Below are 47,524 nucleotides of genomic sequence, written 5' to 3'. Positions count from 1 at the left end.
CAGCCGAACGGGGATAAATCCCCTCACCACGGGGGTGTGATGACCCCTAATGCCTGCTGGCCCACTACGGTCATCTCCGCCTACACTGCCGATCCCCCAAAGGAGCCTGCCATGCTGATTGTTGCCGACGAAAATATCCCGCTGCTCGATGCCTTCTTCGAAGGTTTCGGTGAAATCCGCCGGGTGCCGGGACGTTCCATTGACCGCGCCACCGTCGAACAGGCCGATGTGCTGCTGGTGCGTTCGGTGACCAACGTTAACCGCGCGTTGCTCGAAGGCAGCAAGGTACGCTTTGTCGGCACCTGCACCATTGGCACGGATCATCTGGATCTGGATTACTTTCAGCAGGCCGGCATCACCTGGTCCAGCGCGCCCGGCTGCAACGCCCGGGGTGTGGTCGACTACGTGCTCGGCAGTCTGCTGACTCTGGCCGAAATCGAAGGCGCCGACCTGACTCAACGCACCTATGGCGTCGTCGGTGCCGGTGAAGTGGGCGGCCGCTTGGTCAAGGTTCTGCAAGGTCTGGGCTGGAACGTGCTGGTTTGCGATCCGCCAAGGCAAGCCGCTGAAGGTGGCGATTACGTCAGCCTTGAAAAGATCATCGAACAGTGCGATGTCATCAGCCTGCACACACCGTTGAAGAAACATGGCGCCCAGTCGACCTGGCATCTGTTCGATAAAAACCGCTTGAACCAGCTCAAGTCCGGCACCTGGCTGATCAATGCCAGTCGTGGCCCGGTGGTAGACAACGCCGCCCTGCGCCAGGTGCTGTTGCAACGCGAAGACCTGCAAGCAGTGCTGGATGTCTGGGAAGGTGAGCCTGAGGTCGATGTGGCACTGGCCGAACTCTGCGTGCTGGCGACGCCGCACATTGCCGGGTACAGCCTCGACGGCAGACAACGTGGCACCGCGCAGATTTATCAGGCGTATTGCGATTTTCTCGGGCAAGCGGCCCAGATCAGCTTGAACGATTTGCTGCCCGCACCCTGGCTGTCGCAAGTGACCTTGAACGCTAACAGCGATCCGGCCTGGTCGTTGGCCATGTTGTGCCGTGGCGTGTACGACCCGCGCCGCGACGATGCGGATTTTCGTCGCAGCCTTGTAGGCAATGTGAACGAGCAGCGTGAGGCGTTTGATTCACTGCGCAAGCATTATCCGCTGCGGCGTGAGATTGATGGGTTGTCGGTGCGGATGGATGGGGATTCGCCTGAGTTGCAGAGGATTGTGGCGGCGTTGGGCGCTTCGGCTGTCTGAGGACCGAGTTGGCTCAATCGCGAGCAAGCTCGCTCCCACAGTAGATTTTCAGTGCATACAAACTTTATGTACGACACAGATCAATTGTGGGAGCGAGCTTGCTCCGGGCGGCGTTCCGACGATTGGGGGCGCAGCACCCTCGAAAAACACCCATAAAAAACCCGGCCATCAGAGGCCGGGTCAAGAAGACGGTGGCTATATCACTTTTGTTCGGCAGGCTTGACCAATCGCTTTTCCAGTTCGCGGCAAGCGTCCTGGATCATGCCTTCAGTGATCGGTACTTCGCGCCCATCCTTATCGATAATCGAACAACCCAGAGACTGGTCTGGCTGTGTGCGGATCACTTCAATCTTGTCTTCGCTGCTGTTTTGCAAGGACATGGCCTGTCTCCTCATCAGGTTGTGTGCTTACTATAGAACCGCCAGGTGACCGGGCTGTGACAACTCCCTGCGATCTTTCCAGGGCGGCAACATCAGTCCACCAGAAATAACGCGGTGTTGCCACCCGGACTTTAGACCAATACCGTCTAGGGCCTAGGCTTTGCGGTCATATTTAACCTGACTCATTATGATTTACAGCGTTCAAGCCCATCGACCGGTGTAGGCTTGATCGCGTCAAACCCTACTGGTTGCGCCATCGAATGATCTCCATCCTCTCTTCCCGTCAACGGCGCGCCATGCGCCTGGCCCTGCGTTTCATCGCGCCTTATCGCTGGCCGGCCGTCGGTGCCTTGCTCGCATTGATCGTCACGGCGGGCATCACCTTGTCCATGGGGCAGGGGATTCGCCTGCTGGTGGATCAGGGGTTCATGACCCAGTCGCCGCATTTGCTCAACCAGTCCATCGGCCTGTTTATGTTGCTGGTGGTGGGGCTGGCGATTGGTACCTTCGCGCGTTTTTACCTGGTTTCATGGATCGGCGAACGCGTTGTCGCGGACATCCGTCGTCAGGTGTTCAACCATCTGATTTATCTGCACCCAGGATTCTATGAAGACAACCGCAGCTCCGAGATCCAGTCGCGGTTAACCGCTGACACCACGCTGCTGCAATCGGTGATCGGCTCTTCGCTGTCGCTGTTTTTGCGCAATCTGTTGATGGTGATCGGCGGGATCGTCCTGCTGTTCATCACCAACCCCAAGCTCACCAGCATCGTGGTGGTCGCGTTGCCATTGGTGATCGCGCCGATCCTGATTTTTGGCCGTCGGGTGCGTAGCCTGTCACGCCTGAGCCAGGACCGGATTGCCGATATCGGCAGCTACGTTTCCGAAACCCTGGGCCAGATCAAAACCGTGCAGGCCTACAACCATCAGGTCGAGGACGAGCAGCGCTTTGCCGCAACGGTGGAGGAGGCCTTCAACACTGCTCGCAAGCGGATCTTCCAGCGGGCCTGGCTGATTACCCTGGTGATCGTGCTGGTGCTTGGCGCGGTCGGGGTGATGCTTTGGGTCGGCGGCATGGATGTCATTGCCGGGCGGATTTCCGCGGGCGAGCTGGCGGCGTTTGTGTTTTACAGCCTGATCGTCGGCAGCGCATTCGGCACGTTGAGCGAAGTGATCGGCGAACTGCAACGTGCCGCCGGCGCCGCCGAGCGGATAGCCGAGTTGCTGCGCTCGGAAAACATTATCCAGCCACCGACCACTGGCCTGGTGACCTTGCCCGAACGGGTGAAGGGTGACCTGGTGCTGCAAGACGTGCGCTTTTCCTACCCTTCGCGTCCCGAAAGCTATGCGGTCGATGGTTTGAATCTGACGATCAATGCTGGCGAAACAGTTGCATTGGTAGGCCCCTCCGGTGCCGGCAAGTCTACGGTGTATGACTTGCTGCTGCGCTTTTACGACCCCGCCGAAGGACGCATCCTGCTCGATGGCGTGCCGCTGACTCAACTCGATCCGTTGGACCTGCGCCGCTGCTTCGCCCTGGTCTCGCAATCCCCGGCGCTGTTCTTTGGCAGCATCGAGGAGAACATCCGCTACGGCAACCCGACGGCAACCCTGGCCCAGGTTCAGGAAGCGGCGAAAATCGCTTACGCCCACGACTTCATCGAACAAATGCCCAACGGCTACCAGACCCACCTTGGCGACGGTGGCCTCGGTTTGTCTGGCGGCCAACGTCAACGCCTGGCCATCGCTCGGGCATTGCTGGTGGACGCGCCGATCCTGCTACTGGACGAAGCCACCAGCGCCCTCGACGCCCAGAGTGAACACCTGATCCAGCAAGCCCTGCCGAGCCTGATGAAAAACCGCACCACACTGGTCATCGCCCACCGACTGGCCACGGTGAAAAACGCTGACCGGATCGCGGTGATGGACCAAGGGAAACTGGTGGCGGTGGGGACGCATCAGGAGTTGATCGCGAGCAACGCGCTGTATGCGCGGTTGGCGGCGTTGCAGTTTAACGATGGACATGAGGCCGCGTGAATGAGTGCTGCTGAATGCTGCCGGGGTCGGACATTATGTCGGCCACAGTTGCGAGCCTGGAAAAGGATATGAGCCGTTATCAACCACCGTTGACCCTGACCACCAGAATGTTGGCGTTGGTCGCCGAGATCAGTGAGCAGATCGGTCAGCTTTCGGCTGTGGATGATCCTCGGCAGACGCCTCAACTCCGTCGCAGCAATCGGATTCGTACGATTCAGGCTTCTCTAGCGATTGAGAACAACACCCTGAGCATCGAACAGGTGACGGCTGTTCTATTATGCGGCATTGTCGGCGGCCAATCAGTTGGCTGAGGCGACGCCTTTTGTCGAGTTCATGCTGCAAGCATTGAGTCTCGCGCTTGAGGAAGCGGCCCTTAGTGAGTCAGTAACCGACCCAGTAACCGACCTGGTAAGCGACCCAGTAGGGAAATTGCTTTCAGCGCTCCATGTTAACGGCCCGCTTAGAATCAGCGCCTTGATGACCGAGGTCGGTCTGGCTCACAAGGCGACCTTTCGGGCTAACTACCTCAGGCCCGCATTGGCTGCCGATTTGATTGAAATGACCAATCCCGAGTCGCCAAGCAGCCCAGCTCAAAAATATCGTCTGACCCTGTATGGCAAACGGATTGCCGCACGGCTCAAGTCGGCGTAGACGTTCTGGACGCGAATAAAAAATGCCCGCATCAATTGATGCGGGCATTTTTGTCAGTGCTTCAACGCAGGCTCATTGATCGTCAAAGTAGCGCTCATGCCAATCCACCAGCGGTTGCGGTGAGTTGAGCTTCTGGCCGTAGATCACCGAGTACGACAGCACGTTTTGCACGTACTGGCGGGTTTCGTCGAACGGAATGCTTTCCACCCAGACGTCAAAGCTCAGGTGGTCCGCGCCGCGCAGCCACTGACGTACGCGACCCGGGCCGGCGTTATAGGCGGCGGAGGCGAGGACGCGGTTGCCGTTGAACTGGCTGTGGACCTGGCTCAGGTAAGCGGCGCCGAGCTGGATGTTCTTGTCCGGGTCCAGCACTTGCTGCGGCGAGGCCAGTGGAATGCTGAACTTGCGCGCGGTTTCCTTGGCGGTGCCGGGCATCAGTTGCATCAGGCCGCTGGCGCCGACGCCGGAACGGGCGTCGTCCATGAAAGCACTTTCCTGGCGGGTGATGGCGAACACCCAGCTCGAATGCAAGCCACGAACCTTGGCTTCGCGCACCAGAGTTTCGCGGTGGGCCATCGGGAAGCGGATGTCCAGGTCGTCCCAGTACTGCGCCTGACTGATGGTGCGGATCGCCGGGAAATACCATTTCAGGTCGTAGGCCAGTTTCGCTTGGGCGACCATTTCGTCGCGGCTGAAGTGGCGGCTGACGTGGTACCACTCGCGGCGACCATCGACGATCTGTCCGCGAGCGTGAAACTCAAGCGCCCGACGCACGCCCGGTGTATTGCGGACCTTGTTGATCAGCGCCTGGCTCAATACCAAGGGTTTGTTGACCAGCGAATAAGGTGATTGCGAACGATCAGCGGCGAGGAAGCCATAGAAGTCTCGCTCACGAGCCAGGTTCCTGTAGAGCGCTTGCGCTTCCGGGTTCTGCGGCTGCGCCAGTTCCAGGCTTCGGGCCTGCCAGTAGCGCCAGCGGTTGGTGGTCGCCAGGTCTTGCGGCAAGCGGCGAGTCAACTGATAGGCATCGTCCCAGCGGGCCAGGCGCAGCAGCAAACGCAGGCGCCATTCGGACACGGTGTTGTCGCGAAGCTCCGGATCGTACTTGGTCATCACGTCCAGCGCGCGAGGGTCGAAGCGGCGGGCGAGGGTCAAGCCGATTTCACGGGCGATGGCCACTTTCTCATCTCGGGAGAAGTGCATGCTGCTGGCATAACCGTCGAGCAGCTCCATGGCCTTGTCCGGGTCTTGCTTGGCCAAGCGGCGCAGGCCGAGGCTGACGATGTCAGACATCGGTTCATCGGCCGGGGTGAAGCGCGACGGCTGGTTGAGCAGTTCGGGTTTCTGCGCCACATCAATCAGCAAACGACCACGAGGGGCGAGGGTGGTCAGGCCATTGACCAGGCTGTTGGCCAGCGGATAGTTGCGCGCCTGGGCGGCAAGTTTGGTGCGCTCCCAGCGTTTTTGCTCGGTCAACTGGCCTTCGGCAGCCCATTGCCCGAACAGCGCATCGCACGCGGCGGGTTGGGATTTGCCGGTCAGCCAGAGTTTATTGGCGTTGGCGTAGCCTTCGGCTTTCTGGTTATGCCCGATCTGATACTGCGCGTTCAGGCAGTCCAGTTCGGTGAAATTGAGCTTGGGGTCGTAGTACTTGACGAAGGTCGCCCAGTCGCCGCGTTCGGCCAGCCAACGCAACCAGCGCAACTTCATCCAGTTGGCCTGGGGCAGGTCACCGTGCTCGGCGAGGAATTTCTCGATTTCGACATTGCTCGCGGTTTTAAGGCGAGCGGTCAGTTCGTCATACGCCAGGTACGGCTCCAGCGGGTAATCGCTGAGGGCTTGGCTGTAACGGAAATAAGGACCGGTATCCCCTTTGGCGAGGGCGCGCTTGGCTTCATCGTAATACTGACGCTGGGTGGACAGGTCCACCGCCTGGGCTGTTTGAACGACAGTGGCAGAAAAAAGAAAACAGGATAAAAGACTGAAAAGGCGACTGCGCATGAGACATCCGGGCAGAGAAATCATGACAAGTGCGGGCATGGCCTGCACTGAATTGTCTGTAGCTTAGCCTTTTGCCAGCAGCGGGCGAAAGCTTTGCCGGCCTGTCAGCATCAGTTCGCAACATTTGTCATGCAGAGTGTCGCGAAGGTGAAATTGCCGGCCTTCTGAAGCCTCAAGTCAGGTAGAATGCGCGCCCGGTTTTTGGAGAAGCTCATGACCCTGCTCAAATTCAGCGATGTGTCCCTTGCTTTCGGCGCTATGCCGTTGTTGGACAAGGTGTCCTGGCAGATCGCCCGTGGTGAGCGGGTGTGCATCATCGGCCGCAATGGCACTGGCAAGTCCAGCATGATGAAGCTCGTCAAGGGCGACCAGAAGCCTGATGACGGCTCCGTTTGGCGCGCACCTGGCCTCAAGATTGGCGAATTGCCGCAAGAATTGCCGGTAGCCGACGAGCGGACCGTGTTCGACGTGGTGGCCGAAGGCCTGGACGGTGTCGGCGAGCTGCTCGCGCAGTATCACCACCTCAGCCAGAACATCGTCACCGACGCCGACCTGGACAAACTGATGCACGTCCAGCACGACCTCGAAGCCCGCGATGGCTGGCGTTTGCAGCAACTGGTCGACAGCACCTTGAGCCGTCTGCAGTTGCCGGCCGACAAGACCCTCGCCGAGTTATCCGGCGGCTGGCGTCGTCGCGTCCTGCTGGCTCAGGCTCTGGTTTCCGAACCCGATCTGTTGCTGCTCGACGAACCCACCAACCACCTGGATATTGGTGCAATTGCCTGGCTCGAAGAAGCGCTGAAGGATTTCCAGGGCGCCGTGCTGTTCATCACGCACGACCGTTCATTCCTGCAGAACCTCGCGACCCGCATCCTGGAACTGGATCGCGGCGGCCTGATCGACTGGAACGGCGACTACGCCAGTTTCCTCGTGCACAAAGAAGCCTCGCTGGCCGCTGAAGAAACCGCCAACGCGCTGTTCGATAAAAAGCTGGCCCAGGAAGAAGTCTGGATCCGTCAGGGCATCAAGGCGCGCCGCACCCGTAACGAAGGTCGTGTCCGCGCACTGAAAGCCTTGCGCGTCGAGCGCAGCGAACGTCGCGAGCGCACCGGCAAGGCCAACATTCAGCTGGACACCGCTGACAAATCCGGCAAGCAGGTGATGGTCCTCGAGAACGTGAGCTTCGCTCACCCGGGTGGCCCGTTCCTGATCAAGGATTTCTCGATGGTCCTGACGCGCGGCGACCGTATTGGTCTGCTGGGCGCCAACGGTACCGGCAAAACCACACTGCTGAAGCTGATGCTAAGCGGTCTGCAGCCAACCAGCGGCACGGTGGAAGAGGGGACGCGCATCGACGTGGCCTACTTCGACCAGTTGCGCCATCAGCTGGACCTGGAAAAGACCGTAATCGACAACGTCGCAGAAGGTCGCGACTTCATCGATATCGATGGTCAGAGCCGTCACGTGCTGAGCTACCTCGGCGACTTCCTGTTCAGCCCGCAGCGTGCCCGCACGCCGGTGAAGGCGCTGTCAGGTGGTGAACGTGCGCGTCTGTTGCTGGCGAAACTGTTCAGCAAACCGGCGAACCTGCTGGTCCTCGACGAACCGACCAACGACCTCGACGTCGAAACCCTCGAGTTGCTGGAAGAGGTCTTGCTGACCTTCAACGGCACCGTGCTGATGGTCAGTCACGACCGGGCATTCCTCGACAACGTGGTCACCAGCACCCTGGTCTTCGAAGGTGAAGGCAAGGTTCGCGAATACGTCGGTGGTTATCAGGACTGGCTGCGTCAGGGCGGCTCGCCGCGCCTGCTGGGCGTGACCGAGAGCAAGTCCGGCAAAGCCGACTTGACCTCCGCTGTCGTGACGGCCGAAGCTGCGCCAGTCGCTGCTGTCGTCGAAGCGCCGGTGGCGAAGAAGAAGCTCAGCTACAAATTGCAGCGTGAGCTGGAAATGTTGCCGGGTCAGATCGAAGCCATGGAACAGCAGATCGTTACCGTTGAGGCGCAAATGGCCGATGCCGGTTTCTATCAGCGTCCTGCTGCCGAGACCGCTGCAGTGATCGCTCAGTTGGAGCAGTTGCAGGCTGAGCTCGAAGTAATGGTCGAGCGCTGGGCCGAGCTGGATGCCTGATTGATCCTGCTATAAAAAAGCCCGGCGTTCAGTGATGAGCGCCGGGCTTTTCGTATGGAATGCGATTCTTGAGGCTGGACGGGCTCAATGTGGGAGCGAGCTTGCTCCGGGCGGCGATCCGACGATGACGGACTGACAGTCGACAATGATGTTGAATGTTAGATCGCTATCGTCGGATCGCCGCCCGGAGCAAGCTCGCTCCCACAGGGTTGCGAGTATTAGCTTTTGATCAGGCGCACCGCGAGCACATCACAGGGCGCACCATGCAGCACGTCATTGGCAGTCGAGCCCAGCAGCAATGCCAGGCCGTGTCGGCCATGGCTGCCCACCACGATAAGGTCGCAGGTTTGTTCCTTGGCCAGGTGGTGGATCTCCTGGCGTGGCTGGCCGTAGGTCAGGTGGCTGTATTCCTTGGAGAGTTCCGGATACTTCACGATCAGTCGGTCCAGGCGTTCCTTGGCCTGATCGAACTGCTGTTGTTGCAGTTGTGACAGGTCCATGGGGACGTCGCCACCAAAGGCCATGGCCATTGGCTCGACAATGTGCACCAGGGACAATTTCGCCCCGTTGCTCACCGACAGCTCACGGGCGCGGTGGATTACAGGGTCGCACTCTTCGGTTAGATCTACAGCGACCAGAATGTGGTTGTAGGGCATGAGGTGCTCCTCCTGAGGGTTGCAATATTGGTAAGTATGGCTGGTTTCAAGCGCATTGTTTTCAAAGTGACCCACTGCGCTCATCAAGAATCGGGAGTACAGATATGACGGTCTGGATAGTGGTGTCAATCATGTTGGTGGTACTGAGTCCGCTGGCATGGTTGCGGCCGTCGCGCCACCAGAGCGGCCGCATGGCCCTGCGCATGGAAGCGCGACGCATCGGATTGGCGATGCAACTGGCGCCTCAGGAGTGGCCGCACTGGCTGAGTCAGGAGCCACCGAGCCCTTGCGCCCAGTACCATCGACCGCGGCGTGGCAATCGGCCGGCGTGCTGGAGTTACTGGCAAAAAGCGCCGGGTGTGTGGGTCAATCAGTGGCAGGAGGTCTGCGAGGAGCCTGCGTTGCTGATTCATTTCGAAAAGTTGCCAGACAACGTTTACAAGGTCGAAGCAGACAAGCAGATGATCACGTTGTATTGGGGCGAGAAGGGCGAAGCGACGGTTTTGCAGGATATTGATGCGGTGCTGAAAGCGCTGGCATAAATCGCGGAAATTTCGCGCCGCAATGGCGCGAAACGTCCGGCATACAGGCAATAAAAAGCCCGACATCATCATCGGGCTGGAGTTGGCCAGGCAGGCCGGAAATTCTGTGTGGCGCAGATATTACGCTGGGCATTCGCCAAAAGCGTTCATGTTTTTTCCTCACGGTCCCGCCAGCGTAGCTTGTTAAACAAAGGCTGCAGCGAATTAGGGCGACTTTTCTAACTATTGATCCTATGAATGGCCTCACATGCAGCCGCATGTTGCAGGTCTTCGTGTTACGGAAATGACCGGAAAGTCGCGTTTCAACCAGTATTTTGGGCGATTGACAATTGTCGGAAATTCCGTGAAGGTGACGTACCCAAATCAAACGGGCGTATGAATTGAGCGTTTGTATTACAAACCGCTCCTACAGAATCCCGACTATCGCGTTGGCGGGTGTGCCGGGTGGATGGGCGTAGCATTGACGTTAAACGTCCTGCCGAGCCATTCGCCTGCGTCCGACGTGTACTGTTCAGCTTCCATATCGTGGAGATCAGTTGATGATTTACGAAGGTAAAGCCATCACGGTTAAGGCTCTTGAAAGTGGCATCGTCGAATTGAAATTCGACCTCAAGGGTGAGTCCGTCAACAAGTTCAACCGTCTAACCCTGAACGAACTGCGTCAGGCCGTAGACACCATCAAGGCAGATGCTTCGATCAAGGGTGTGATCGTCAGCAGTGGCAAGGACGTGTTCATCGTCGGCGCCGACATCACCGAATTTGTCGAGAACTTCAAGCTGCCTGATGCAGAGCTTGTTGCTGGCAACCTGGAAGCCAACAAGATTTTCAGCGATTTCGAAGACCTCAACGTCCCGACTGTCGCCGCGATCAACGGTATCGCCCTGGGTGGCGGTCTGGAAATGTGCCTGGCGGCGGACTACCGCGTCATGTCCACCAAGGCCAAGATCGGTCTGCCGGAAGTGAAGCTGGGCATCTACCCGGGCTTCGGCGGTACCGTGCGCCTGCCGCGCATCATCGGTGCCGACAACGCCATCGAATGGATTGCCGCCGGCAAGGAAAACCGCGCTGAAGACGCGCTGAAAGTCGGCGCAGTCGACGCAGTGGTTGCCCCTGAGAAACTGCAGGAAGCTGCTCTGGAGCTGATCAAGCGCGCCATCTCCGGCGAGTTCGACTACAAGGCCAAGCGTCAGCCGAAGCTCGAAAAGCTCAAGCTCAACGCCATCGAACAAATGATGTCGTTCGAAACCGCCAAGGGTTTCGTGGCCGGTCAAGCGGGCCCGAACTACCCGGCACCGGTCGAAGCGATCAAAACCATCCAGAAAGCCGCGAACTTCGGTCGCGACAAGGCGCTGGAAGTCGAAGCCAACGGTTTCGTCAAACTGGCCAAGACCTCTGCCGCGCAGAGCTTGATCGGTCTGTTCCTGAACGATCAAGAGCTGAAGAAAAAGGCCAAGGCCTACGACGAAATCGCCAAGGACGTGAAGCAGGCTGCCGTATTGGGCGCTGGCATCATGGGTGGCGGTATCGCTTATCAGTCGGCCTCCAAAGGTACGCCGATCCTGATGAAAGACATCAACGAGCACGGCATCGAGCAAGGTCTGGCCGAAGCTGCCAAATTGCTGGTGGGCCGCGTTGATAAAGGTCGCATGACCCCGGCGAAAATGGCCGAAGTGCTCAATGGCATTCGTCCGACCCTGTCCTACGGTGATTTCGGTCACGTCGACCTGGTCGTCGAAGCCGTTGTCGAGAATCCGAAGGTCAAGCAAGCCGTTCTGGCCGAAGTAGAAGGCAAGGTCAAAGAGGACACCATCCTCGCGTCCAACACCTCGACCATTTCCATCACCTTGCTGGCCAAAGCCCTCAAGCGTCCGGAAAACTTCGTCGGCATGCACTTCTTCAACCCGGTGCACATGATGCCGCTGGTTGAAGTGATCCGTGGCGAGAAGTCCAGCGAAGTGGCCGTTGCCACCACCGTTGCCTACGCCAAGAAAATGGGCAAGAACCCGATCGTCGTCAACGACTGCCCGGGCTTCCTGGTCAACCGCGTGCTGTTCCCGTACTTCGGCGGTTTCGCCAAGCTGGTCAGCGCCGGCGTGGACTTCGTCCGCATCGACAAGGTCATGGAAAAATTCGGCTGGCCGATGGGCCCGGCATACCTGATGGACGTGGTCGGCATCGACACCGGTCACCATGGTCGTGACGTTATGGCTGAAGGCTTCCCGGACCGCATGAAAGACGATCGCCGTTCGGCCGTCGACGTGCTCTACGAAGCCAAGCGCCTGGGCCAGAAGAACGGCAAGGGTTTCTACGCCTACGAGACCGACAAGCGCGGCAAGCAGAAGAAAGTCGCTGATCCGTCGGTACTGGAAGTGCTCAAGCCGATCGTTTTCGAACAACGCGAAGTCACTGACGAAGACATCATCAACTGGATGATGGTCCCGCTGTGCCTGGAAACCGTGCGTTGCCTGGAAGACGGCATTGTCGAAACCGCTGCCGAAGCCGACATGGGTCTGGTCTACGGTATTGGTTTCCCTCCATTCCGTGGCGGTGCGCTGCGCTACATCGATTCGATCGGTGTTGCAGAGTTCGTTGCCCTGGCTGACCAGTACGCTGATTTGGGCGCGCTGTACCACCCGACCGCAAAACTGCGTGAAATGGCCAAAACCGGCCAGCGGTTCTTCGGTTAAGCGCCCCCAACTAGAGTGAGAGTGAATATATGAGCTTGAATCCTAGAGACGTCGTGATTGTCGACTTCGGTCGTACTCCGATGGGCCGCTCCAAGGGCGGCATGCACCGCAACACCCGCGCCGAAGACATGTCGGCGCACCTGATCAGTAAACTGCTGGAACGCAACGTCAAGGTTGATCCGAGCGAAGTCGAAGACGTGATCTGGGGTTGCGTGAACCAGACCCTGGAGCAGGGCTGGAACATCGCCCGCATGGCGTCCCTGATGACTCAGATCCCGCACACTGCGGCCGGCCAGACCGTCAGTCGTCTGTGTGGTTCGTCGATGAGCGCTTTGCACACTGCTGCGCAAGCGATCATGACCGGCAACGGTGACGTATTCGTGGTTGGCGGCGTCGAGCATATGGGTCACGTCAGCATGATGCACGGTGTCGATCCGAACCCGCACATGTCCCTGTACGCGGCGAAAGCCTCGGGCATGATGGGTTTGACCGCTGAAATGCTGGGTAAAATGCACGGCATTACTCGCGAACAACAGGACGCTTTCGGCGTGCGCTCCCACCAGCTCGCTCACAAGGCGACACTGGAAGGCAAGTTCAAAGACGAAATCATCCCGATGCAGGGCTATGACGAGAACGGTTTCCTGAAACTGTTCGACTACGACGAAACCATTCGTCCGGAAACCACCCTGGAAAGCCTGGCGGCTCTGAAGCCAGCGTTCAACCCTAAGGGCGGCACCGTGACAGCCGGTACTTCGTCGCAAATCACCGATGGTGCTTCGTGCATGATCGTGATGTCGGCGCAGCGTGCACAGGACCTGGGCATTCAGCCTATGGCGGTGATTCGTTCGATGGCGGTGGCAGGTGTAGACCCGGCAATCATGGGCTATGGTCCAGTACCGGCCACACAAAAAGCACTGAAACGCGCGGGTCTTGGCATTAACGATATCGACTTCTTCGAGCTCAACGAAGCTTTCGCCGCACAGGCCCTGCCAGTGCTGAAAGATTTGAAAGTGCTCGACAAGATGAACGAGAAGGTTAACCTGCACGGCGGCGCGATCGCCCTGGGTCACCCATTTGGTTGCTCTGGTGCGCGTATCTCCGGCACTCTGTTGAACGTGATGAAGCAAAATGGCGGCACCTTCGGGGTAGCCACCATGTGCATTGGTCTCGGCCAAGGCATCTCCACCGTCTTCGAACGCGTTTAAGCGTTTCGTTGAAGGAAGCCGGGGCCAAGTGCCCCGGTTTTTGTTTTTCTGAATTTATTTTTTGTTTTTATTTTGAAAAGATTTGAGCGAGGGCCAAACCATGCCGATACAACCTGGGCTCTACCAACATTACAAAGGTCCGCAGTACCGCGTATTCAGTATTGCGCGGCATTCTGAAACCGAAGAGGAAGTGGTCTTCTACCAAGCCCTGTATGGCGATTACGGCTTTTGGGTGCGTCCCTTGAGCATGTTCCTGGAGTCGGTCGAGGTTGACGGCGAAAAGGTGCCACGCTTTGCTTTGGTGCAAGCCGAACCAAGCCTTTTTTCCAAGCCATAAGCTGAGTGCGCGCAATACCCTGCGCTTGACCTCACCTTGTAGCCACTATATATAGCGGTGCCGCGTCAGGCGCCAACCGCCTTTCACTTCTAGAATTCAGGAATTTTCTGATCCATGGGCAAATCGCTGGTCATTGTGGAATCCCCGGCTAAGGCCAAGACCATCAACAAGTATCTGGGTAACCAATACGTGGTGAAGTCGAGTATCGGCCATATCCGAGACCTGCCCACCAGCGGTTCGGCTAGCGCCAGCAAGGAGCCAGCCGCCAAGCGCGGCAAGGCCGCCGCGGGTGAAGGTCCGGTGCTCACGCCGAAAGAAAAGGCGCGCAAGCAGCTGGTCTCTCGCATGGGGGTCGATCCCGATCATGGCTGGAAAGCCAAGTACGAGATCCTCCCAGGCAAGGAAAAGGTCATCGAAGAGCTGCGCCGGCTCGCCAAAGATGCTGACACCATCTATCTCGCAACCGACTTGGATCGCGAGGGGGAAGCCATTGCCTGGCACCTGCGCGAAGCCATCGGTGGTGATGACAGCCGCTACAAGCGCGTGGTGTTCAACGAAATCACCAAGAAAGCGATCCAGGAAGCCTTCTCCAAACCGGGCGAGCTGGACATTGATCGTGTAAACGCCCAACAAGCGCGTCGCTTCCTCGACCGCGTGGTGGGTTACATGGTTTCGCCACTGCTGTGGGCCAAAGTGGCTCGTGGTCTGTCCGCCGGTCGCGTGCAGTCTGTAGCCGTGAAGCTGGTGGTTGAGCGTGAGCGTGAAATCCGCGCGTTCAACCCGGAAGAGTACTGGGAAGTTCACGCCGACCTCGGCACCGCCAAGGGCGCAACCGTGCGCTTCGATGTGGCTCGCGAGAAAGGCGAAGCCTTCAAGCCGCTTAACGAAGCCCAGGCCATGGCCGCGCTGGAGAAACTCAAGGCTTCCAGCTACAGCATCGTCAAGCGCGAAGACAAACCGACCAGCAGCAAGCCGTCGGCACCGTTCATCACGTCCACCCTGCAACAGGCCGCCAGTAACCGCCTGGGCTTCGGCGTGAAGAAAACCATGATGATGGCCCAGCGTCTGTACGAAGCTGGCTACATCACTTACATGCGTACCGACTCCACCAACCTCTCGGCCGATGCCGTGACGATGGCGCGTACTTATATTGAAGGCGAGTTCGGCAAGAAGTACCTGCCGGAAAACCCGAACGTCTACAGCAGCAAGGAAGGCGCACAAGAGGCTCACGAAGCGATTCGTCCGTCCGACGCCAACACCGAACCAAGCAAGCTGTCGGGCATGGAGCGCGATGCTGAGCGGCTCTACGAGCTGATCTGGCGCCAATTCCTCGCTTGCCAGATGCTGCCGGCCCAATACCTGTCGACCACTGTCACCGTCGGTGCCGGTGATTTCGAGTTGCGCGCCAAGGGCCGCATCCTGAAGTTCGACGGTTACACCCGCGTCATGCCGCAAATTGCCAAGCCTGGCGATGATGACGTGCTGCCGGACATGGCTCAGGGCGACGCGATGAAGCTGATCAAGCTTGATCCGACCCAGCACTTCACCAAGCCGCCAGCGCGTTACTCGGAAGCGAGTCTGGTTAAAGAAATGGAAAAACGCGGCATCGGTCGTCCTTCGACCTACGCAGCGATCATTTCGACCATCCAGGATCGTGGCTACGTAGCGCTGCACAATCGTCGTTTCTACTCGGAAAAGATGGGCGACATCGTTACCGAGCGTCTGGCCGAGAGCTTCTCCAATCTCATGGACTACGGTTTCACCGCCGGCATGGAAGAGAACCTCGATGACGTGGCTCAGGGTGAGCGCGACTGGAAGAACGTGCTCGACGAGTTCTACGGCGATTTCAAGAAGAAACTTGAAGTAGCCGAAAGCGCCGAAGGCGGCATGCGCGCCAACCAACCGGTGATGACTGACATTCCGTGTGTGCTATGCGGTCGTCCGATGCAGATTCGTACCGCATCGACCGGCGTGTTCCTCGGCTGCTCGGGCTACAGTCTGCCGCCGAAAGAGCGCTGCAAGGCCACCGTCAACCTGGTGCCGGGCGACGAAATCGCGGCGGACGACGAGGGTGAATCGGAATCGCTGGTGCTGCGTGGCAAGCACCGCTGCCCGATTTGCAGTACGGCGATGGACGCTTACCTGCTGGATGAGAAGCGCAAGCTGCACATCTGCGGTAACAACCCGGATTGCTCTGGCTACGAAATCGAAGAGGGCACTTATCGCATCAAAGGCTACGAAGGTCCGAGCTTGGAATGCGACAAGTGCGGCAGCGAGATGCAGCTCAAGACTGGCCGTTTCGGCAAGTTCTTCGGTTGTACCAATGCGACGTGCAAGAACACCCGCAAATTGCTGAAAAGCGGTGATGCAGCACCGCCGAAGATGGATCCGGTGAAGATGCCTGAGCTGAAATGCGAAAAGGTCAACGACACCTATATCCTGCGCGACGGTGCTTCCGGCCTGTTCCTGGCGGCCAGTCAATTCCCGAAAAACCGCGAGACGCGTGCTCCGCTGGTCATGGAAATTGTGCCGCACAAGGATGAGATCGATCCGAAGTACCACTTCCTCTGCGAAGCACCGAAGAAAGATCCGGACGGCCTGCCTGCTGTGATCCGCTACAGCCGTAAAACCAAAGAGCAGTACGTACAGACTGAAGTCGACGGTAAGCCGACTGGCTGGAAGGCGTACTACGACGGCGGCAAGTGGACGGTTGAAGACAAGCGCCCGGCGAAGACCGCTAAGGCTTGACAGGTGCTGTACTGAAAAGGCCGCATGACAACCCTCGGGTTTTCATGCGGCCTTTTTGTTTTGTGCTTGCGGTGAACTCGGGTGATCCACGACACTGTCTGACCTGCGTGAAGCAATTCTTTCGTTGTGGAGGCTGCCGTCATGGCCCACGAACTCTATACCCGTACCAACCAGAAGATCTACTTCGCCGGCCTTTCGCTGGAAGCGCTCGCCAGAGCCGAAGAGGGGCGGGCGATGAACTCCCTGGCGCTGATCCAGGCCGGACGCGAGTCGGCCTTGTTTCACCTGTACGGTGCGTTGCTGGGGCTATGCCATGAAATCGCCGGTTTCTATCGCCTGCCTCAAGCCAATGCGCCTCGGGCAGAGCTGCTGCTGACGCGTGAAGTGCTTGAAACCATCGCGATTCCGGAAATGGCCGAGATGGTCGAGTTGGCCAATAATTCGGAAACCTGGCTGGCCAAACTGCTGGCAGCCCATGCGGCACTGTTTCAGCCGCCACGGGCGCCGCACAAGCCTAAGGGTGACGTGACGCAGCCGCTGATCCTGGCCGTTAACCTGGATGAAGAAGAGGCTCCACAAGAGCTGAGCCGGGAAGAGCTGGAGAGCTGGCGTCAGAATCTCAAGGGGCTGGCGATTCGGTTTCGCGAAGGTCTGAACGAGTGCTGAGCACATAATCGCATCGGACACTGCGTTACGTCGGTCTCTTCAGGGATGAAGCATGTCTTCCATTTTGCACAACAAAAAACTGCGTCAGTTATTTGAACAGTCGGACGCCCGTGTCGAAGCGGCGACCAGTACCGCCGATCTGCTCGAGGTGATAAAGCAGCTCAGGGCTTTTGGTGGACCGCTGGAGTTCGATAACGCTACACCCAGACTGTTCCGTAATATCGGTTTGGGATTGATCGCCGCCACCCTTCTTTTCGTACCTTTTATCGTGCTGGGCATCGCTTTTCTATTGGGTGGCTGGCTTGTCATGGATCACAGGTCCGGTGTGATCGACGCACTCTCCAGGAAAATCACTCATAAATCTTCATTGCTCACCCATGGGTTGAGGGAGTCGTTCAACCCGGATGTGAAAGTGCTGGAGAGTCTGGGCGGGGAGTTCAAGGACTTCCATCGAGGCTCCTACAGCCGACAGATTTTGAAATCGGTTCAAGGTACCTACTTTGGCGCGGTTCATGAGTTGCCCTTCACTTACCAGCACTTACAGTACGTTGATCGCGAAACTTACAAGACCACCGTGCCAGACGGGGCAGGCGGTACCAAGGTTGAAACCAAAACGGTTGACCGCGAGTTCGCACGGCACAGCCTGGTACTGGATTTTCCGTGGGTCGAGAATGTGGTCGTGCGCGGCGACAGGCATTGGGGGTTGGATCTTGAGGAGACTCTGGATACAGCATCCAGTGAATTCAATAGCACGTTTCACCTGACAGGCAGTACCCAGATGGCCTGTGCTGTTTTTGCCAAGCCCGCGACGGTGCTGCACCTGCTGCAGCTTCATCAGCAATTGAGCGACATCAATCTGGAGTTCTCGGAACATGGGCGGCTGTGCCTGAGTTTCAGCGATGCTGGATTGCTTGCGCCAAGCGCATCCGAGGGGCTTAAAAATCTGCAGGCCTTTGAGCAGCTCGTCGAGACGGGTATTCGTTTGCCTCGTCTGGACCTCCTGCTGTCGTGGGTCCACCGACTGGCCGAATTGCATGACGATAACTTCGCGCTTTCCCCGAAACCTTTAAAAAACATGGAGTATTAGACGATGGGGTTGTTATTGATTATCGCGGCGGTAGTCGGGATTACCTTCTGGACCTGTTACAACCGAATCATTGGGCGACATAACCGCGTTCAGCGCGCCTGGGCCGATGTCCTGGTTTATGAGCGGCAGAAAACCAGGGTGCTCGATTTGCTTGAGCAGCAGGTTGCGGGTTTCAAGGAGTACGAAAGTGCACTGCTGGAAAAGATCACGGGTCTGCGCTCGGCCATCGGCAAGCTGCCACAAGAGGCGAACGGGGACGCTCTACAGCCGGTGCAAAAGGGAACACGGGAATTGCTGGCGGGATTGACTGTGGCATTTGAAGCTTATCCAGAGCTCAAGGCCAATGAGTTGGTTAACAACTTCATGCGGGAAATCACTGAGCAGCAAGAAAACATCGGTGCGGCCATTACCATCTTCAATGGCGCGGTAGAGGTGTTCAATAACTCGATCCAAATGTTTCCTAACTCCTTTGTTAATGGCTGTCTCAACAAAAAATCGGTAATCATTCCATTTTCCGACTCCCAGGCTTCCGCAGCATTTGAGTACAAGCCGAATTTTTAAAGGGGCAGGACAATAGGCTCGGTCGGACTGGAATGCTCGCAAAAAGGTTTTTTTAACGGCCGGTTGATTACCGTTCCTCAAGATCCCGAGCGAAGCCTGGCCGATGCCTATATAATCCCCGCCTTTCGTGGAGAACAGACCTTTATGCCAACGTCCTTTCTAGAAATCGTCGAGTTACCAGACGGCCGTATTGAGCTGCGCAGGGCTGAGGACGAGGGTTCTCTGGTTACTTTGGATTTCTCCGAGGATGCCAAAGCGTTCCTGCAGGGCCAGCACGTGGAAGTCGCCAAGGCGATGTTGAGCGTCGGCGTTCAGATGGCCGGACGCTTGGTTGAAGGTGATTTCAATACGGACGAGGGGACTCGGGTTCTTCATTGATCCCTCCCGTCGGTTTTTTACTGATATCGCTACAGGTCGGCTTCTCTATCCTTGGAGAAGCCCCGCGCTGTTCAATGCGCGCTTTGTTTGTCAGTTAACCCAATCGAATATTCAGGCTTTGTGCGTCCCCGATCCGGGCGGCGCTGATCAACTGTTGCCGTGAAGTTGTGCTCAATGGGTTGAGCCAACTGACTACCGTGTGGCTGCGGCCCAGGCGCAAGGCCTCGCAGGTCAACTGCTGAGCGCTCTGAGTGCCACGCGGTTGCAGCAGCAGGATGCGTTCGCGGTTAAGGCCGGCGTCCCGCAACCAGGTCTGGGTCAGGCTGGCGGGCGGAGCTATCAGTGTCAGCCAGCGCGCGTCCTGGTCCTGACTCAGTTCCCTGAGAATCGGCGCAAGAAGGTTCAGGCAGTTCCCGGCTGCACCACGCAGCGACAGCTCACTGAAGACTTCGGGCTCGGCGCTCCAGGGTGACTCGACCACGTCTTTCAGGATCGGCGCCAATGGCTGCACCATGAAAGCCTCGAACAACGGCAGTTGGGCTTGCTGTGATGTGTGTGGGAACTGCATAAAGCCTCCTTTAGCGGCGAATGACGCCGACACTCAAGCCTTCGATCACCAGTTCCTGATCTTTCAGGTTCACTTCGATAGGGGCGAATTCAGGGTTTTCGGCAATCAACCAGACCTTGCTGCCATCGCGCTTGAAACGCTTTACGGTCACTTCATCGCCGATCCGCGCTACCACGATCTGGCCGTTGCGGGCTTCGCGGGTGGTGTGCACGGCCAGCAGGTCACCGTCGAAAATGCCCACATCCTTCATGCTCATGCCATGAACCCGAAGTAGATAGTCGGCGCGAGGATGGAAAAACGACGGGTTGATGTTGCAGGACTCTTCGATGTGCTGCTGGGCAAGGATCGGAGCACCGGCAGCCACTCGGCCAATGATCGGCAGGGTGGACTCGTCGGCCTTGGCTTCGAAGCCGGGGATGCGAATACCACGGGAAGCACCGGGCGTCATCTCGATCGCGCCCTTGCGGGCCAGCGCCTTGAGGTGTTCTTCTGCCGCATTGGGCGACTTGAAACCCAGCTCCTGAGCGATTTCCGCGCGGGTGGGCGGGTAGCCGTTGTCTTCGAGGCAGCGTTTGATGAAGGCCAGAATCTCTGCTTGGCGTGGCGTCAGCTTTAGCATATTGATCGCTCTGTCTTTTTATACAGTGACTGGGATTATATACAGTGAAACGGTCTTGGCAATGCTCCTTTTTTTGCCGACCGCCAGACGGTCGATGAGCCTGCTGATTCACGCTTGAGAGTTGTATGGTTAAATAGGTGACCGACCATTCCCAAAGCGGACCGTCAGGCTTGACAAGGCCTGGGCTGAAACGTATGTTTCAAACAAGTGTTTGTCAGGCGGAGTAGCCATGGCCCAGTCGGAAACCGTTGAACGCATTCTTGATGCTGCCGAGCAATTGTTCGCGGAAAAAGGTTTTGCTGAAACCTCATTGCGTCTGATCACCAGCAAGGCCGGTGTCAATCTGGCGGCGGTGAACTATCACTTCGGTTCGAAGAAGGCGCTGATCCAGGCAGTTTTCTCGCGCTTTCTCGGGCCGTTCTGCTTAAGCCTTGATAAAGAGCTGGAGCGGCGTCAGGCCAAGCCGGATAACAAGCCGACGCTTGAAGAGTTGCTAGAAATCCTTGTCGAGCAAGCCTTGGTGGTGCAACCACGCAGCGGCAACGATCTGTCGATTTTCATGCGCTTGCTGGGTCTGGCTTTCAGTCAGAGCCAAGGGCACTTGCGACGTTATCTGGAAGACATGTACGGCAAGGTATTCCGCCGCTACATGATGTTGGTCAATGAAGCTGCACCGCGTATTCCGCCGATTGAGCTGTTCTGGCGTGTGCACTTCATGCTCGGCGCCGCCGCGTTCAGCATGTCCGGTATCAAAGCCTTGCGCGCAATTGCCGAGACCGACTTCGGCGTCAACACCTCCATTGAGCAAGTCATGCGTCTGATGGTGCCGTTCCTGGCGGCGGGCATGCGCGCCGAAACCGGTGTGACCGACGCGGCCATGGCCACCGCGCAGTTGCGTCCGCGCAGCAAATCAACCCCGGTTGCCGCCAAGGTTTAACCGCGCACGGGTGGGCGCGGCAGCTGACATCCGCTAAGCTAGCCGCCCATGCCGACTCTCGTTCTGAACCCGCTCCCCGTTTGTATCGCCGACCTGCCGGGCATTGCCCATGGCGGCGATTGCGTGCGAGCCGGGTTTATCGTTATCAAGGAATCTCTATGACTGCTGGCCTGCAAGGCTCGTTGATGGTGGACGTCGCCGGTACCTGGCTGACGGCTGAAGATCGCCAATTGTTGCGCCAGCCCGAAGTGGGCGGCCTGATCATTTTCGCCCGCAACATCGAACACCCGCGTCAGGTGCGCGAGTTGAGCGCCGCAATCCGCGCCATTCGCCCCGATCTGCTGCTGGCAGTCGATCAGGAGGGCGGCCGGGTTCAGCGCTTGCGTCAGGGCTTCGTACGACTGCCAGCCATGCGCGCCATCGCTGACAACCCGAATGCCGAGTACCTCGCCGAGCAGTGCGGCTGGATCATGGCGACTGAAGTGCTGGCTGTCGGCCTCGATCTGAGTTTCGCTCCGGTGCTGGACCTCGACTTCCAGCGCAGCGCCGTGGTCGGCACCCGTTCATTTGAAGGTGATCCCGAGCGTGCAGCGTTGCTGGCGGGAGCCTTCATTCGCGGCATGAACAGCGCCGGCATGGCCGCCACTGGCAAGCACTTTCCCGGTCATGGCTGGGCCGAGGCCGACTCCCACGTCGCAATCCCTGTTGATGAGCGCAGTCTCGACGAAATCCGCGCCAATGACCTGGTGCCGTTCACCCGACTGAGCAAGCAATTGGCTGCGGTCATGCCGGCCCACGTTATCTATCCGCAAGTCGATTCCCAACCTGCCGGCTTCTCCCGCCGCTGGTTGCAGGACATCCTGCGTGGCGAGCTGCAATTTGACGGCGTGATCTTCAGCGATGACCTGTCCATGGCTGGCGCCCACGTGGTCGGCGATGCGGCCAGCCGTATCGAAGCAGCGCTGACGGCCGGTTGCGACATGGGCCTGGTGTGCAACGATCGCGCGGCCGCTGAATTGGCCCTGAGCGCCGCCCAGCGTCTGAAGGTCAAGCCGTCCGAGCGTATTGCGCGGATGCGCGGCCAGTCGTACGCCAGCACTGAATACCGTCAAGACCCGCGCTGGCTGGCAGCCGTCGGCGCGCTCAAAGAAGCTCAACTGATTGATTGAGGACTGTTCGTTATGACGGTTTACGCGATTATCGGTGGAACCGGCCTGACTCAACTCGAAGGCCTGAGTATTCGTCAGTCACTGGCGGTGGACACGCCGTACGGCGCGCCTTCGGCTGAAGTGCAGATTGGCGAGTACGCCGGCAAGGAAGTGCTGTTTCTTGCGCGTCACGGTCATCCTCACCGTTTTCCGCCGCATCAGGTGAACTACCGCGCCAACCTCTGGGCGCTGAAACAGGCTGGCGCCGAAGCGATTCTCGCGGTTAACGCCGTGGGTGGGATTCATTCCTCGATGGGGACTGGACATTTGTGCGTGCCGCATCAGCTGATCGACTACACCAGTGGTCGCGAACACACCTATTTCGCCGATGATCTGCAGCAGGTCACACACATCGACTTCAGCTATCCCTACAGCGAGCCACTGCGTCAGCAGTTGATCGCGGCGCTGGCGGCCGAAGGTGTCGACTACAGCAGCCAAGGCGTGTACGCCTGCACTCAAGGACCACGTCTGGAAACTGCCGCTGAAATCGCCAGACTGGAGCGCGATGGATGCGACATCGTGGGTATGACCGGGATGCCGGAAGCGGCATTGGCTCGCGAGCTGGAACTGGATTACGCCTGTCTGGCGCTGGTAGTAAACCCGGCAGCGGGCAAGTCGACGGCAGTGATTACCATGGCCGAGATCGAGCAAGCGCTGCATGACGGAATGGGTAAGGTGAAATCGACGTTGGCTCGGGTGCTTAAAGGCTGAGCAGTTATCACACCGAGTTGACCCCATCGCGAGCAAGCTCACTCCCACAGGGGTATCGCTGTACCTGTGGGGGCGAGCTTGCTCCGGGCGGCGTTCCGACGATGACGATTTGAAAAATCACCGCTATTTTTCGAACTTGTCCGGCAGCGGCGCAAACAACGCTTCAATATCATCACTCTGCAACTTCCAGTCCCCGGTCTTGCGTCCATCCAGCACGCCAGCCGCCAAGTCGGATTTTTCCTTCTGCAGATGCTGAATCTTCTCTTCCACGGTGCCCCTGGCAATCATCTTGTAGACGAACACCGGCTTTTCCTGACCGATGCGATACGCCCGGTCAGTCGCCTGATTTTCCGTCGCCGGATTCCACCACGGATCATAGTGAATCACCGTGTCGGCTTCGGTCAGGTTCAGGCCGACGCCACCCGCCTTCAGGCTGATCAGAAAGATCTGACGCTTGCCGCTCTGGAAGTCTTTGACCGGGGCACGCCGGTCGCGGGTCTGCCCGGTCAGCAACGCATAATCGACTCCGCGTTTTTTCAGCTCATCTTCAATCAGCGACAGCATTGAGGTGAACTGCGAGAACAGCAGAATCCGCCGACCTTCATCGAACAATTCCTCAAGCATTTCCATCAGGCTGTCGAGCTTGCCCGACGTGCTGCCGCGAGTGGGCAGGGTGGCATCGTTGACCAGGCGCAAATCGCAGCACACCTGACGCAGCTTCAGTAGCGCCTCAAGAATGATGATCTGGCTACGCGCCACGCCCTTGCGGGTGATCTCGTCGCGGACTTTCTTGTCCATCGCCAGGCGCATGGTTTCGTACACGTCGCGCTGGGCTTCGTTGAGCTCGACCCAATGGATGATTTCGGTTTTCGGCGGCAACTCGGTCGCCACTTGTTCCTTGGTTCGACGCAGCAGGAACGGTTTTATCCGGCCGTTGAGGTGCTGAAGTCGCACTTCGCTGGCGCGCTTTTCGATCGGCACGCGGTAATCGCGATTGAAGCTTTTCACGTCACCCAGCCAGCCGGGCAGCAGGAAATGAAACAGCGACCACAGCTCGCCCAAGTGGTTTTCCAACGGCGTGCCGCTCAGGCACAGGCGCTGGCGGGCATTCAACTCGCGGGCAGCTTGGGCGGCCTTGCTATTGGGGTTCTTGATGTATTGCGCCTCGTCCAGAACCAACACGTGCAAAGGCTGCGCGGCGAGACGTTCAACGTCCTTGGGCAGCAGCGCATAGGTGGTCAGGATCAGGTCGTAATCGGCCAGCGTGTCAAAATGCTTTTTGCGACTGGCACCGTACAGCGCCAGCACTTTGAGTTGCGGCGTGAAGTGCGCCGCTTCATCCAGCCAGTTGGGGATCAGGCTGGTGGGCATCACCACCATGCACGGCCGATCGAGGCGTCCGGCGTTCTTCTCACTGAGAATGTGCGCCAGGGTCTGTAGGGTTTTACCCAGACCCATGTCGTCCGCGAGTATCCCGCCGACTTCCAGTTGCCGCAACGACTGCATCCAGCTCAAGCCTTCCAGCTGATAGGGGCGCAAGGTCGCGTTCAAGCCTTCCGGTGCGGTCGCGGTGAAGTCCTTGATGTCCCGCAGCCGCTGGGCAAAGGTGCGAATTTGCTCGCCGCCTTCCCAGAGCAGCGGCAGGTCTTCCAGCGGATTCAGTCGCGTGGCATCGGCTTTGCTCAGGCGCAGCGTCGTTTCGCCGGGCCCTTGCAGGTAGAACTCGCCGAGGGTCGCCAACACCGGTTTCAATCGGCCGAAGGGCAGGGCGACCTGCAACGGGCCGTACTCGGAGTTCGGGCGATTGGGGATGTTCACCAGGATCAACTCGTCATCGCGACGTCGGGCCAGTCGTTCCGGGTTGAGGATCTCGGTGTGAGAACGCATCAGGTTCAACAGGATCGGCAGCAGACTCAGCCGCTCGCCGTTGACGATGATTCCCAGCTCCAGATCGAACCAGTCGCGCTCCGGGGCCTGTTCGACGGTGGCGTACCAATCGTCCACGGCAGTCAGGTCGAAACCGAAGTCTTCGTCGATCTGCAACTCCCAGCCTTGGGTGCGCAGCTTCGGCAGTTCATTGAGGGTGAAGGTCAGCCAGGCGCTGTCGTTGACCATCTCGAAAAGTTCGCCGGCACTTTCCGGCAAGGCCTTGCTTTGCCGGGTGGCAATTTTGAAGCCGAGTATTCGCAATTGCTCCCTGTAGGTCTGTTCGACTTCCGGGTGACGTTTTATCCGAAGTGTCTGGGTTTCCTGACGAATCAGAATGTCGGCGTTCTTCTGCCCGGAAACGTATTCATCCAGATAGCTGAAAGACAACGCAGCGCGATGCTGAATATAACGCTGCATCTTTCCATTGCGCGGTTCGAAGGCGCTGAACTCGATGCTCGCCAGCCACAAGCGCGGCACCGGTTGCACGTTATCCACCAGCACTTGCGGTGGCGCCTTAGGGCTTCGGTTTTCCAGTACGGCTTGAAGTTTCTCGAGTAGCTCAGCGTCTTGCGCAGCGGCGGGGTAGGCCAGGGTTTCCTGCACTTTCAGCAGTACCGCCGCGCAATGCTTGCAGTTGCTGTGGACCGGGCAGGTGCAGGTGGCATCGATCATCAACAACGTGGCTTTGGCTGACTCGCGCAGGCGAATGGTCTGACGGTAAACGTTACCGCCAGAGCCCTCGCAGGCGGCAATGATCGTGGCGTCGCCGGCCTCGACGATCCTGACGCGGTTCTCCAAAGCGTAGCGACGGCCACGCTCCAGGCTCTGTTCCTTGAATCGGCTGACCCAGGAAGGTGCCAGGGGTTTGCTCAGGGTCGCTGACATAAGGACTCAATCAGTCCGGAATTTCATCGGGGACTGGCCGAGGCGCAGGGGCAGTCAGCGAGGTGATCTTGATCAGCAGGCCGAGGTGGCCATTGTCGAGGAAGTTCAGCTGGCCGTTCTTGGTGTGGCTTTCCTGCTTCATACGTTCGCTGGCGGTGACCATGCCGTTGGCGTCGATCTGGTTGACCCAGAAGTCTGCATCCACATCGGTGAACCGTCCCAGTTTCATGCTCAGCGTGCCCTCGATCGGGAACTGGCCGAACTGTTCTTTGCCATCGCTGATCGCAACTTTGCTGGCTTCTTCGCCAAGGTTCTGTTGCCAGGCCTTGTGCAGCAACACCGTGTATTCATTGCTGGCGGTGAGTTTTTCCACTTCACCATTGAGGCTCGGTGTGCGCAGGCTGTCGGGGCTGATGGGTTGAGCACCGGCCGCCCAGTCTTCCGGCGCGGCGCGGCTGACGATGGCGGGCACGGCGTTTTGGCGGACCAGAATCATTTCAATCTGATACAAGTCATCGGCAAATGCCGTCGGGGTGACCAGTGCTGTTATTAACATTGGCAACAAGGTCAGAAAGCGAAACAGGCGCATGCGGCGTCCTTCAAGCAGTTTTCGGAATGAGGTGCTCAAACAGCGCCTCTACAGTATTAAAGCGCTCTTCCGGGCGCTCCATCGGCACCTGGAATTTAAACATCGTGGCGCCTTCAAATTTGTAGCGTTTGGGCTGGCTCTGGATCAGCTTGATCAGCGTCAGCGGGTCGACCGGGGTCTGCGTCGCGAACTCGATTCGGCCACCTTGCGGGCCGCCGTCGACTTTCTTGATGCCCAGTAGTTCGGCCTGCAATTTCAGCGCGGTAATGCGCATCAGGTTCTTGGTCGGTTCCGGCAACAGCCCGAAACGATCGATCATCTCCACCTGCAAGTCCTTGAGGCCTTCCTCGTCGGTGGCCGAGGCAATGCGTTTGTAGAGAATCAGTCGGGCATGCACGTCCGGCAGATAGTCCTCGGGAATCAACGCTGGTACTCGCAGATTGACTTCCGGACCACCGCCGAGCGGTTGATCGAGGTTCGGTTGTTCGCCCTTGCGGATCGACTTCACCGCGCGCTCGAGCATTTCCATGTACAGCGTGAAACCGACGGCCTGGATCTGTCCACTCTGCCCGTCGCCGAGCAATTCGCCGGCGCCACGGATTTCCAGGTCGTTGGTGGCAAGCACGAAGCCCGCGCCGAGGTCCTGTGTATTGGCGATCGCTTCCAGACGCTTTTCGGCGTCAGGCGTGATTTGCTGGCGCGGCGGCGTCAGCAAATAAGCGTAAGCCTGGTGGTGACTGCGTCCGACCCGGCCGCGCAACTGGTGCAGCTGCGCCAGGCCGAACTTGTCGGCACGCTCGATGATGATGGTGTTGGCGCTCGGCACGTCAATGCCGGTCTCGATGATGGTCGAGGCGATCAGCACGTTGAAGCGCTTGTGGTAGAAGTCGCTCATCACTTGTTCGAGATCGCGTTCGCGCATCTGACCGTGGCCGATGCCGATCCGTGCTTCCGGCACCAGTTCAGCGAGGTCGGCGGCGCATTTCTCGATGGTCTTCACGTCGTTGTGCAGGTAATAGACCTGACCACCACGCAACAGCTCACGGAGCAAGGCCTCTTTGACCGTGCTCTTGTTCTGCTCCATGACGAAAGTCCGTACCGACAGGCGACGCGCCGGCGGCGTGGCGATGATCGACAGGTCGCGCATGCCCGACACCGCCATGTTCAGCGTGCGCGGAATCGGCGTGGCGGTCAGGGTGAGGATGTCGACTTCACTGCGCAAGGCCTTGAGCTGTTCCTTCTGACGGACACCGAAACGGTGCTCTTCGTCGATGATCACCAGCCCCAGGTTTTTGATTTTTACATCGTCGGACAGCAACTTGTGCGTGCCGATGACGATGTCGATCTTGCCTTCGGCCAGATCCGCAACCGCGGCGTTTACTTCTTTGGTCGATTTGAAGCGGCTCATCACTTCCACGCTCACCGGCCAGTCGGCGAAGCGGTCGCGGAAGCTGTTGTAATGCTGCTGGGCGAGCAGGGTGGTCGGCACCAGAATCGCCACTTGGCGACCGCCATGCACCGCGATGAACGCTGCGCGCATCGCCACTTCGGTCTTGCCGAAACCGACGTCGCCGCAGACCAGTCGGTCCATCGGTTTCGGCGCGAGCATATCGGTGCGCACGGCATCGATGGTGGTTTGCTGGTCCGGGGTTTCTTCGAACGGGAAGCCGGCGCTGAAGGTTGCGTAATCGGCTTTCGGGTCGGCGAATGCATAACCTTCGCGAGCGGCGCGACGGGCATAGATGTCGAGCAACTCGGCGGCCACATCGCGTACTTGTTCGGCAGCTTTGCGTTTGGCTTTCTGCCAGGTCTCGGAGCCCAGGCGGTGCAGCGGGGCCAGGGCATCGTCGCTGCCGGTGTAACGGGCGATCAGATGCAAGTTGGCCACCGGCACGTAAAGCTTGGCGTTTTCGGCGTATTCGAGGGTCAGGAATTCGGCAGCCTGACTATCGATTTCCAGAATCGTCAGCCCGAGATAGCGACCGACACCGTGATCGATGTGCACCACCGGTGCGCCTTCGCGCAGCTCGGTAAGGTTTTTGATCACGGCATCGTTGTTGGCGTCGGCGCGTTTCTCGCGGCGACGGCGCTGCATCACGCGCTGACCGAACAGCGGGCTTTCGGCGACCAGTGCCAGGGCCGGGTCATCAAGCACCAGGCCTTCGTCGAGCGGCGCGATGGTGATCGCCAGGCGCTCCTTGCTCGCGACAAAGTCTGGCCAGCTGTCGACGGTTTTTGGGCGCAGCTTCAAGCGTTCCAGCAATTCCAGTAACACTTCGCGACGGCCCGCCGACTCGGCGGTAAACAGCACGCGACCGGGAAACTCGTCGAGGAAACCGGCCAGCGCCGCCAACGGTTGGGTGGCCTTGGCTTCGATGGCCAGGTTCGGCAGCTCCCGAGCGGGGAAGCGCTCGCGGCCAACGCCGGTCTCCACGTCCTGTTGACTGGCGACCACGCGCGGCCAGTTCTTCAGCCGAGCGAAGCAATCTTCCACTGGCAAGAACAGTTCAGCCGGCGGCAATAAAGGACGGGCCGGATCGACGCGACGCTCTTCGTAACGATTACGCACGTCGTTCCAGAAGTTTTCCGCCGCCTGCTCGATGCCGGGCAGGGAAAACACTTGCGTGTCCTGCGGCAGGTAATCGAACAGCGTGGAAGTTTCGTCGAAGAACAGCGGCAGGTAGTACTCGATACCGGCCGGTGTAATCCCGCTGCTCAAGTCCTGGAAGATCGGGCAGCGACGGAAGTCGACATCGAAGCGCTCACGGAAGCGCGCCTTGAAGCGGGTGACCGCATCCTTTTGCAGCGGAAACTCTCTCGCTGGCAGGAGGCGAACCGTTTCAACCTTGTCGATGGAGCGCTGGTTTTCCGGATCGAAGGTACGAAGGGTCTCGATTTCGTCGTCGAACAGGTCGATGCGAAAAGGCAGTTTGCTGCCCATCGGGAACAGGTCGATCAGGGAGCCGCGGACGGTAAATTCACCGTGCTCGTAGACGGTATCGACGTAGCGATAGCCGCTGGCCTCAAGCCGGGTGCGCATTTGCTCGACATCGAGCTTTTGGCCGATGTCCAGCACCAGGCTGCTGCCGAGCAGGAATTTGGTCGGCGCAAGGCGATGCAGGGCCGTCGTGATCGGCACGACCAGAACGCCATGACTCAGCTCCGGCAATCGATACAACGCCGAGATTCGCTGGGAAATAATGTCCTGGTGCGGCGAAAACAGATCGTAGGGCAGGGTTTCCCAGTCCGGGAAATGCAGCACCGGCAAATCCGGGGCGAAGAAACTCAGCTCCTGTTCCAGCCGTTCGGCACTTTGGCTGTCGGCGGTCAGTAGCAGGGTGAAGCGCTTGGCAGCGCTGGCGGCCTCGGCAATGGCCAGGCTCAGGGCGGCACCGGGCAGGTTGCCCCAGTGCTGTTTACCTGCCGCGGCAGGGAGAAGCGGTAGACGCAGAACGGGCACGGAAGGTTGAGCTCCAAGCGTTGCGACAAAGTCGGTAATTGTAGCGGTCCCGGGTGCCGCCTGTCAGTTGCAGACTGTGTCTATTACGCAGGTTGGGCGAAATGTAGTGGTAAAGACAAAATCGGCCTGTTTTTTAGTAAAAAAGGCTGAATATGTAGTGGCAAAACGGTCTAGTGTTACGGAGGGTTACAGACAAGACAGGGTTGTCTCCCAAAAAATGACGTCGCTGCAGGCCGCGGTTTTATTGGGCTTGAGCCGTGCGTCATTTTTTTGAAGCGGAATTTGTTACTGACTGCGCGACAGGCGCGCATTGCTACGGGAGGCACTCAGCGGCATAATGTAGCCCCTTTTTTCTGCCCCTACATGTGGAAGGTTCCCGTGACTCAGAAGCCCGACCAGTGTCTTGGTGAATGGATCGACCGTGAAGCACTCGCAGAAGCGATGATTCCGCTTATCGGTCAGCTCTACCGCAATAACAACGTGGTGAGCTCGATCTATGGCCGCAGTCTGATCAACCAGTCTGTCATCGCGATTCTCAAAGCTCACCGCTTTGCTCGCCATCGCCAGTCCGATGACAGCGAATTGTCCGTCCACGAAACATTCCCGCTGCTCAAGGCAATGAGCGAGCTCAAGCTCGGCGCTGCCTCGGTAGATCTGGGCAAGCTTGCAGTCAAGTTCAAGGCTGAAGGCAATGGCCGCACCGCCGAGCAGTTCGTCCGTGAAGAACTGGCTGACGTCGTTGGTCAGCAAAATGTTTCCGCCCGCAAAGGCACCGACGTTGTTCTGTACGGCTTCGGTCGTATCGGTCGTCTGCTGGCGCGCATCCTGATCGAGAAAACCGGTGGTGGCGACGGCCTGCGTCTGCGCGCCATCGTTGTCCGCAAGGGCGCCGAGAACGATCTGGTCAAGCGTGCCAGCCTGCTGCGTCGCGACTCGGTGCACGGTTCGTTCAATGGCACCATCACCATTGATGAAGCCAATAACACCATCACCGCCAACGGCAACCTGATCCAGGTTATCTACGCGAAAAACCCGACTGAAGTGGACTACACCCAGTACGGCATCAAAGACGCGCTGCTGGTGGACAACACCGGTGTATGGCGTGACGCCGACGGTCTGGGCCAGCACTTGGCTTGCCCGGGTATCGATCGCGTTGTTCTGACCGCGCCTGGCAAAGGCAAACTGAAGAACATCGTTCACGGCATCAACCACGGTGAAATCACCGCTGATGACAAGATCGTTTCCGCGGCTTCCTGCACCACCAACGCCATCGTGCCGGTGCTCAAAGCCGTCAACGACAAGTTCGGCATCATCAATGGTCACGTTGAAACGGTTCACTCGTACACCAACGACCAGAACCTGATCGACAACTTCCATAAAGGCGATCGCCGTGGCCGTAGCGCCGCGTTGAACATGGTAATCACCGAGACCGGTGCTGCCACCGCTGCTGCCAAGGCTTTGCCTGAGCTGGCCGGCAAGCTGACCGGTAACGCGATCCGCGTTCCGACGCCTAACGTGTCGATGGCCATTCTCAACCTGAACCTTGAGAAAGCCGCCACCCGTGAAGAGATGAACGAGTACCTGCGCTACATGGCGCTGCACTCCGATCTGCATAAGCAAATCGACTACGTCAATTCGCAGGAAGTGGTTTCCACCGACTTCGTTGGCTCGCGCCACGCAGGCGTGGTGGACGCTGAAGCAACCATCAGCCAAGACAACCGCGTTGTTCTGTACGTTTGGTACGACAACGAATTCGGTTACAGCTGCCAGGTGGTTCGCGTGATGGAAGACATGGCCGGTGTAAACCCGCCTGCATTCCCGCGCTAAGCGTTAGCTGCACATGAGAGCGCCCCGACTTTGGTCGGGGCGTTTTTGTTTGTGCGGTGATCATTTTGCGATCTTGCCGGTGCGATAAACCGGGGGAGCGGGCCCGCTCCCGTATTTCTATCGCATAATGGCGGACCTTGACGTTGTGTCGGGTGGTGGCTCAGGAGAGGCAGGATTTGTCGAGCGAGTGGAAGGTTTTGTTCCTGGTCCTGATGGGCATGTTGTCTGGCTGTGACAACGGCGATTCGATGGAAAGCTTCGGCGGCCCGACCATGGGCAGCAAGTATTCGATCAAGTACCTGCGCCATGCCGGGCTTCCCGCCCCGACCGAGGTCCGTGTCCAGGTCGAAAAGATCCTTGCTGAAGTCGATCAACAAATGTCGACTTACCGCAGCGACTCCGACATCGAACGCTTCAACGATCTACCCGCCAACCGCTGTCAGAAAATGCCTGCGCCGATCCTCAAACTGGTGCGTGTCGGTGAGCGTCTGTCTGAGCAAAGCGAAGGCTCCTACGACCTGACCGTGGAGCCGCTGCTCAATCTCTGGGGCTTCGGTCCGCAGGCTCGTAATGAGAAAGTCCCTGCCGCCCAGGCACTGGCCGAAGTCAGGCGGCGAGTCGGTTACCAGCACCTGCGTATCGATGGCGATCAGTTGTGCAAGGACGCCGCGGTCGAGGTCGACTTCAACAGCATCGCCGCCGGCTACGCAGTCGACACGATTACCGCAAAACTCGAAGCAATGGGTATCCATAACTACCTCGCCGAAGCCACCGGCGAACTCAAGGCCGCCGGCAAGAAACTCGACGGTTCACCGTGGCGCGTCGCCCTGGAAGAACCCCGCGACGACCAGCAAGTGGCCGAGCGCATCATCGCCGTCGACGGCTATGGCGTTTCCACTTCCGGCGACTACCGCAACTATTTCGAGCAGGACGGTCGGCGTTATTCCCACACCTTCGATGCCCGTACCGGGGCGCCGGTCCTACACACCCTGGCGTCAGTCACGGTGATTCATCCTTCAGCGTTGATGGCCGATGGCCTATCGACGCTGTTGCTGATTCTGGGGCCCGAAAGGGGTTGGGACTATGCCCAAACGTATGACATCGGTGCATTCTTTGTGATTCGTGCCGATACAGGTTTCATCACACGAACCACGCAGGCTTTTGAACGCCTGAGTGGCGGTAAAACCGAGTGATCACGGCGATTCAAGCCGCAAAGACTGGCGTTGTAGTGCAGGCAAAACTAGCCTACGACGCGACCAAGGGTTAATGTGCGCGGCGTTGACGCTTATATAGACTGTGTCCGGGTTCTGTACTGGCCCCAAATTGTTCCTTCACGCCGCAGATCGGCGTGATTTAGCCGCAGGTGCCGAGGGCGCCGCGGCCTGTTCTGAGGAGTATGCATGGCTGTCTACAACTACGACGTGGTGGTGCTGGGTTCCGGCCCTGCGGGAGAAGGCGCGGCAATGAACGCCGCCAAAGCAGGGCGCAAGGTGGCGATGGTCGATAGCCGTCGCCAGGTCGGCGGCAACTGCACCCACCTGGGTACCATCCCGTCCAAGGCACTGCGTCACTCGGTCCGGCAGATCATGCAGTTCAACACCAACCCGATGTTCCGGGCCATTGGTGAGCCACGCTGGTTCTCGTTTCCGGACGTGTTGAAAAGCGCTGAAAAAGTTATCTCCAAACAAGTCGCTTCGCGCACCGGCTACTACGCCCGTAACCGCGTCGACGTGTTCTTCGGCACCGGCAGCTTCGCCGACGAGCAAACCATCGAAGTGGTCTGCGCCAACGGCGTGGTCGAAAAACTGGTGGCCAAGCACATCATCATCGCCACCGGCTCGCGCCCTTATCGTCCGGCGGACATCGATTTCCATCACCCGCGTATCTACGATAGCGACACCATCCTCAGCCTCGGTCACACCCCGCGCAAACTCATTGTTTACGGCGCCGGCGTGATCGGTTGTGAGTACGCGTCGATCTTCAGCGGTCTGGGTGTACTGGTTGAACTGGTGGATAACCGCGGTCAGTTGCTGAGCTTCCTCGACTCGGAAATTTCCCAGGCCCTGAGCTATCACTTCAGCAACAACAACATCACGGTTCGCCACAACGAAGACTACGACCGCGTCGAAGGCGTGGACAACGGCGTGATCCTGCACCTCAAGTCCGGCAAGAAGATCAAGGCCGACGCCTTGCTCTGGTGCAACGGCCGTACCGGCAACACCGATCAGTTGGGTCTGGAAAACGTCGGCGTGAAGGTCAACAGTCGTGGCCAGATCGAAGTGGACGAGGCCTACCGTACCTGCAAGCCGAACATCTACGGTGCCGGTGACGTGATTGGTTGGCCGAGCCTGGCCAGTGCTGCTCACGACCAGGGTCGTTCGGCCGCTGGCAGCATCGTTGATAACAATAGCTGGCGCTTCGTCAACGACGTGCCGACCGGCATCTACACCATTCCAGAGATCAGCTCGATCGGCAAGAACGAGCAGGAGCTGACTCAGGCCAAGGTGCCGTACGAAGTGGGCAAGGCGTTCTTCAAGGGCATGGCGCGTGCACAGATCGCCGGCGAGCCTCAGGGCATGCTGAAGATTCTGTTCCACCGCGAGACCCTGGAAGTGCTGGGCGTTCACTGCTTCGGTTATCAGGCGTCGGAGATCGTTCATATCGGTCAGGCGATCATGAACCAGCCGGGCGAACTGAACACGCTGAAGTACTTCGTCAACACGACGTTCAACTACCCGACCATGGCCGAAGCCTATCGGGTAGCGGCGTACGATGGCCTCAACCGGCTTTTTTGAGTGGCTCCGGCCGGTGGCCTGAGCCGGCCGGGGAGACCGATTTCAGCAATTCTCGAGCGTGGCGCTGGCCAAACCGGGAAAGTCTGTAATCAGGCTGTCAACGCCGAAGTCGGCGAGTCTGCGCATTAGCGCGGGCTCGTTGACTGTCCATACCGACACATGCAGCCCCTGACGCTGCGCCTTCTGCAGGCGTTCCGGCGTACACAGGGTCCAGTTCAGCGCCAGAATCTCACAGCCATAGCTTTGCGCGACCTTCAACGGGTCGAGCCAGGCGTACTCGGCCACCAGTCCGCGAGACACATCCGGCACGAAGTCCAGCGCGGCTTTCAATACTTCCCGCGAACTCGACGTGATCGTGACCTTGTCGAGCAGGCCGAAACGCTGAGCCATTTCTCGAATCGCCAGCACGGTAGTCGCAGCGCGGGTGCGTGAAGCGCTTTTGACTTCCAGTTGCCAGTGCTCGAAATCGCATTTCTCGAACAGTTGTTCCAGTGTTGGAATCGGGCACGGTTTGATCCAGCCTGGTCCGCCAGTGCGTGCGTCGTAGGTCACCAGCTCGGCCGCCGTGTGCTCGACGACTTTGCCGCGACGGTCAGTGGTGCGCTTGAGTGTCGGGTCGTGGATGACCATCAACTCGCCGTCCATGGACAGGTGCAAGTCCAGTTCGCAGCGGCGCACGCCGTGCTTGAGGCATTGCTGAAAGCTGGTCAGCGTGTTTTCCGGTGCTTCGCCCTTGGCGCCGCGATGGCCGTAGATGAGAGTCACGGTTCTTCCTTAATTTAAATGCCTGATTCGTTTTGTTCGCGGGCCAGACGTCGTTCCTGAGCCTGCTTCTGAAAAATGTAGCGGGCCAGCAATTGGCGCTGGGCATCGGTCGGGTATTCGAACTCGGTGCCGACGTCGTAGCCGTCGCCTTTGCGATCGCAATGGGTGACGCGAGCCCGCAACAAGAGTCCGAGGGCTTGCGGCATCAGCACCAGTTTGACCGACAGGTGCGTGCCCTCGGCAATGGGCGTCGGATGCTGAAATTCGATCCCGCCTTCGGAAATGATCACCGGCTGCGGCTCGCCGATCTGTCCGAGCACGGTGATTGCGATCACCTGGCTCAGTAAGTCGATGCGTTTATTCTGGGATTTCAGGAATGCGGCGAGATTCCGGTCGCGCTCACTGATCTGGCGCAACAGGTGTTGTGACTCGAATTCGCTCAGGTGCAGCTCGCTGAGCAAGTTGAACAGTGGGGAAGCATCCTGCAACACATCCTGGCCTGCGGCTTCGGGTGCGGACAGGGGCCGAATTTCCAGTGCGATCATGTCCTCGATACGGTAGTATTCGCGGCGATCTTCTTCATCTAATGTCGACATGGCGAACCCATGGTAGCGGCGGTGGTCTGAGTGTAAAGCTGGTTACCGACCCCCGCCACAAGGACGTTCCTTTTCCCTCCGAACAAGCCCCGACATGTTCAGACCTCTCTTCGTATTTATTGGCACGCGTTATACCCGTGCAAAGCGTCGCAATCATTTTGTGTCGTTCATTTCCCTGACTTCAATGATCGGACTCGCCCTCGGCGTGGTCGTGATGATTGTCGTGCTGTCGGTCATGAACGGCTTCGATCATGAGATGCGCACCCGTGTGCTGGGCATGGTGCCCCACGCGACCATCGAGTCCGGTGAACCGATCAGCGACTGGAAAAGCCTGGCCGCCAAGGTCAAGCAGAACCCGCAGGTGACGGCCGTGGCGCCGTTTACCCAGATGCAGGGTTTGCTGACCAACAACGGCAAGGTTTCCAAAGTCCTGCTCAATGCCATCGACCCTGCGCTGGAACGGCAGGTCTCGATCATTGATAACTTCATGCAGCAGGGCAAACTCGATGACCTGGCGCCGGGCAGTTTCGGCATCGTCATCGGTGACAAGGCTGCGGCCAAGTTGGGTGCGGCGATCGGCGACAAACTGACGTTTGTGGCGCCGGAAGTCACCGTGACCCCGGCCGGGATGTTCCCGCGCATGAAACGCTTTACCGTGGTCGGCATCTTCCATGTCGGCGCCGGTGAGCTGGACGGCTACCTGGGCATCACCAATCTGCAGGATCTGGCCAAGCTGCATCGCTGGAAACCGGATCAGGTCCAGGGCATCCGCCTGAAGTTTGACGACCTGTTCCAGGCACCGCGCGTGGCGTGGAGCATCGCCCAGCAACTCGGCGAAGACCATTTCTATGCCCGCGACTGGACGCGTACCCACGGCAATCTGTATCAGGCAATCCGCATGGAAAAAGCCATGATCGGTCTGCTGTTGCTGCTGATCGTCGCCGTCGCTGCGTTCAACATTATTTCCACGCTGGTGATGGTGGTGAACGACAAGAAGGGCGACATCGCGATTCTGCGCACCCTTGGTTCCACACCGGGGCAGATCATGGCGATCTTCATGGTCCAGGGCACGGTCATTGGAGTGATCGGTACGCTGATCGGCGCTGTGGTCGGGATCTTCGCCGCGTTGAACGTCAGCGCCGCGATCTCGGTCCTCGAAGGGCTGATCGGGCACAAATTCCTGAATGCCGACGTGTACTTCATCGATTACCTGCCGTCGCAAGTTCAGAGCCAGGATGTGTTGATGGTCTGCGCCGCCGCGTTGGTCCTGAGTTTCCTCGCCACCCTGTATCCAGCCTGGCGTGCCGCGCGCACCCAGCCTGCGGAGGCGCTACGTTATGAGTGAGTTGGGCATGAGTGATAAAGCAATCTTGAGTTGCCGCAACCTGGGCAAATCCTACGAGGAAGGTCCGGAATCGGTAGAAGTACTGGCCGGTCTGCAACTGGAGCTGCACCCGGGTGAGCGCGTGGCGATTGTCGGTACGTCGGGCTCGGGTAAAAGTACCTTGCTCAATCTGCTGGGCGGCCTCGATACACCCACCAAGGGCAGCGTCTGGCTGGCCGGTGAAGAGCTGTCGGCGCTGAACGAAAAAGCTCGCGGTTTGCTGCGCAATCGGTCGCTGGGTTTCGTTTACCAGTTCCACCACTTGCTGCCGGAATTCACCGCGCTGGAAAATGTCTGCATGCCGCTGCTGATCGGCAAGACGGCTATCCCGGAAGCGCGTCAGCGTGCGACGGCATTGTTGGAGCGGGTAGGGCTGGGCCATCGTCTGGAACACAAACCGGCCGAATTGTCCGGTGGTGAACGTCAGCGTGTGGCCATCGCCCGCGCCCTGGTGAACAAGCCAGGCCTGGTGATGCTCGACGAGCCTACTGGCAACCTCGACTCCCACACCGCCCAGGGCATTCAGGATTTGATGCTGGAACTCAGCACTTCGATGCGCACGGCGTTCCTGGTGGTGACTCACGACATGAACCTGGCCCGCCAGATGGATCGCGTCCTGCATTTGCAGGAAGGTTACCTGACGCCCATCTGATTGGCCGAAACCCGGCGTACTGAACAGTACGTCGGGTCTTTTATTTTTATACGGTGCCCAGCGAATGTTCAGACCGTTATCGATCTTTATCGGCGCGCGCTATACCCGTGCCAAGCGCCGCAATCGCTTTGTTTCCTTCATCTCGATGACCTCGATGATCGGCCTCGCCCTGGGTGTGCTGGCGATGATCGTGGTCCTGTCGGTGATGAACGGCTTCCAGCGCGAAATGAGCTCGCGCATCCTCGGCATGGTGCCTCACGCGACTATCGTCGGTGTCAATCCGATCGACGATTGGCAGCCCGTCGCCGCTGCGGCCATGAAGAATCCTGAAGTGACGGCCGCCGTGCCGTTCACCGAGATGGAAGGCATGCTGTCCTACAAGGGGACGATGCAGCCAATCCAGGTCAGCGGCGTTGATCCGGCGCTGGAAGGCAAGGTGTCGATCGTTGCCCAGCACATCGTTCAGGGGCGTCTCGATGCCTTGAAACCGGGTGAGTTCGGCGTGGTGATCGGCGAGATCACTGCACGCCGCTTCCGCTTGAACGTCGGCGACAAGATCACCCTGATCGTGCCGGAAGTCAGCACCGCACCGGGCGGCATTACCCCGCGCATGCAGCGGTTGAACGTGGTCGGCGTGTTCAAGGTCGGCGCCGAGCTGGACGGTTCCATGGCGCTGATCCACATGGCCGATGCCGCGCAGATGCAGCACTGGGCGCCGAATCAAGTGCAAAGCGTGCGTTTGGCGGTGAAGGATTTGTACGCAGCGCCGAAGGTTTCCAGCGATATCGCTGGCGGGCTGGGCACCGCTTACAAGGCTGATGACTGGACTCACACACAGGGCAGTCTGTTCAGTGCGATGAAGATGGAAAAAACCATGATCGGTTTGCTGTTGCTGATGATCGTCGCCGTGGCGGCGTTCAACATCATCGCAACCCTGATCATGGTGGTGAACGACAAGGGCGCGGACATCGCAATCCTGCGTACCATCGGCGCTACGCCGCGGCAGATCATGGCGATCTTCATGGTGCAGGGCACCGTGATCGGGGTTGTCGGTACGTTGATTGGTGGCGTGCTCGGCGTGATTGCCGCGCTGAACGTCAGTGAGCTGGTGGGCTGGATGGAGCGGGTCAGCGGGCAGCACATCTTCAGTTCCGACGTGTACTTCGTCAGTAACTTGCCGTCCGAACTGCAGGGGGCGGATGTGGTGTTGATCTGCTCCGCCGGGTTCATTCTGAGCTTCCTCGCCACCGTTTACCCGGCATTGCGTGCGGCGAAAGTCGAGCCGGCTACCGCATTGCGGTATTCGTAAGCCGTTACACCGCTATCGCGAGCAAGCTCGCTCCCACACTTGACCGAGTTGACTCAGATCTAATGTGGGAGCGAGCTTGCTCCGGGCGGCGTTCCGACGATGAGGCCAGACCTGCTGGCCTCAATCTCCCTTGGGCAATTCGATCACAAACCGCGTCCACCCGTTATCCGATTCGCAACGAATCTGCCCGCCATGGGCGCGGATGATTGACTGAGTGATCGCCAACCCCAATCCCGCATGTTCACTACTGCCTTCCTGGCGCGCCGGATCAGCCCGGTAGAATCGATCAAATAATCGCGGCAGCAACGCCCCGTCAATTCCGTCGCCGCTGTTCTCGACCGTCAGGCTCAATCCCTTGGGCTGTTCAACAATCCGCACCCGAACCTCGCCTTTGACCGGCGTAAACCGCAACGCATTGTCCAGCAAATTGGACAGCGCCCGCCGCAACATGCTGCGATCACCTTCCATGCGCGCACTGCCCTCACGACTCAACCTGACCTGAGCGTCCTCCGCCAGCGGCGCAAAAAACTCCAGCAACAGATCCGCTTCTTCCGCCAGCTCCAGCGGTTCGCGCTTGGGCATCAACAACCCGTGGTCAGCCTTGGCGAGGTACAACATATCGTTGACCAGTTGCGCCATCCATTGCAGTTCTTCGAGGTTGCTGTGCAGTGCTTCGCGGTAATCCTCAATGGGGCGTGGGCGGGTGAGGGTGACCTGGGTGTGGGTCAGCAGGTTCGACAACGGCGTGCGCAATTCATGGGCGATGTCGGCGGAGAAGGCCGAGAGCCGCTGAAAAGAGTCGTCGAGGCGTCCGAGCATGGCGTTGAAGTTGTGGGCCATTTCCGCGAGTTCTGGCGGCATGTTTTCTTCGGGCAGGCGTGCATTGAGCGATTGCGCTGAAACGCCGCTGGCAACCGCACTCATGCGCAGCAACGGGCGCAACCCGCTGCGCGCTGCCCAGGCACCGAGCAGGGCGGTGGCCAGTGCCGACAAGCCGACCGTCAACCAGATCAGGTGCTGCATGCGTTGCAGAAAGTGCTGGTGATGGGTGATGTCCAGCAGCAAGGTCAGCTGCGGCGAATCTGGTTTGTCGAGGTACAACGGCGCGTTGAGGACGCGGTAGTCGGTACCGTCGCTGCTCACCGTGGACAAACCCGGTTGGGTCGGCAACGCCTGGGGCAGGCTTGTTGAACTGTCATACCAGCGCTTGCCGTCGCTGCCGGTGATCCGCAGCGACAGATCGGCCTGTCGGCTCAATTCATCGGCCAGTTTGACTTCGCTTTCACTCGACTGAATGTCATGAAGTGCCCGACGCAAACCAATCAACTTGCCGTCCAGCAACTGCTGATCGAGTTCAACGAAATGCGCTTCACTGGCCCGGCTGAACAACACCCCGGCGAACAGCGACACCACGGCGGTGCACGCCGCAAACAGCAGCGCCAGACGGCTGCTTAACGAAAGTCGGCGCATCAGGCGGGGCGCTCTTCAAGGACGTAACCCATGCCACGCACGGTGTGAATCAGCTTGTTGGGGAATTCATCGTCGATCTTCAGGCGCAAACGACGGATTGCCACCTCGATGACATTGGTGTCACTGTCGAAATTCATGTCCCAGACCTGGGAAGCGATCAACGATTTTGGCAGGACTTCGCCTTGCCTGCGCAGGAGCATTTCCAGCAGGGCGAACTCCTTGGCCGTCAGGTCGATGCGCTGACCGCTGCGTTCGACCCGCCGGCGGATCAGGTCCAGACGCAAGTCTGCCAGTTGCAGGCTGGTTTCCTGAGGTGTGGCGTTACCACGGCGCAACAGGCTTCGGACCCGGGCCAGCAGTTCGGAGAAGGCGAAAGGCTTGACCAGGTAGTCGTCGGCGCCCAGTTCGAGGCCGTGGACCCTGTCCTCCACCGCGTCTCGCGCTGTCAGAAACAGTACCGGCGTGTCGAGGCCGGCACCGCGCACCGCTTGCAGAATCTGCCAGCCATCGCGACCGGGCAGCATCACATCGAGGATCAACAGCGCGTAATCGCCGGTCAGCGCCAGTTGCTGGCCGGTGCTGCCGTCCGCCACCAGTTCAGTATTGAAACCGGCCTCGGTCAGGCCTTGGCGCAGGTAGTGGCCGGTTTTCGGTTGGTCTTCGACGATCAGCAGTTTCATGGGCGACTCGAGGCAAATGGAACGAACGCTTTATACCGTGGGCAGCGTGAGTACAGGTCAACCTGACAAAGTTGTAATCTGGCTGTCAGGTTGTGGGCAGTCGCAGCAGTTTAGAGTTTTCCACAGGCCGAACCTTATCTTGTTGGAGTACGACTATGTTTTTGCGCAATTCACTGGTGCGCGTCGCGTGTTTGCTGGCGCTGAGCTCGCCGGCGTGGGCTGCCCCGGCGCATACCTACGACTTCGGCCAACCGGCCCCGGCGGCCAAGGCGACTCGCAGCGTTGAAGTCGTCATGGGCGACATGTCGTTCACGCCCAAGGCGATTGATATCAAGGCCGGTGAGACGGTTCGTTTTGTGTTGGTGAATAAAGGGCAGTTGTTGCACGAATTCAACCTCGGTGACGCGGCAATGCATGCCAAACATCAGCAGGAAATGATGAAGATGCAGCAGGGCGGCATGCTGATGCCTACAGGCATGAAGGAAATGGACCACGGCGCCATGGCCGGTATGGAGCATGGAATGAAACACGACGACCCCAACAGTGTTCTCGTCGAACCGGGCAAAACCGCCGAGCTGACCTGGACCTTCACCAAGGCCACCAACCTGGAATTTGCCTGCAACATCCCCGGTCATTACCAGGCCGGGATGGTCGGCAAGTTGACTGTCAGTCAGTAAGCACTCAAAGGCGGGAGCAAAGGCTGTTAGAATCCGCTGATTCTTCAGTCAGGTTTCCGCCATGCATCCCGCAGCCGAACACTCGCCGCTGGGCAAATCCAGCGAATACATCGCCACCTACACGCCGTCCTTGCTGTTCCCGATCCCGCGCACCGCGAAATGGGCCGAGCTGGGCCTGACGGCTGAAACCCTGCCGTACAAGGGCGTGGATTTCTGGAATTGCTTCGAGCTGTCGTGGCTGTTGCCGTCCGGCAAGCCAGTGGTGGCGATCGGCGAGTTCACTATCCCGGCGGATTCGCCGAATATCATCGAATCGAAGTCGTTCAAGCTGTACCTCAACTCCCTGAACCAGACACCGTTTGCCGACACCGCGAGCCTTGAAGCGACGTTGGCGAAAGACCTGTCGGCCGCTGCCGGTAAACCGGTCGGCGTGCGGATACGCAGCCTGAAGGACGTCGAGGCTGAAGGCGTCGTGGCGTTGCCGGGCGTGTGCATTGATGATCTGGACATCAGCGTCAGTAACTATGAGCGTCCGCGCCCGGAGCTGCTGCGTTGCGATGAATCGCGCATCGTGGAGGAGCGCGTGCACAGTCATTTGCTCAAATCCAACTGCCCGGTCACCAGTCAGCCGGACTGGGGCAGCGTGGCGGTGGAGTACCGTGGTGCAGCGCTGGATCACGCGAGTTTGCTGGAATACATCGTGAGCTTCCGTCAGCACTCCGACTTCCATGAGCAGTGCGTAGAGCGGATCTTTCTCGACCTGCAACGGTTGTTGAAACCGGAGAAATTGACGGTGTATGCGCGGTATGTACGGCGCGGTGGGTTGGACATCAACCCGTATCGCAGCACTGAAACCGTTCAACTGCCAAACCATCGTCTGGTTCGCCAATGAAGATCTAATGTGGGAGCGAGCTTGCTCGCGATGACTGAGTGTCAGCCAACATCAATGTTGAATGTGCCGGCCTCATCGCGAGCAAGCTCGCTCCCACTGGGGATTGCATTGCAAGTCGCAGACAATAAAAAGCCCCGCTATTGATAGCGGGGCTTTTTTGTATCTGATGGGTTCAGATCCCCATGTTGGCCAGGGCTTGCACGATGTTACGCAAGGTGCCAGCAAGGGTCGGGTGTTCGATTTCGAAGCGTTCGACGGCCAGGTTCACATTGTCAGCGAGGCTGGAGTCCTGGGTTTTTGTTTCGAGCTCCAGTTCCAGTTCGATCTGTTGCATTAGCGCGTGCAGGTCTTCGCGCTCGGCTTCGGTCAGCGGTGGATTCTGTTCCAATTGCTCGCGCAGAGTATTGAGCTGTTGTTGCAGTTCGCGGGCAGGCATGGCGTTCTTCCTTTTATCGATAGGCACTGGCATAGACCGCAGCAGCACGCCAAAGGTCTATGGCTTGACCTTTAGATTAATCCACTCGCGCGCAACCTGCATGATCTCGATCAGGGCTTTTCGCCCTTGAGCCGGCGCAGGCTGATGTCGGCCAGGCAGGTGTCGAGTTCACCGAGGTGATCGATGACCGAATGCACACCCAGACCAAACAGTTCCATTGTTGCCTTGCCGCGTTTGAATTCCCGTTCCTGCTGAGTCAGCGCCTGCCATTCGTTGGGCGCCAGGCCGCAGAGTGAGCCGCAGGACGCCAGCCCAATCGTCCACAATCCGGCATTGAGCCCCGCTTGCAGCAATCGCGGTTCGCCGCTGACCAGCACGCAACCCTCCAGTCGTTCAACATTCAACGTCATCAAGGCTTGCCAGCAGGCGTGCGGTGCCGGCCATGGGATGTTTGTTTCGGGGTGTTGCGAGGGTTTGATCCATGAAGGCAAGGCAGCGGCCAGGGAATGGCTGAGGGCAGGGGGGAGTTCATCGAGCCAGGCGCAGGGGATCTGCTGCTGCTGCAAGCTGCGCAGGCTATCCAGTGCGCCGGGCGTGGCCTCGGCGTGAATGGCAGAGGGGATGCCCTGTGCGCGGGCACCGAAATCCACCAGGCAACCACTGAGGCCGAACAGGACGGCGGTCAGGCTGGGTGCAATGTGGGGCAAGGTTTCGGCGTGCGGCATATCAACGTCCCTGAAATAGCCTCAAGGCTAGGGGGCAACGGTGACAGTTGAGTGACACTGATGTGAATCGATCACAATCATCACGAATGATCCGCAGGCTGCGTTGCAGCGGAGCTGCCTAAAGCGGCTTTTCCGTCTTATACTAGCCCGCTTAACGCTTGGGCCAAGCGCCCGCGCCAGTACAATCCAAGGAGTTTTCTATGCGCTGGAGCAATCAACTAGCTCAGTTTTGTGTGTTTACCAGCGTATTGCTGGTTCCGTTCGTTGCCCAGGCAGCCTCGGAAGATGACCCTTGGGAAAGCATCAACCGCCCGATCTACAAGTTCAACGATGTGCTCGACACCTATGCGCTGAAGCCTTTGGCCCAGGGCTATCAGTTCGTGACGCCGCAATTCCTTGAAGACGGCATCCACAACATGTTCCGCAACGTCGGTGAAGTCACCAACCTTGCCAACGATATCTTGCAGGCCAAACCGGCCGCCGCTGGCGTCGACACCGCACGCTTGATCTTCAACACCACCTTCGGCCTGCTGGGCTTCTTCGATGTGGGCACCAAGATGGGCCTGCAACGCAATGACGAAGATTTCGGCCAGACCCTCGGCTACTGGGGCGTAGGCAGCGGCCCATACGTGATGCTGCCGCTTCTGGGCCCAAGCACCCTGCGTGACGCGCCGTCCAAGTATGTCGACGGCTACACCGGCCCGTACCCGTACATTAACGACGTGCCCGTGCGTAACTCGATCTTCGGCCTGAACATCATCGACACCCGCGCCAGTCTGCTGTCGAGCGAGAAGCTGATCACCGGCGACAAGTACACCTTCATCCGCAATGCGTACTTGCAGAACCGCGAATTCAAAGTCAAAGACGGCCAGGTCGAAGATGATTTTTGATTTCGACCGGTAAAACGATGAAGGCGGCCAGTGGGCCGCCTTCTTTCGTTTGGCTTCCGGGACCGTTTTGACTCATGGGTTTGGACCTTCCATTACGTTACGGTTTTGCCTGTTCTTATAACTCCCGGTGATTTGAAATCGAAAGACGTCAAGCGACCATCGGCGTGAGCTTGAAACGCCCCGCGGATGGGAGTACCGTCTGCGCCTTAGAAGGGCACCTCTGGTGTACCTGTGTGTAGGGCAAATGCTCGAAAACAGTGCAGTAGAGAGGCTAGAAAGCGAATCCAGTAGTGTGAGCCGGGACAAAGCCCCTGCCTGCTACGCCAACCTAATTCTGGCGCCGTTTGCCCACATGCCAAAAACCAGTGCCACGCTGCTGATAATCGATGATGACGAAGTAGTGCGCGCGAGCCTCGCCGCCTATTTGGAAGACAGTGGTTTCAGCGTCTTGCAGGCCAGCAATGGCCAGCAGGGTCTTCAGGTATTCGAGCAAGACAAGCCCGACTTGGTCATCTGCGATCTGCGCATGCCACAGATGGGCGGACTCGAACTCATTCGCCAGGTCACCGAGCTGTCACCCCAAACCCCGGTGATCGTGGTTTCGGGCGCCGGCGTGATGAACGACGCGGTCGAGGCCCTGCGCCTGGGCGCGGCGGACTACCTGATCAAGCCTCTCGAAGATCTGGCTGTGCTCGAGCACTCTGTGCGCCGGGCCCTGGATCGTGCGCGCCTGCTGCTGGAAAACCAGCGCTACCGCGAGAAGCTGGAAAAGGCCAACCGCGAGCTCGCCGCCAGCCTGAACCTGCTCCAGGAAGACCAGAACGCCGGTCGCCAGGTGCAGATGAACATGCTGCCGGTCAGCCCCTGGACCATCGACGAGTTCCAGTTTGCCCACCAGATCATCCCTTCGCTGTACCTGTCGGGTGACTTCGTCGACTACTTTCGGGTCGACGAGCGTCGGGTAGCCTTCTACCTGGCGGACGTTTCCGGTCATGGCGCCTCTTCAGCCTTCGTTACCGTACTGCTGAAGTTCATGACCACGCGCTTGCTGTTCGAGTCCAAGCGCAGCGGTACATTGCCGGAATTCAAGCCTTCAGAGGTCCTTGGTCATATCAACCGAGGCCTGATCAGTTGTAAGCTGGGCAAACACGTCACAATGGTCGGTGGAGTCATCGACGAGGAGACAGGTTTGTTGACCTATAGCATCGGTGGTCATTTGCCGTTGCCTGTGTTGTACACGCCAGACAGTGTTCGTTATCTGGAAGGGCGTGGTCTGCCGGTGGGCCTCTTCAATGAAGCCACCTACGAAGACCACGTGCTGGAGCTGCCGCCGACGTTCAGCCTGACGCTGATGTCCGATGGCATTCTGGACCTTTTGCCGGAACCTACACTCAAAGAAAAAGAAGCGGCTTTGCCCCAACGGGTCAAGGCAGCGGGCGGCAGCCTGGATGGTCTGCGGCAGGTTTTTGGATTGGCCACGCTAGGGGAGATGCCGGATGATATCGCCCTGTTGGTGTTGAGCAGGAATCTTTAATGAGTACCGGTAGAATCCAGTTCGCCGAGCAGGATGGCACCTTCGTCCTGAAGTTCGTCGGTGAAGTTCGCCTGACCCTGTGTTCGGCGTTGGATGCGACTATTGAGCGGATCTTCACGGCGTTGAACTTCAACGCAATCGTGATCGACCTGACCGAAACCCGCAGCATCGACAGCACCACCCTTGGCCTTTTGGCCAAGCTGTCGATCCTGTCGCGGCAAAAGGTCGGCTTGCTGCCGACCGTCGTCACCACCCACGAAGACATCACCCGTCTGCTGCAGTCCATGGGCTTCGAGCAAGTGTTCAACATCGTTGACCGCCCGATCCCGTGCCCTGAGTGCCTGACCGACCTGCCAGACCAGGATCAGTCCGAAGAAGTGGTGCGGATCAAAGTGCTCGAAGCGCACAAGATCCTCATGGGCCTCAACGACTCCAATCGTGAAGCATTCCATGATCTGGTGAATGCCCTCGAGCGTCACTGATCGCAGGCCCTATCGCAGGCAAGCCAGCTCCCACATAACCTCAGTCGTAAACACTATCGCGATCCATCACAAATCCCCCTGTGGGAGCGGGCTTGCCCGCGATGGCGCCATAACAAGCCCCGCATCCTTCAGTGCGAAGCCCATCCAATACCCAAATTCAACTGTCTAGTCCTGAAATAGGT

40 protein-coding genes and 1 pseudogene are annotated in these 47,524 nt (G+C 58.7%); 27 read left to right on the top strand and 14 right to left on the bottom strand.

The genetic code is table 11. The features are described 5' to 3' along the window. Nucleotides 1-111: 111 nt before the first annotated feature. Nucleotides 112-1,254: a 4-phosphoerythronate dehydrogenase PdxB gene (gene pdxB / locus VD17_RS19860; protein WP_046055284.1), complete on the top strand. Its 1,143-nt coding sequence runs from the start codon at nt 112-114 to the stop codon at nt 1,252-1,254. A 200-nt stretch (nt 1,255-1,454) separates the two neighbouring features. Here pdxB and VD17_RS19855 read toward each other — a convergent pair whose 3' ends face one another. Continuing rightward, the gene (locus VD17_RS19855; protein ID WP_033061931.1) at nt 1,455-1,634 is read right to left on the bottom strand and encodes a PA1571 family protein; all 180 of its coding nucleotides are present in this window, start codon (nt 1,632-1,634) and stop codon (nt 1,455-1,457) included. Nucleotides 1,635-1,894: 260 nt separating this feature from the next. Between VD17_RS19855 and VD17_RS19850 the strand changes: the two genes are divergently transcribed. After that, on the top strand, nt 1,895-3,670 hold the full coding sequence (locus tag VD17_RS19850; protein ID WP_185753190.1) for an ABC transporter transmembrane domain-containing protein: 1,776 nt from the start codon (nt 1,895-1,897) through the stop codon (nt 3,668-3,670). A 68-nt stretch (nt 3,671-3,738) separates the two neighbouring features. Then, nucleotides 3,739-4,321, top strand: a pseudogene (locus VD17_RS31735) (Fic family protein). A 72-nt stretch (nt 4,322-4,393) separates the two neighbouring features. Here the strand turns inward: VD17_RS31735 and VD17_RS19840 are convergent. Then, a complete protein-coding gene (locus VD17_RS19840; RefSeq protein WP_046055283.1) occupies nt 4,394-6,322 on the bottom strand; it encodes a transglycosylase SLT domain-containing protein in 1,929 nt (642 codons plus the stop codon). Between the two features lie 213 nt (nt 6,323-6,535). Between VD17_RS19840 and VD17_RS19835 the strand changes: the two genes are divergently transcribed. Further along, nucleotides 6,536-8,455, top strand: a complete 1,920-nt coding sequence (locus VD17_RS19835; protein ID WP_046055282.1) for an ATP-binding cassette domain-containing protein — start codon at nt 6,536-6,538, stop codon at nt 8,453-8,455. A gap of 218 nt (nt 8,456-8,673) precedes the next feature. On the opposite strand, the gene VD17_RS19830 is transcribed toward VD17_RS19835, so the two are convergent. Beyond that, nucleotides 8,674-9,111, bottom strand: a complete 438-nt coding sequence (locus VD17_RS19830) for a universal stress protein (RefSeq protein ID WP_008151425.1) — start codon at nt 9,109-9,111, stop codon at nt 8,674-8,676. Nucleotides 9,112-9,215: 104 nt separating this feature from the next. Between VD17_RS19830 and VD17_RS19825 the strand changes: the two genes are divergently transcribed. The 9 genes from VD17_RS19825 (at nt 9,216) to VD17_RS19785 (ending at nt 19,322) form a co-directional block, all read left to right on the top strand. Then, nucleotides 9,216-9,653: a hypothetical protein gene (locus VD17_RS19825; protein WP_033061927.1), complete on the top strand. Its 438-nt coding sequence runs from the start codon at nt 9,216-9,218 to the stop codon at nt 9,651-9,653. A 539-nt stretch (nt 9,654-10,192) separates the two neighbouring features. Then, nucleotides 10,193-12,340 (top strand): fatty acid oxidation complex subunit alpha FadB, encoded by a 2,148-nt coding sequence (gene fadB / locus VD17_RS19820; protein ID WP_046055281.1) that lies wholly within the window; start codon nt 10,193-10,195, stop codon nt 12,338-12,340. 29 nt (nt 12,341-12,369) lie between these two features. Continuing rightward, nucleotides 12,370-13,545 (top strand): acetyl-CoA C-acyltransferase FadA, encoded by a 1,176-nt coding sequence (fadA, locus tag VD17_RS19815; RefSeq protein ID WP_008007076.1) that lies wholly within the window; start codon nt 12,370-12,372, stop codon nt 13,543-13,545. A 100-nt stretch (nt 13,546-13,645) separates the two neighbouring features. Further along, nucleotides 13,646-13,882, top strand: coding sequence for a DUF1653 domain-containing protein (locus VD17_RS19810; protein ID WP_046055280.1), 237 nt, complete (start codon nt 13,646-13,648; stop codon nt 13,880-13,882). Nucleotides 13,883-13,996: 114 nt separating this feature from the next. Then, nucleotides 13,997-16,630 (top strand): type I DNA topoisomerase, encoded by a 2,634-nt coding sequence (topA, locus tag VD17_RS19805; protein WP_046047844.1) that lies wholly within the window; start codon nt 13,997-13,999, stop codon nt 16,628-16,630. Nucleotides 16,631-16,771: 141 nt separating this feature from the next. After that, nucleotides 16,772-17,296 (top strand): DUF6586 family protein, encoded by a 525-nt coding sequence (locus VD17_RS19800; RefSeq protein WP_046055279.1) that lies wholly within the window; start codon nt 16,772-16,774, stop codon nt 17,294-17,296. A gap of 52 nt (nt 17,297-17,348) precedes the next feature. Beyond that, nucleotides 17,349-18,383: a hypothetical protein gene (locus tag VD17_RS19795; protein WP_052962721.1), complete on the top strand. Its 1,035-nt coding sequence runs from the start codon at nt 17,349-17,351 to the stop codon at nt 18,381-18,383. Between the two features lie 3 nt (nt 18,384-18,386). Then, nucleotides 18,387-18,944 carry a LemA family protein gene (locus VD17_RS19790; protein WP_046055278.1) on the top strand — a complete coding sequence of 186 codons (558 nt, stop codon included), beginning with the start codon at nt 18,387-18,389 and terminating at the stop codon, nt 18,942-18,944. A gap of 144 nt (nt 18,945-19,088) precedes the next feature. Next, the gene (locus VD17_RS19785; RefSeq protein ID WP_046055277.1) at nt 19,089-19,322 is read left to right on the top strand and encodes a hypothetical protein; all 234 of its coding nucleotides are present in this window, start codon (nt 19,089-19,091) and stop codon (nt 19,320-19,322) included. A 94-nt stretch (nt 19,323-19,416) separates the two neighbouring features. On the opposite strand, the gene sulA is transcribed toward VD17_RS19785, so the two are convergent. Both sulA and lexA read right to left on the bottom strand, forming a co-directional pair. Beyond that, nucleotides 19,417-19,890, bottom strand: a complete 474-nt coding sequence (gene sulA, locus VD17_RS19780; protein WP_046055276.1) for an SOS-induced cell division inhibitor SulA — start codon at nt 19,888-19,890, stop codon at nt 19,417-19,419. 10 nt (nt 19,891-19,900) lie between these two features. Beyond that, complete coding sequence (lexA, locus tag VD17_RS19775) at nt 19,901-20,509, bottom strand: transcriptional repressor LexA (protein ID WP_007933171.1); 609 nt, start codon at nt 20,507-20,509, stop codon at nt 19,901-19,903. Between the two features lie 229 nt (nt 20,510-20,738). Between lexA and VD17_RS19770 the strand changes: the two genes are divergently transcribed. From VD17_RS19770 to VD17_RS19760, 3 genes are all read left to right on the top strand, one after another. Continuing rightward, nucleotides 20,739-21,446 (top strand): TetR/AcrR family transcriptional regulator, encoded by a 708-nt coding sequence (locus tag VD17_RS19770; RefSeq protein WP_046055275.1) that lies wholly within the window; start codon nt 20,739-20,741, stop codon nt 21,444-21,446. A 170-nt stretch (nt 21,447-21,616) separates the two neighbouring features. Then, nucleotides 21,617-22,615, top strand: a complete 999-nt coding sequence (gene nagZ / locus VD17_RS19765) for a beta-N-acetylhexosaminidase (RefSeq protein ID WP_185753191.1) — start codon at nt 21,617-21,619, stop codon at nt 22,613-22,615. 12 nt (nt 22,616-22,627) lie between these two features. Further along, nucleotides 22,628-23,365: an S-methyl-5'-thioinosine phosphorylase gene (locus VD17_RS19760; RefSeq protein WP_046055273.1), complete on the top strand. Its 738-nt coding sequence runs from the start codon at nt 22,628-22,630 to the stop codon at nt 23,363-23,365. A gap of 123 nt (nt 23,366-23,488) precedes the next feature. Here VD17_RS19760 and VD17_RS19755 read toward each other — a convergent pair whose 3' ends face one another. The 3 genes from VD17_RS19755 to mfd are packed head-to-tail and all read right to left on the bottom strand — an operon-like array spanning nt 23,489 to nt 30,228. Then, complete coding sequence (locus VD17_RS19755) at nt 23,489-26,179, bottom strand: DEAD/DEAH box helicase (protein ID WP_046055272.1); 2,691 nt, start codon at nt 26,177-26,179, stop codon at nt 23,489-23,491. Between the two features lie 10 nt (nt 26,180-26,189). Next, a complete protein-coding gene (locus tag VD17_RS19750) occupies nt 26,190-26,768 on the bottom strand; it encodes a CsiV family protein (protein ID WP_046055271.1) in 579 nt (192 codons plus the stop codon). A 10-nt stretch (nt 26,769-26,778) separates the two neighbouring features. Further along, on the bottom strand, nt 26,779-30,228 hold the full coding sequence (gene mfd / locus VD17_RS19745) for a transcription-repair coupling factor (protein WP_046055270.1): 3,450 nt from the start codon (nt 30,226-30,228) through the stop codon (nt 26,779-26,781). Between the two features lie 363 nt (nt 30,229-30,591). On the opposite strand from mfd, the gene VD17_RS19740 reads away from it, so the two are divergent. The 3 genes from VD17_RS19740 (at nt 30,592) to sthA (ending at nt 34,850) form a co-directional block, all read left to right on the top strand. Next, nucleotides 30,592-32,055, top strand: a complete 1,464-nt coding sequence (locus VD17_RS19740) for a glyceraldehyde-3-phosphate dehydrogenase (RefSeq protein ID WP_033061910.1) — start codon at nt 30,592-30,594, stop codon at nt 32,053-32,055. Between the two features lie 212 nt (nt 32,056-32,267). Further along, nucleotides 32,268-33,248 (top strand): FAD:protein FMN transferase, encoded by a 981-nt coding sequence (locus VD17_RS19735; RefSeq protein ID WP_046055286.1) that lies wholly within the window; start codon nt 32,268-32,270, stop codon nt 33,246-33,248. A gap of 207 nt (nt 33,249-33,455) precedes the next feature. After that, the gene (gene sthA / locus VD17_RS19730) at nt 33,456-34,850 is read left to right on the top strand and encodes a Si-specific NAD(P)(+) transhydrogenase (protein ID WP_046055269.1); all 1,395 of its coding nucleotides are present in this window, start codon (nt 33,456-33,458) and stop codon (nt 34,848-34,850) included. 42 nt (nt 34,851-34,892) lie between these two features. Here the strand turns inward: sthA and VD17_RS19725 are convergent, their stop codons facing one another. Continuing rightward, nucleotides 34,893-35,615 (bottom strand): glycerophosphodiester phosphodiesterase, encoded by a 723-nt coding sequence (locus tag VD17_RS19725; RefSeq protein ID WP_046055268.1) that lies wholly within the window; start codon nt 35,613-35,615, stop codon nt 34,893-34,895. 14 nt (nt 35,616-35,629) lie between these two features. Further along, nucleotides 35,630-36,211: a PilZ domain-containing protein gene (locus VD17_RS19720; protein ID WP_046055267.1), complete on the bottom strand. Its 582-nt coding sequence runs from the start codon at nt 36,209-36,211 to the stop codon at nt 35,630-35,632. A 94-nt stretch (nt 36,212-36,305) separates the two neighbouring features. Between VD17_RS19720 and VD17_RS19715 the strand changes: the two genes are divergently transcribed. The 3 genes from VD17_RS19715 to VD17_RS19705 all read left to right on the top strand — a co-directional run bounded on the left by VD17_RS19715 (nt 36,306) and on the right by VD17_RS19705 (nt 39,556). Continuing rightward, a complete protein-coding gene (locus tag VD17_RS19715; protein ID WP_046055266.1) occupies nt 36,306-37,556 on the top strand; it encodes a lipoprotein-releasing ABC transporter permease subunit in 1,251 nt (416 codons plus the stop codon). 7 nt (nt 37,557-37,563) lie between these two features. After that, nucleotides 37,564-38,247, top strand: a complete 684-nt coding sequence (lolD, locus tag VD17_RS19710) for a lipoprotein-releasing ABC transporter ATP-binding protein LolD (RefSeq protein ID WP_185753189.1) — start codon at nt 37,564-37,566, stop codon at nt 38,245-38,247. Nucleotides 38,248-38,311: 64 nt separating this feature from the next. After that, complete coding sequence (locus VD17_RS19705) at nt 38,312-39,556, top strand: lipoprotein-releasing ABC transporter permease subunit (protein ID WP_046055264.1); 1,245 nt, start codon at nt 38,312-38,314, stop codon at nt 39,554-39,556. 120 nt (nt 39,557-39,676) lie between these two features. Here VD17_RS19705 and VD17_RS19700 read toward each other — a convergent pair whose 3' ends face one another. Together VD17_RS19700 and VD17_RS19695 are read right to left on the bottom strand one after the other, a co-directional pair. Further along, a complete protein-coding gene (locus tag VD17_RS19700; protein ID WP_046055263.1) occupies nt 39,677-41,026 on the bottom strand; it encodes a heavy metal sensor histidine kinase in 1,350 nt (449 codons plus the stop codon). After that, a complete protein-coding gene (locus VD17_RS19695; RefSeq protein WP_008151374.1) occupies nt 41,026-41,706 on the bottom strand; it encodes a heavy metal response regulator transcription factor in 681 nt (226 codons plus the stop codon). Before VD17_RS19695 ends, VD17_RS19700 begins: the two co-directional genes overlap by 1 nt. Before the next feature lie 155 nt (nt 41,707-41,861). On the opposite strand from VD17_RS19695, the gene copI reads away from it, so the two are divergent. Next, entirely contained in the window at nt 41,862-42,383 is a 522-nt protein-coding gene (copI, locus tag VD17_RS19690; protein WP_046055262.1) for a copper-resistant cuproprotein CopI, read from the top strand. A gap of 61 nt (nt 42,384-42,444) precedes the next feature. Next, nucleotides 42,445-43,275, top strand: coding sequence for an NADPH-dependent 7-cyano-7-deazaguanine reductase QueF (queF, locus tag VD17_RS19685; protein ID WP_046055261.1), 831 nt, complete (start codon nt 42,445-42,447; stop codon nt 43,273-43,275). Nucleotides 43,276-43,447: 172 nt separating this feature from the next. Here queF and VD17_RS19680 read toward each other — a convergent pair whose 3' ends face one another. Both VD17_RS19680 and VD17_RS19675 read right to left on the bottom strand, forming a co-directional pair. Next, nucleotides 43,448-43,711, bottom strand: coding sequence for a DUF4404 family protein (locus VD17_RS19680; RefSeq protein WP_008151367.1), 264 nt, complete (start codon nt 43,709-43,711; stop codon nt 43,448-43,450). Nucleotides 43,712-43,821: 110 nt separating this feature from the next. Further along, nucleotides 43,822-44,436 (bottom strand): hypothetical protein, encoded by a 615-nt coding sequence (locus VD17_RS19675; protein WP_046055260.1) that lies wholly within the window; start codon nt 44,434-44,436, stop codon nt 43,822-43,824. 200 nt (nt 44,437-44,636) lie between these two features. On the opposite strand from VD17_RS19675, the gene VD17_RS19670 reads away from it, so the two are divergent. The 3 genes from VD17_RS19670 (at nt 44,637) to rssC (ending at nt 47,342) form a co-directional block, all read left to right on the top strand. Further along, nucleotides 44,637-45,326 (top strand): MlaA family lipoprotein, encoded by a 690-nt coding sequence (locus VD17_RS19670; protein WP_046055259.1) that lies wholly within the window; start codon nt 44,637-44,639, stop codon nt 45,324-45,326. A gap of 352 nt (nt 45,327-45,678) precedes the next feature. Then, nucleotides 45,679-46,860 (top strand): two-component system response regulator RssB, encoded by a 1,182-nt coding sequence (gene rssB / locus VD17_RS19665; RefSeq protein ID WP_010456296.1) that lies wholly within the window; start codon nt 45,679-45,681, stop codon nt 46,858-46,860. Beyond that, on the top strand, nt 46,860-47,342 hold the full coding sequence (gene rssC, locus VD17_RS19660) for an anti-sigma factor antagonist RssC (protein ID WP_007935262.1): 483 nt from the start codon (nt 46,860-46,862) through the stop codon (nt 47,340-47,342). The genes rssB and rssC overlap by 1 nt, the downstream gene beginning before the upstream one ends. The last annotated feature ends 182 nt before the right edge of the window (nt 47,343-47,524 follow it).

The sequence above is a fragment of the Pseudomonas fluorescens genome (assembly GCF_000968015.1).
Classification (GTDB): Bacteria; Pseudomonadota; Gammaproteobacteria; order Pseudomonadales; family Pseudomonadaceae; genus Aquipseudomonas; species Aquipseudomonas fluorescens_W.
This window is presented reverse-complemented; position numbering and strand designations above follow the sequence as displayed.

Coding starts and splice junctions, on each gene's coding strand:
- VD17_RS19700 (WP_046055263.1), bottom strand. CDS start 41,026: ATGCGCCGACTTTCGTTAAGCAGCCGTCTGGCGCTGCTGTTTGCGGCG.
- copI (WP_046055262.1), top strand. CDS start 41,862: ATGTTTTTGCGCAATTCACTGGTGCGCGTCGCGTGTTTGCTGGCGCTG.
- lexA (WP_007933171.1), bottom strand. CDS start 20,509: ATGCTAAAGCTGACGCCACGCCAAGCAGAGATTCTGGCCTTCATCAAA.
- VD17_RS19855 (WP_033061931.1), bottom strand. CDS start 1,634: ATGTCCTTGCAAAACAGCAGCGAAGACAAGATTGAAGTGATCCGCACA.
- VD17_RS19800 (WP_046055279.1), top strand. CDS start 16,772: ATGGCCCACGAACTCTATACCCGTACCAACCAGAAGATCTACTTCGCC.
- VD17_RS19790 (WP_046055278.1), top strand. CDS start 18,387: ATGGGGTTGTTATTGATTATCGCGGCGGTAGTCGGGATTACCTTCTGG.
- pdxB (WP_046055284.1), top strand. CDS start 112: ATGCTGATTGTTGCCGACGAAAATATCCCGCTGCTCGATGCCTTCTTC.
- VD17_RS19810 (WP_046055280.1), top strand. CDS start 13,646: ATGCCGATACAACCTGGGCTCTACCAACATTACAAAGGTCCGCAGTAC.
- VD17_RS19670 (WP_046055259.1), top strand. CDS start 44,637: ATGCGCTGGAGCAATCAACTAGCTCAGTTTTGTGTGTTTACCAGCGTA.
- VD17_RS19840 (WP_046055283.1), bottom strand. CDS start 6,322: ATGCGCAGTCGCCTTTTCAGTCTTTTATCCTGTTTTCTTTTTTCTGCC.
- VD17_RS19830 (WP_008151425.1), bottom strand. CDS start 9,111: ATGCCCTACAACCACATTCTGGTCGCTGTAGATCTAACCGAAGAGTGC.
- VD17_RS19760 (WP_046055273.1), top strand. CDS start 22,628: ATGACGGTTTACGCGATTATCGGTGGAACCGGCCTGACTCAACTCGAA.
- sulA (WP_046055276.1), bottom strand. CDS start 19,890: ATGCAGTTCCCACACACATCACAGCAAGCCCAACTGCCGTTGTTCGAG.
- VD17_RS19825 (WP_033061927.1), top strand. CDS start 9,216: ATGACGGTCTGGATAGTGGTGTCAATCATGTTGGTGGTACTGAGTCCG.
- lolD (WP_185753189.1), top strand. CDS start 37,564: ATGAGTGATAAAGCAATCTTGAGTTGCCGCAACCTGGGCAAATCCTAC.
- VD17_RS19675 (WP_046055260.1), bottom strand. CDS start 44,436: ATGCCGCACGCCGAAACCTTGCCCCACATTGCACCCAGCCTGACCGCC.
- VD17_RS19750 (WP_046055271.1), bottom strand. CDS start 26,768: ATGCGCCTGTTTCGCTTTCTGACCTTGTTGCCAATGTTAATAACAGCA.
- sthA (WP_046055269.1), top strand. CDS start 33,456: ATGGCTGTCTACAACTACGACGTGGTGGTGCTGGGTTCCGGCCCTGCG.
- VD17_RS19835 (WP_046055282.1), top strand. CDS start 6,536: ATGACCCTGCTCAAATTCAGCGATGTGTCCCTTGCTTTCGGCGCTATG.
- VD17_RS19755 (WP_046055272.1), bottom strand. CDS start 26,179: ATGTCAGCGACCCTGAGCAAACCCCTGGCACCTTCCTGGGTCAGCCGA.
- rssC (WP_007935262.1), top strand. CDS start 46,860: ATGAGTACCGGTAGAATCCAGTTCGCCGAGCAGGATGGCACCTTCGTC.
- VD17_RS19740 (WP_033061910.1), top strand. CDS start 30,592: ATGTGGAAGGTTCCCGTGACTCAGAAGCCCGACCAGTGTCTTGGTGAA.
- VD17_RS19770 (WP_046055275.1), top strand. CDS start 20,739: ATGGCCCAGTCGGAAACCGTTGAACGCATTCTTGATGCTGCCGAGCAA.
- VD17_RS19795 (WP_052962721.1), top strand. CDS start 17,349: ATGTCTTCCATTTTGCACAACAAAAAACTGCGTCAGTTATTTGAACAG.
- topA (WP_046047844.1), top strand. CDS start 13,997: ATGGGCAAATCGCTGGTCATTGTGGAATCCCCGGCTAAGGCCAAGACC.
- fadB (WP_046055281.1), top strand. CDS start 10,193: ATGATTTACGAAGGTAAAGCCATCACGGTTAAGGCTCTTGAAAGTGGC.
- VD17_RS19715 (WP_046055266.1), top strand. CDS start 36,306: ATGTTCAGACCTCTCTTCGTATTTATTGGCACGCGTTATACCCGTGCA.
- rssB (WP_010456296.1), top strand. CDS start 45,679: ATGCCAAAAACCAGTGCCACGCTGCTGATAATCGATGATGACGAAGTA.
- VD17_RS19680 (WP_008151367.1), bottom strand. CDS start 43,711: ATGCCTGCCCGCGAACTGCAACAACAGCTCAATACTCTGCGCGAGCAA.
- VD17_RS19705 (WP_046055264.1), top strand. CDS start 38,312: ATGTTCAGACCGTTATCGATCTTTATCGGCGCGCGCTATACCCGTGCC.
- VD17_RS19695 (WP_008151374.1), bottom strand. CDS start 41,706: ATGAAACTGCTGATCGTCGAAGACCAACCGAAAACCGGCCACTACCTG.
- VD17_RS19850 (WP_185753190.1), top strand. CDS start 1,895: ATGATCTCCATCCTCTCTTCCCGTCAACGGCGCGCCATGCGCCTGGCC.
- VD17_RS19735 (WP_046055286.1), top strand. CDS start 32,268: ATGGGCATGTTGTCTGGCTGTGACAACGGCGATTCGATGGAAAGCTTC.
- VD17_RS19720 (WP_046055267.1), bottom strand. CDS start 36,211: ATGTCGACATTAGATGAAGAAGATCGCCGCGAATACTACCGTATCGAG.
- queF (WP_046055261.1), top strand. CDS start 42,445: ATGCATCCCGCAGCCGAACACTCGCCGCTGGGCAAATCCAGCGAATAC.
- fadA (WP_008007076.1), top strand. CDS start 12,370: ATGAGCTTGAATCCTAGAGACGTCGTGATTGTCGACTTCGGTCGTACT.
- VD17_RS19785 (WP_046055277.1), top strand. CDS start 19,089: ATGCCAACGTCCTTTCTAGAAATCGTCGAGTTACCAGACGGCCGTATT.